54 protein-coding genes and 1 other RNA gene are annotated in these 56,125 nt (G+C 55.4%); 20 read left to right on the forward strand and 35 right to left on the reverse strand.

The features are described from left to right. Window positions 1-290: 290 nt before the first annotated feature. The gene (locus ONV78_RS18960; RefSeq protein ID WP_279505502.1) at window positions 291-1,484 is read left to right on the forward strand and encodes a glycosyltransferase family 4 protein; all 1,194 of its coding nucleotides are present in this window, start codon (window positions 291-293) and stop codon (window positions 1,482-1,484) included. Here ONV78_RS18960 and ONV78_RS18965 read toward each other — a convergent pair. Genes ONV78_RS18965 through lpxL form a run of 4 tightly spaced genes read right to left on the reverse strand, consistent with a single transcriptional unit; the run spans window position 1,481 to window position 5,630 of the window. Further along, window positions 1,481-2,455, reverse strand: a complete 975-nt coding sequence (locus tag ONV78_RS18965) for a hypothetical protein (RefSeq protein WP_279505504.1) — start codon at window positions 2,453-2,455, stop codon at window positions 1,481-1,483. The two genes, ONV78_RS18960 and ONV78_RS18965, sit on opposite strands and share 4 nt — an antisense overlap. 4 nt (window positions 2,456-2,459) lie before the next feature. Further along, a complete protein-coding gene (locus tag ONV78_RS18970) occupies window positions 2,460-3,608 on the reverse strand; it encodes a glycosyltransferase family 4 protein (RefSeq protein WP_279505505.1) in 1,149 nt (382 codons plus the stop codon). Further along, complete coding sequence (rfaQ, locus tag ONV78_RS18975) at window positions 3,605-4,711, reverse strand: putative lipopolysaccharide heptosyltransferase III (protein WP_279505506.1); 1,107 nt, start codon at window positions 4,709-4,711, stop codon at window positions 3,605-3,607. Before rfaQ ends, ONV78_RS18970 begins: the two co-directional genes overlap by 4 nt. Continuing rightward, window positions 4,698-5,630, reverse strand: coding sequence for an LpxL/LpxP family Kdo(2)-lipid IV(A) lauroyl/palmitoleoyl acyltransferase (gene lpxL, locus ONV78_RS18980; RefSeq protein WP_279505508.1), 933 nt, complete (start codon window positions 5,628-5,630; stop codon window positions 4,698-4,700). Before lpxL ends, rfaQ begins: the two co-directional genes overlap by 14 nt. Before the next feature lie 178 nt (window positions 5,631-5,808). On the opposite strand from lpxL, the gene hldE reads away from it, so the two are divergent. After that, window positions 5,809-7,242 carry a bifunctional D-glycero-beta-D-manno-heptose-7-phosphate kinase/D-glycero-beta-D-manno-heptose 1-phosphate adenylyltransferase HldE gene (gene hldE / locus ONV78_RS18985; protein ID WP_216737954.1) on the forward strand — a complete coding sequence of 478 codons (1,434 nt, stop codon included), beginning with the start codon at window positions 5,809-5,811 and terminating at the stop codon, window positions 7,240-7,242. A gap of 77 nt (window positions 7,243-7,319) precedes the next feature. On the opposite strand, the gene ppa is transcribed toward hldE, so the two are convergent. The 3 genes from ppa to rpiA all read right to left on the reverse strand — a co-directional run bounded on the left by ppa (window position 7,320) and on the right by rpiA (window position 9,961). Beyond that, a complete protein-coding gene (gene ppa, locus ONV78_RS18990) occupies window positions 7,320-7,847 on the reverse strand; it encodes an inorganic diphosphatase (protein WP_216737953.1) in 528 nt (175 codons plus the stop codon). 87 nt (window positions 7,848-7,934) lie between these two features. Further along, window positions 7,935-9,065 (reverse strand): acyl-CoA dehydrogenase family protein, encoded by a 1,131-nt coding sequence (locus ONV78_RS18995; RefSeq protein WP_279505512.1) that lies wholly within the window; start codon window positions 9,063-9,065, stop codon window positions 7,935-7,937. 218 nt (window positions 9,066-9,283) lie between these two features. Further along, a complete protein-coding gene (rpiA, locus tag ONV78_RS19000; protein ID WP_279505514.1) occupies window positions 9,284-9,961 on the reverse strand; it encodes a ribose-5-phosphate isomerase RpiA in 678 nt (225 codons plus the stop codon). A gap of 121 nt (window positions 9,962-10,082) precedes the next feature. Between rpiA and ilvA the strand changes: the two genes are divergently transcribed. Next, complete coding sequence (ilvA, locus tag ONV78_RS19005) at window positions 10,083-11,600, forward strand: threonine ammonia-lyase, biosynthetic (protein ID WP_279505517.1); 1,518 nt, start codon at window positions 10,083-10,085, stop codon at window positions 11,598-11,600. A 349-nt stretch (window positions 11,601-11,949) separates the two neighbouring features. Here the strand turns inward: ilvA and ONV78_RS19010 are convergent, their stop codons facing one another. From ONV78_RS19010 to ONV78_RS19025, 4 genes are all read right to left on the reverse strand, one after another. Continuing rightward, a complete protein-coding gene (locus tag ONV78_RS19010) occupies window positions 11,950-12,549 on the reverse strand; it encodes a 5-formyltetrahydrofolate cyclo-ligase (protein WP_279505519.1) in 600 nt (199 codons plus the stop codon). Window positions 12,550-12,561: 12 nt separating this feature from the next. Beyond that, window positions 12,562-12,744, reverse strand: a non-coding RNA gene (ssrS, locus tag ONV78_RS19015) — 6S RNA. Window positions 12,745-12,846: 102 nt separating this feature from the next. After that, window positions 12,847-13,134, reverse strand: coding sequence for a cell division protein ZapA (locus ONV78_RS19020; protein ID WP_127973401.1), 288 nt, complete (start codon window positions 13,132-13,134; stop codon window positions 12,847-12,849). Continuing rightward, the gene (locus ONV78_RS19025; protein ID WP_011395022.1) at window positions 13,134-13,340 is read right to left on the reverse strand and encodes a TIGR02449 family protein; all 207 of its coding nucleotides are present in this window, start codon (window positions 13,338-13,340) and stop codon (window positions 13,134-13,136) included. Before ONV78_RS19025 ends, ONV78_RS19020 begins: the two co-directional genes overlap by 1 nt. Window positions 13,341-13,787: 447 nt before the next feature. Here ONV78_RS19025 and ONV78_RS19030 point away from each other — a divergent pair, with 447 nt between their 5' ends. Genes ONV78_RS19030 through ONV78_RS19045 form a run of 4 tightly spaced genes read left to right on the forward strand, consistent with a single transcriptional unit; the run spans window position 13,788 to window position 18,221 of the window. Next, window positions 13,788-14,351 carry a UPF0149 family protein gene (locus ONV78_RS19030; RefSeq protein WP_127973400.1) on the forward strand — a complete coding sequence of 188 codons (564 nt, stop codon included), beginning with the start codon at window positions 13,788-13,790 and terminating at the stop codon, window positions 14,349-14,351. A 36-nt stretch (window positions 14,352-14,387) separates the two neighbouring features. After that, the gene (gene pepP, locus ONV78_RS19035) at window positions 14,388-15,752 is read left to right on the forward strand and encodes a Xaa-Pro aminopeptidase (RefSeq protein ID WP_216737947.1); all 1,365 of its coding nucleotides are present in this window, start codon (window positions 14,388-14,390) and stop codon (window positions 15,750-15,752) included. After that, the gene (gene ubiH, locus ONV78_RS19040) at window positions 15,749-16,984 is read left to right on the forward strand and encodes a 2-octaprenyl-6-methoxyphenyl hydroxylase (protein WP_279505524.1); all 1,236 of its coding nucleotides are present in this window, start codon (window positions 15,749-15,751) and stop codon (window positions 16,982-16,984) included. Before pepP ends, ubiH begins: the two co-directional genes overlap by 4 nt. Window positions 16,985-17,018: 34 nt before the next feature. Continuing rightward, window positions 17,019-18,221, forward strand: a complete 1,203-nt coding sequence (locus tag ONV78_RS19045) for an FAD-dependent monooxygenase (RefSeq protein ID WP_279505525.1) — start codon at window positions 17,019-17,021, stop codon at window positions 18,219-18,221. A 64-nt stretch (window positions 18,222-18,285) separates the two neighbouring features. Here ONV78_RS19045 and ONV78_RS19050 read toward each other — a convergent pair whose 3' ends face one another. The 9 genes from ONV78_RS19050 to ubiE form a co-directional block, all read right to left on the reverse strand. Further along, the gene (locus ONV78_RS19050; protein WP_279505527.1) at window positions 18,286-18,993 is read right to left on the reverse strand and encodes a 16S rRNA (uracil(1498)-N(3))-methyltransferase; all 708 of its coding nucleotides are present in this window, start codon (window positions 18,991-18,993) and stop codon (window positions 18,286-18,288) included. A 22-nt stretch (window positions 18,994-19,015) separates the two neighbouring features. Next, window positions 19,016-19,795 (reverse strand): twin-arginine translocase subunit TatC, encoded by a 780-nt coding sequence (gene tatC / locus ONV78_RS19055; RefSeq protein ID WP_253938449.1) that lies wholly within the window; start codon window positions 19,793-19,795, stop codon window positions 19,016-19,018. Next, the gene (gene tatB / locus ONV78_RS19060; protein ID WP_279505531.1) at window positions 19,782-20,192 is read right to left on the reverse strand and encodes a Sec-independent protein translocase protein TatB; all 411 of its coding nucleotides are present in this window, start codon (window positions 20,190-20,192) and stop codon (window positions 19,782-19,784) included. The genes tatC and tatB overlap by 14 nt, the downstream gene beginning before the upstream one ends. A gap of 24 nt (window positions 20,193-20,216) precedes the next feature. Beyond that, window positions 20,217-20,459, reverse strand: coding sequence for a Sec-independent protein translocase subunit TatA (tatA, locus tag ONV78_RS19065; protein ID WP_216737942.1), 243 nt, complete (start codon window positions 20,457-20,459; stop codon window positions 20,217-20,219). Between the two features lie 81 nt (window positions 20,460-20,540). After that, window positions 20,541-20,873, reverse strand: a complete 333-nt coding sequence (locus tag ONV78_RS19070) for a phosphoribosyl-ATP diphosphatase (RefSeq protein ID WP_127973395.1) — start codon at window positions 20,871-20,873, stop codon at window positions 20,541-20,543. A 109-nt stretch (window positions 20,874-20,982) separates the two neighbouring features. After that, the gene (gene hisI / locus ONV78_RS19075) at window positions 20,983-21,372 is read right to left on the reverse strand and encodes a phosphoribosyl-AMP cyclohydrolase (RefSeq protein WP_127973394.1); all 390 of its coding nucleotides are present in this window, start codon (window positions 21,370-21,372) and stop codon (window positions 20,983-20,985) included. A gap of 66 nt (window positions 21,373-21,438) precedes the next feature. Further along, window positions 21,439-23,079, reverse strand: coding sequence for a ubiquinone biosynthesis regulatory protein kinase UbiB (gene ubiB / locus ONV78_RS19080; RefSeq protein ID WP_127973393.1), 1,641 nt, complete (start codon window positions 23,077-23,079; stop codon window positions 21,439-21,441). Continuing rightward, entirely contained in the window at window positions 23,076-23,708 is a 633-nt protein-coding gene (locus ONV78_RS19085; protein WP_279505534.1) for an SCP2 sterol-binding domain-containing protein, read from the reverse strand. The genes ubiB and ONV78_RS19085 overlap by 4 nt, the downstream gene beginning before the upstream one ends. 1 nt (window position 23,709) lies before the next feature. After that, window positions 23,710-24,459, reverse strand: a complete 750-nt coding sequence (gene ubiE, locus ONV78_RS19090; protein ID WP_279505535.1) for a bifunctional demethylmenaquinone methyltransferase/2-methoxy-6-polyprenyl-1,4-benzoquinol methylase UbiE — start codon at window positions 24,457-24,459, stop codon at window positions 23,710-23,712. Between the two features lie 157 nt (window positions 24,460-24,616). Between ubiE and ONV78_RS19095 the strand changes: the two genes are divergently transcribed. Then, complete coding sequence (locus ONV78_RS19095; protein WP_127973390.1) at window positions 24,617-24,898, forward strand: polyhydroxyalkanoic acid system family protein; 282 nt, start codon at window positions 24,617-24,619, stop codon at window positions 24,896-24,898. Window positions 24,899-24,924: 26 nt separating this feature from the next. Here the strand turns inward: ONV78_RS19095 and ONV78_RS19100 are convergent, their stop codons facing one another. Both ONV78_RS19100 and ONV78_RS19105 read right to left on the reverse strand, forming a co-directional pair. Next, window positions 24,925-25,680, reverse strand: coding sequence for a hypothetical protein (locus ONV78_RS19100; RefSeq protein ID WP_279505537.1), 756 nt, complete (start codon window positions 25,678-25,680; stop codon window positions 24,925-24,927). A gap of 225 nt (window positions 25,681-25,905) precedes the next feature. Then, window positions 25,906-26,835, reverse strand: coding sequence for an alpha/beta hydrolase (locus tag ONV78_RS19105; protein WP_279505540.1), 930 nt, complete (start codon window positions 26,833-26,835; stop codon window positions 25,906-25,908). A 449-nt stretch (window positions 26,836-27,284) separates the two neighbouring features. Here ONV78_RS19105 and ONV78_RS19110 point away from each other — a divergent pair, with 449 nt between their 5' ends. The 3 genes from ONV78_RS19110 (at window position 27,285) to upp (ending at window position 30,983) form a co-directional block, all read left to right on the forward strand. Continuing rightward, window positions 27,285-28,739: a wax ester/triacylglycerol synthase family O-acyltransferase gene (locus ONV78_RS19110; protein WP_279505542.1), complete on the forward strand. Its 1,455-nt coding sequence runs from the start codon at window positions 27,285-27,287 to the stop codon at window positions 28,737-28,739. 107 nt (window positions 28,740-28,846) lie between these two features. Further along, window positions 28,847-30,154: a hypothetical protein gene (locus ONV78_RS19115; protein ID WP_279505544.1), complete on the forward strand. Its 1,308-nt coding sequence runs from the start codon at window positions 28,847-28,849 to the stop codon at window positions 30,152-30,154. A 193-nt stretch (window positions 30,155-30,347) separates the two neighbouring features. Beyond that, the gene (upp, locus tag ONV78_RS19120; RefSeq protein ID WP_279505545.1) at window positions 30,348-30,983 is read left to right on the forward strand and encodes a uracil phosphoribosyltransferase; all 636 of its coding nucleotides are present in this window, start codon (window positions 30,348-30,350) and stop codon (window positions 30,981-30,983) included. 33 nt (window positions 30,984-31,016) lie between these two features. On the opposite strand, the gene gpt is transcribed toward upp, so the two are convergent. The 11 genes from gpt to xdhA all read right to left on the reverse strand — a co-directional run bounded on the left by gpt (window position 31,017) and on the right by xdhA (window position 43,005). Continuing rightward, window positions 31,017-31,508, reverse strand: coding sequence for a xanthine phosphoribosyltransferase (gene gpt / locus ONV78_RS19125; protein WP_127973384.1), 492 nt, complete (start codon window positions 31,506-31,508; stop codon window positions 31,017-31,019). Between the two features lie 130 nt (window positions 31,509-31,638). Beyond that, window positions 31,639-32,853, reverse strand: coding sequence for a urate hydroxylase PuuD (locus ONV78_RS19130; protein WP_279505547.1), 1,215 nt, complete (start codon window positions 32,851-32,853; stop codon window positions 31,639-31,641). 213 nt (window positions 32,854-33,066) lie between these two features. Further along, entirely contained in the window at window positions 33,067-34,374 is a 1,308-nt protein-coding gene (guaD, locus tag ONV78_RS19135) for a guanine deaminase (protein ID WP_279505549.1), read from the reverse strand. 40 nt (window positions 34,375-34,414) lie between these two features. Continuing rightward, the gene (locus ONV78_RS19140) at window positions 34,415-34,915 is read right to left on the reverse strand and encodes an ureidoglycolate lyase (protein WP_279505550.1); all 501 of its coding nucleotides are present in this window, start codon (window positions 34,913-34,915) and stop codon (window positions 34,415-34,417) included. Window position 34,916: 1 nt separating this feature from the next. Continuing rightward, window positions 34,917-35,282, reverse strand: a complete 366-nt coding sequence (gene uraH / locus ONV78_RS19145) for a hydroxyisourate hydrolase (RefSeq protein ID WP_279505552.1) — start codon at window positions 35,280-35,282, stop codon at window positions 34,917-34,919. Beyond that, window positions 35,279-35,788: a 2-oxo-4-hydroxy-4-carboxy-5-ureidoimidazoline decarboxylase gene (uraD, locus tag ONV78_RS19150; protein ID WP_279505555.1), complete on the reverse strand. Its 510-nt coding sequence runs from the start codon at window positions 35,786-35,788 to the stop codon at window positions 35,279-35,281. The genes uraH and uraD overlap by 4 nt, the downstream gene beginning before the upstream one ends. Continuing rightward, window positions 35,785-36,789, reverse strand: a complete 1,005-nt coding sequence (gene alc / locus ONV78_RS19155; protein ID WP_279505557.1) for an allantoicase — start codon at window positions 36,787-36,789, stop codon at window positions 35,785-35,787. Before alc ends, uraD begins: the two co-directional genes overlap by 4 nt. 64 nt (window positions 36,790-36,853) lie before the next feature. Next, the gene (gene allB / locus ONV78_RS19160) at window positions 36,854-38,221 is read right to left on the reverse strand and encodes an allantoinase AllB (protein WP_279505558.1); all 1,368 of its coding nucleotides are present in this window, start codon (window positions 38,219-38,221) and stop codon (window positions 36,854-36,856) included. Continuing rightward, window positions 38,218-39,120 (reverse strand): xanthine dehydrogenase accessory protein XdhC, encoded by a 903-nt coding sequence (xdhC, locus tag ONV78_RS19165; protein WP_279505560.1) that lies wholly within the window; start codon window positions 39,118-39,120, stop codon window positions 38,218-38,220. The genes allB and xdhC overlap by 4 nt, the downstream gene beginning before the upstream one ends. A 2-nt stretch (window positions 39,121-39,122) precedes the next feature. Continuing rightward, entirely contained in the window at window positions 39,123-41,543 is a 2,421-nt protein-coding gene (xdhB, locus tag ONV78_RS19170) for a xanthine dehydrogenase molybdopterin binding subunit (protein ID WP_279505562.1), read from the reverse strand. Beyond that, on the reverse strand, window positions 41,536-43,005 hold the full coding sequence (gene xdhA, locus ONV78_RS19175; RefSeq protein ID WP_279505565.1) for a xanthine dehydrogenase small subunit: 1,470 nt from the start codon (window positions 43,003-43,005) through the stop codon (window positions 41,536-41,538). Before xdhA ends, xdhB begins: the two co-directional genes overlap by 8 nt. Before the next feature lie 493 nt (window positions 43,006-43,498). Between xdhA and ONV78_RS19180 the strand changes: the two genes are divergently transcribed. The 7 genes from ONV78_RS19180 (at window position 43,499) to ONV78_RS19210 (ending at window position 51,301) form a co-directional block, all read left to right on the forward strand. After that, the gene (locus ONV78_RS19180) at window positions 43,499-45,079 is read left to right on the forward strand and encodes an ABC transporter ATP-binding protein (RefSeq protein WP_279505569.1); all 1,581 of its coding nucleotides are present in this window, start codon (window positions 43,499-43,501) and stop codon (window positions 45,077-45,079) included. 50 nt (window positions 45,080-45,129) lie between these two features. Beyond that, the gene (locus ONV78_RS19185; RefSeq protein WP_279505570.1) at window positions 45,130-46,266 is read left to right on the forward strand and encodes an ABC transporter permease; all 1,137 of its coding nucleotides are present in this window, start codon (window positions 45,130-45,132) and stop codon (window positions 46,264-46,266) included. 12 nt (window positions 46,267-46,278) lie between these two features. After that, on the forward strand, window positions 46,279-47,205 hold the full coding sequence (locus ONV78_RS19190) for an ABC transporter permease (RefSeq protein WP_216737924.1): 927 nt from the start codon (window positions 46,279-46,281) through the stop codon (window positions 47,203-47,205). A 101-nt stretch (window positions 47,206-47,306) separates the two neighbouring features. Then, window positions 47,307-48,404 carry a BMP family ABC transporter substrate-binding protein gene (locus tag ONV78_RS19195; protein ID WP_279505573.1) on the forward strand — a complete coding sequence of 366 codons (1,098 nt, stop codon included), beginning with the start codon at window positions 47,307-47,309 and terminating at the stop codon, window positions 48,402-48,404. Between the two features lie 87 nt (window positions 48,405-48,491). After that, window positions 48,492-49,853 carry an 8-oxoguanine deaminase gene (locus ONV78_RS19200; protein ID WP_279505574.1) on the forward strand — a complete coding sequence of 454 codons (1,362 nt, stop codon included), beginning with the start codon at window positions 48,492-48,494 and terminating at the stop codon, window positions 49,851-49,853. 116 nt (window positions 49,854-49,969) lie between these two features. Beyond that, window positions 49,970-50,611 carry a TetR/AcrR family transcriptional regulator gene (locus ONV78_RS19205; RefSeq protein ID WP_216737921.1) on the forward strand — a complete coding sequence of 214 codons (642 nt, stop codon included), beginning with the start codon at window positions 49,970-49,972 and terminating at the stop codon, window positions 50,609-50,611. Between the two features lie 147 nt (window positions 50,612-50,758). After that, window positions 50,759-51,301, forward strand: a complete 543-nt coding sequence (locus ONV78_RS19210) for a hypothetical protein (protein WP_279505575.1) — start codon at window positions 50,759-50,761, stop codon at window positions 51,299-51,301. Between the two features lie 34 nt (window positions 51,302-51,335). Here the strand turns inward: ONV78_RS19210 and ONV78_RS19215 are convergent, their stop codons facing one another. Next, window positions 51,336-51,671 carry a YkgJ family cysteine cluster protein gene (locus ONV78_RS19215; RefSeq protein ID WP_279505577.1) on the reverse strand — a complete coding sequence of 112 codons (336 nt, stop codon included), beginning with the start codon at window positions 51,669-51,671 and terminating at the stop codon, window positions 51,336-51,338. 381 nt (window positions 51,672-52,052) lie between these two features. On the opposite strand from ONV78_RS19215, the gene ONV78_RS19220 reads away from it, so the two are divergent. Then, window positions 52,053-53,597 carry a hypothetical protein gene (locus ONV78_RS19220; protein WP_279505579.1) on the forward strand — a complete coding sequence of 515 codons (1,545 nt, stop codon included), beginning with the start codon at window positions 52,053-52,055 and terminating at the stop codon, window positions 53,595-53,597. Window positions 53,598-53,680: 83 nt separating this feature from the next. Continuing rightward, a complete protein-coding gene (locus ONV78_RS19225) occupies window positions 53,681-54,970 on the forward strand; it encodes a hypothetical protein (RefSeq protein ID WP_279505581.1) in 1,290 nt (429 codons plus the stop codon). Window positions 54,971-54,992: 22 nt separating this feature from the next. Here ONV78_RS19225 and ONV78_RS19230 read toward each other — a convergent pair whose 3' ends face one another. Then, the gene (locus ONV78_RS19230; protein WP_279505586.1) at window positions 54,993-56,063 is read right to left on the reverse strand and encodes a phospholipase A; all 1,071 of its coding nucleotides are present in this window, start codon (window positions 56,061-56,063) and stop codon (window positions 54,993-54,995) included. Window positions 56,064-56,125 lie beyond the last annotated feature (62 nt).

Consider the following 56,125-nt stretch of genomic DNA (forward strand, 5'->3'; position numbering starts at 1 on the left):
TGCCTGAAATTTAACGCCAGGCCGGAAAAATAAAGTGGCCTTATCCCTTCTGCAAACCAATCCCCAAACTCAGTGAAAGTCCCGCGAGGGCGACTCCAGACTCTCCAGATGTGGCATCAGACCTTTCTGTACCTTTTATGCTAACTCTCTACAATTAGTGACAACGTTAGTCTGGCCAAGTGGTTTTTGTTAATAAACAATGAATGCTTTGGTATGTATAATGCCGAGCCCTGTTATATCTAGTAGGGCGTTGTGTTTTTAATTGGCTATTTGGAAAGGCCCACTTCTTAATGAGAATACTACACCTAATAAACCTTGATAATGTTGGTGGCGTTGAAAGGTTATTCTGTGAGTTTATAAGCCACACGAACCCAACTGACGTAACAAACTTGGTTTTAGCGGATAGTAAAAACATTGCGCCTTTATTGAAGCCAGCTGTTAAGCGCTTTTCCAAGCAAATATCTTTTTATAAACATTGGGGGAAACTGAAAATCCCTAAGAAGCCAGTAAGTCTTAGATTGAGGCATCGTCGTCGGTGTATTCATGAGTCTAAGCCGGATCTGGTGCTTATCTGGAATCAACTTTCAGATATCCAACAAGGCGACATCCCACAGGGCGTGCCTGTGGTGTACTACGAGCACGGTATGGCTTGGTATTCCCATAACCCATTGAAAGAGAAAAACTTCTTTCCACAAGTGGACGGATATATAGCGGCCTCTTATGCTGCAAAGAGAATGCTGGAACTTAAGTATAGCGTTGGTGAGAGAATTGACGTTTGCTTGAATCCTATCCGTAATGCATGTTTGGAATACCCACAAAAAGCGAAACTGGATGATAAGGACAGGCCTTTTGTTATTGGCGTTGCATGTAGATTGGTTGCGTTAAAGGCGGTCAATATAGGCATATACGCGCTGAAGGAAATACTGGATAGAGGAGTTCCGTGCGAATTAAGGATTGCCGGAGCTGGGCCTATGCGAGAAAACTTAGAGGCGCTAGCAGTGAAGCTGGGCGTGAAGGCGTCTGTGTCGTTCCTGGGTTTGGTGGATGATATGGACAACTTCTACAGAGGCATAGATTGCCTGTTGTCGACCTCCATTCATGAAACATTTAGCTTGGTTAGCGCGGAAGCAATGGCTGCGGGCTGTCCAGCAATCGTTGGTAAAGTTGATGGGCTGCCTGAGGTTGTGAAGGACGGAGTAACAGGCTTCTGTTTGCCTCCCACCCTTTGTAAGGAAGAGTATTTGAAAATGGAGGCGTCAAGTCCTCATCTACCGCCGCAAATATATGATGTGGATGCGGATAAGATCGTTCCGCCTAAGCTATTAGCTCCGGCGGAAATCGCCGAAGCTGTTCAGAAGCTGGCTCAATCTAATGAGCTCTATCAACAAATGAGCGCTGAGGCTCAAAAATGGACTCGAAGCCAATTCCAATTTGAGCGATATATGTCCGAGATGATGTCGGCGCTACGTTCTTATTGTTCTTAGTTGTTTGCGCCGAACTGTTTGGCGTACTCCGTCAATGTGGCTCCGCGATAACGCCCATTGGCGGCTTTAAATAATTCTGTAAGATCGCGATATAAAGCTTCGATAGACTCTTTCGTTTTAAAAGTCGGGCTGCCCCCAGGCATGAACTCAGATGAGTGCAGTATAAACTCGACATATGGACGTTGGTTTTGCTGTGCTTCGTCTAGTACTCGCAACATATTTTTAAGGTTGTTTCCTGTTGGTCTCAACCAGATTGTCGCATCCTCTTTCTCGCGGCCTTTGAGTTTGTTAATCGCTTTGCGGCACTGACTGATGAACTTTGAGTATTTTGGGAGGATGCTTACAGGCAACTCCAGTAGGGCGGAATCTCCTTTTTTGCGGATATCGCTTAGATCGAGATAGTAAGGAGCATCTGGAAATCCGCGATAGTCTGTTCCCCCTTGTTGCTTGGGGTCTCCTAGATTCTTGCGCCAACTGACGCCTGGGGTGACAGAGCAATCCACTAAGTAGCCATGCTTGGCCAGCGTCTGCGCATAGAACTCGTTAAACGCCCACCTTCCTGCTCGATGGCTAGTCATTTTGCTGGAGAAAGTGTCTTCCAGGAGCTTGGTCAGATAGTCAACTTTCTGTTCTATGAGCGCTTCTGGATATTCAATTAGATAAGGCAGGTAGCGATAGTCGTCCTCCGTCAGACTTTCCTCTGGCGGGCTATTCCAGGCATGAAGATGCATGCCGATCTCAGCCGTATCTCGTTCAAGGCAGTCTTTTGCGAACTCAATATATTGGTCGGATATCGCCATTTCATAGTTGGTCAGGTAAGTCGGCTTGAGGGCAAAACGTTCGCACAACTCCTGAAATCTTAGGAGGAAACCTGCGTTTTTTGTTTCAATCTGGCGGGGGCTGGACCAGATATTATCGCCCTCTGTGTCAATAGTTATCAAAAAGGCGGGTTTAGTCTCGGCTGATTGCATTCTATTATTCCATGCTGCCGTTTACCGGGAGTAAACGTTTATATAAGTCGGTTAATTGTTGACCCATACGCTCCGGGCTATATGGTTCAATAGCGTTGCGTGCTGCAGCGCCAAGGCTAAGCCTGTGAGGCTGGTCGAGAAGTTTGAGGATTGCGCTCGCACAGCCGTCAGAGTCTAATGCGTCGACAACGTAGCCACTCTCACCTTGTTTAATCAATTCTGCGCCACCGCACTGCTTGGATGTGATCACGGGTAAGGCGCAAGCCATTGCTTCAAATATGACGTTAGGAAAGGGGTCGTATAGGGCAGGTAAAATAAGGGCGTCGGCGGCGGCGTAATAGGGAATGACCTCTTTTTTTACCCCTGCGAAATGTACACGCCCGTTCAGGCTCAGTTTATTTGCTTGTGATCGATATGCCCTCTCATGCTTATCTCCGCCGACTACGATCAAGTGTGCCTGAGGCGAAGTTTGAGCAAGAGCGGTAATAGCAGTAGCTAAGCCCTTCCTTTCAAACCCTGATCCAACGAATATTAAGGCCGTAGCCTCTGTTGGAATGCCCAACTGTTGGCGAATTTTGGCGCGGTGTGGCGCACAAGCTTGAGGCGAGAACTGTTCTGCGTTGACTCCGTTGTAGATAACATGGATGTTGGCTTCTGGAAAGTTGAAATAACGGATGATTTCCTCTTTCACCATATGAGAGTTACAAATGACCGCGCGTAACCGGGATGATGCGAACAGGCGCTTTTCACTTTCTAATACATAGCGATGGTAAGGGCTTAGCTCTAACCATCTTTGCTTAACCTTCGACAGTATCCGTTTGCGTTGTTCCAACCAGGATCGGTGTACGCCGTCGCCCGCGCGGTAGATGTCACAGCAGGGCATGCGCTCGTGGGACTGTACAAGGTCAAAGTCGTGCCCTGCAACTTGAGCGCAGACAGCATTAGCAAAGCGTCTTTCTCGGGATATGCGTCCCCACTTGGGAGGGTTGCAGGTGATGACTTTGACGTTGCTGGCTTGTCCTTCCCATTTTCGGGTAAGTACGGTCAGCTCCAGGTTTTGTGCGCCGAGAGCATCCAGCGCCCGGCTTATGAATCTTTCCGCTCCGCCGTCAGGCCGGTATTTCTGTCTGATTATCGCCAATTTGATCGTCATGACGTCAGGCGCTCCACGGCATTCAGAGCTTGCTCAACCTGTATCTGTGACAGACATTCACTTCGCCAGCCATCGCCGCATCCGGCAAGGTCGCATGGGCGGCAAGGGTGATTTGACGATAAAATTACGTGCTTGTTTAGCCAGGGAGACCACTCTCGCTCGTTGCTGGGACCAAATAGGGCTACACACGGAGTTTGAGTTGCTGAAGCAATGTGCATCGGAACGGAGTCTACGCCGATGAACAACTTTGCATGCTGTATCAGGGCGATCAACTCTTTGAGCGTCAGAGACCCGCTGAAGTTGATGACGGGATGAACCAGGCGCTCCAGAATATCCTCCATCATGCGCATTTCATCCCCGCTCGGGGCTGCACTAAGAACAATGGTATGTCCCTTCTCCTGTAAACGATTGATTAGGGCCGCCATTTTATCTACATCCCAACTTTTAAAAAGCCAGCGGGAAGTAGGGTGTATGTGGATGTACTCGCCTGCTGTCGCTCCCTGTTCCGCCAAGCGATCAAGGACTGCGTGTTCTGCTGAATCGCCTGCGACAGCGGTCAGGCGTCGTTCTTCATCACTTGGATACAGGCCTATTCTGCGTAGTGCGTCGAGGTGTTTCTCAACGGTATGGCGATGTTTTGCGTTTACTGGGTAGTGATGAGTGAATGTCTTTTTCCAAAGTTTTCCTGGACGTCGGGCGTAGATCTGACAGACGGAAAACCTGGGCTTGAGCAGTCGAGTCAACAACATGCCGCGCCAATGTTCAGTTAGGTGAATCACCAAGTCGTACTGACGTTGCTTGAGCTGACTAATCAGTCCCCACTCTGCTTCAAGTTGACGTCGAACGCCCAGCTTCTTCCACCCTCTGTCAATCAAGTGCAGTTGCGATATTGCTGGGTGAAGACTCAACATGTCCTGAGTATCTTTGTATACCAGACCGTCCACCTCAAGATGAGGATATTGTGCTTTTAACGCGGTAAAAACAGGAGAGCTCAGCAGGACGTCACCGTGGTGGCGAAGTTTGATGACAAGAACTCGCTTGATTTCGGAAAAGTCCACCGCATCCTTCAGTAGGAGGCTTGGAATGATATTACTTGCCGCCATAATGCGAATGATTCTCCCTGTTCTCCTCAGTCTTAAACCGCCGATGCATCCACAGGTATTGGGCTGGATAGCGGCGGATGGCGTTTTCTATCGCCAGATTAGTGGCGGTGGCGTCTGCAAGGTCGTCGCCGGATGGGTAGTCAGAAAGCGCTGGCTCGAAGTAGACGTCGTAGCCGCCGTTTTCGTTACGGAAGTGACTGAAGGGGACGACGGGCGCTCCGGTTTTTTGTGCGATGCGTGATGTTGTGGTGATCGTTGCCGCCGGAACATTAAAAAATGGCGCGAATACGCTGCCGCGACTGCCGTAATCCTGGTCTGTGGCATACCAGATTGTACCGCCGGATTTCAGGTGGCGGATGAGGCCGCGCAAGTCGTCTTTGCTCAATACGGGATGGCAAAATTTTCTACGGGCGCGGGTCATCACCATGTTGAACAGGGGATTATCGTGGTCCCGTTGCATGCTGGCTGCGCTGGAATAAATATCAAATAATGCGCCGCCAAGATCCAGCGTCGTGAAGTGGCCGCCTAATAGAATAACACCTTTGCCTTTCGCCTGCGCCGCTTGCAGGTTTTCCAGACCGTGCGCCTTGGTGATGGAGCGAAAGCGCTCTTTTCCAGTAAACCAGGCGGAAGCGGCTTCAAAATAGCCAATAGCGTTGTTGTCAAAGGCGGACTTTACCAGAGTCTGCTTCTGGGCTGAGGTAAGTTCTGGAAAACACAATTTAATATTAACCTCAGCGATTTTGCGTCGCTTGGGTAGTAAATAGTAGGCTGCGCGGCCCATCAGAGTTCCGAGGGCGCGCTGAAAGGCCAACGGCGTATGGGCGATCAGCCATAGTAAAGCGATCCCAAGCCAGGTTGGCCAATAACGGGGGTGAATAAAGTCTGAGTAGGTCAGATCGCGTTTCTCTTCGGACACTTAGCGGCGTTCCCAAAACAAAAGAAGCGCATTTTAGCCCGATCCCGCCCGGCTCTCCAGTTTGTCTAGCCAGTTGACGGAGCGGTAAGGTGCTGTGGGGGAGGGAGGCGTGCTAATATTGCGGCGCGATCCTTCCATCGCAAACAGATAAATGAAGGTTTCAGTTTTGAGGACGGGCATGCAGATACAGCTTCCAATGTTTCAGAATTCACGAGTCGTAGTGGTTGGCGACGTTATGCTGGACCGCTACTGGTACGGCGCGACATCAAGGATTTCTCCTGAAGCGCCGGTGCCCGTCGTCAAAGTGGAGCAGTTGGAAGACCGGCCTGGCGGCGCAGCTAACGTGGCCTTGAACATCGCTGCGCTGGGCAGTGCGGCGGTAATTTTGGGGGTAACGGGTAAAGATGAAGCTGCGCAGTCACTGGCGGCGCGAATGGAATCCGCTGGCATATTGGCGGATTTTCAGGAGCACGAGACTCTACCTACCATCACCAAGCTGCGGGTGGTCAGCCGTCATCAGCAGTTGATTCGCATGGATTTCGAAGAGAGCTTCGCTGGCGTTCCGCAGGAGCCGCTGGAAAAGAAAGTCGCAGGCCAGTTAGCCGGCGCAGGGGCTTTGATTTTGTCCGATTATGGCAAGGGCGCCTTACGCGATCCACAAGCTTTTATTCAATTGGCGCGAAGCAAACAAATCCCCGTGTTGGTCGACCCTAAGGGCAGTGACTTCGAGAAGTATCGCGGCGCAACCTTGATCACGCCTAACCTATCTGAATTTGAAGCAGTGGTAGGGCATTGTGCAAGCGAGGCGGAACTGGTTCAGCGAGGCTTAAAGCTGGTTGAAGAGCTGGAGCTTGAAGCGTTGCTGGTGACGCGCAGTGAACAGGGGATGACCCTGTTGAGAGCGGGACGACCCGAGCTGCATTTGCCTGCCCAGGCGAAAGAAGTCTTCGATGTTACTGGCGCAGGCGATACGGTTATCTCCGTGCTTGCGGCCGCCTTGGCGGCAGGCAGTGAAATGGGGCAAGCGGTGGCGCTGGCCAATATTGCCGCCGGCATTGTTGTGGGCAAACTAGGTACGGCGTCAGTTAGCGCGCCGGAATTGCGTCGAGCGGTGCAGCAGGAACAAGGCGCTGGGCGTGGCGCGATGACGGTTGAGCAATTAAAGGTGGCGTTGGACGACGCACGCGCCCATGGCGAGAAAATTGTCTTCACAAACGGGTGTTTCGATATTATTCACGCTGGCCATGTGGGATATCTGGATCAGGCGCGAAAGTTGGGGGACCGATTGGTCGTTGCCATTAACAGCGACGCCTCTGTGAGCCGTTTGAAAGGACCCGCGCGCCCGATTAACCCCCTCGAACGCAGAATGGCCGTGCTCGCTGGGCTGGAAGCAGTGGACTGGGTGACCTGGTATGAAGATGACACGCCAGAGCGTTTATTGGAGATTCTGAAGCCGGATATCCTGGTGAAAGGCGGCGACTACAGCAAAGAACAAGTTGTCGGTTGGGAGATCGTCGAAGGATATGGTGGAGAGGTTCGAGCGTTGGACTTTCTGGATAACTGTTCAACCACCGCCATCGTTGAAAAGATTCGCAAGGATCAGGACAAGTAGTCGCTCCGCATTGTGACGGCCTGCTTTAAGGAAGGGGAATGACTGGCGACGCAGAAGCGTCGCCGAGTCCGCATCAGTTAACCTTTGTAGGCCGCCGCTGCGTCTTGAATCGCCTTACGGGCTGCTTCGCGGTCCGCCCATCCAGCAATTTTCACCCACTTGCCTTCTTCAAGATCCTTGTAGTTCTCAAAGAAATGCTCGATCTGCTTGATCAGCAATTCAGGCAGGTCAGTCGGCTCGTTGACGTTTTTGTACAGCGGAGTCAGCTTGGAGTGAGGAACCGCCAGCAGCTTGGCGTCTTCGCCAGCTTCGTCAGTCATGTTCAACACACCGATTGGACGGCAGCGGATCACTGCGCCTGGCTGGATCGGGTAGGGCGCAACAACCAACACATCCAGCGGGTCGCCGTCGTCAGACAGCGTGTGAGGAATAAAGCCGTAGTTGCAGGGATAGAACATGGGCGTGGCCATGAAACGGTCGACAACGACCGCACCGGAGTCTTTGTCGATTTCGTATTTAATCGGGCTGCTTTGCGCAGGAATTTCGATTACGACGTTAATGTCGTCTGGCAGTTCTTTACCTGCGGAAATATTGTCAAAGTTCATAATCTGTACTTTCCATTCTATTAAAAAGCTGGGCAGCAAATTATAGGAGCTTTGCCCCGCTAAAACCAATAAGGCGTCTGTCCGAGCTTAGAGACCGAGTTGCTTGGCGATAATCTCGTTCATGATTTCGGTGGAGCCGCCGCCAATGCTGAGTATGCGGGCGTCTCTGTACAGCCGCTCCACTACGGACTCGCGCATGTAGCCCATGCCGCCATGAATCTGTACGGCGGCGTCTGTTACCTCTTGGGCGGCCTGAGAACAAAAGTTCTTCGCCATGGCGACTTCTTTGATCGGGTTGTCGCCGTTTTGTATGCGTTGAGCAATATTCAATGTGTAGTTGCGAGCGATCTCGACCTGTGTCGCCATTTCGACCAGGCGATGCTTGATAACCTGAAACTTGGCGATTTTTCTACCAAATGCGTCGCGCTGACGGGCGTAGCTCAATGCCTGCTCATAAGCGATTTGCGCGGTCATATAGCCCATAATGGAAAGCGCCAGACGCTCCATCAAGAAGTTACTCATGATGGCGATGAAGCCGCTGTTCTCCGGACCGATGAGATTTTCAGCCGGAACAAGGCAGTCATTAAAAAACAGCTCTGCTGTATCGCTCGCCCACCAGCCCATCTTTTTCAGGGGTTGGCCCGTGCTAAATCCCTCTCGCTCTCGCTCCACCAAAATCAGGCTGATGCCCGCGTGGCCTTCGCCGCCGGTGCGTACGGCCACCGTGTAGAAGTCCGCCCGATGGCCGCTGGTGATGAATGTTTTGGAGCCATTTATACGATAGGCGTCACCCTCTCGTACGGCGCGAGTTTGCAGATTGGCGACATCGGAACCTCCGCCAGGCTCTGTAATGGCGAGCGCGGCGATTTTTTCGCCCTGGAGCACAGGTGGAATCACTTTATCCTGCAGTATAGAGCTGCCCCAACGGGCAATGGGCGGCAAGGCGATATCCAATGACCCCAGGCTGGCGACAAATCCGCCAGAAGTGCTGCGCATGAGCTCTTCGCTGACAGCGACCTTCATCAATATATCGCTTTCGCCGGAGCCCCCCCACTTTTCATTGAAGCCAACGCCCAGTACGCCGGCCTCTCCCGCCAGACGATAGATCTCCCGAGGAAACGAGCCAGCTTCTTCCCACTCCTGAATATAAGGCGCGACATGTTGTTTGATGAATGCGGCGGTTGTGCGCCGCGCCATTTGATGAGTCTCGTTGAACATGCGCCAATCCCTTATCTAGTTGTTATCAGGGCTCAGATTATCGATCAATTAAAAGCCAAGCAAGCGCTTGTTTTTTGATTGAGGGAGAGAGGAGAGAATAGGGGGGATTCTGAAAAATGGGTAAACACCGAATCCTGAGAGGATTTTGAAAGATGCTTTGGTCGACTGGAGGCGGGAGAGATAAATGGCGCGATCCTGGGAGCGCGCCAGATTCTCAATCAGTCGTTGGCTTTGATGGTCTTTACGCCTTCCTGCGATCCCAGCAGGAGTACGTCAGCAGGGCGCATGGCGAACAGGCCGTTGGTGACCACGCCAGTGATTTGATTGATCTGCTGCTCCAGTTTTACTGGCTCCAGAATGCGCAGATTGAACACGTCGAGGATAATATTGCCATTGTCCGTCACACAGCCTTCTCGATAGACCGGGTCGCCGCCCAGCTTCACCAGCTCCCTGGCCACATAGCTGCGCGCCATGGGGATGACTTCTATCGGCAGTGGGAAGTCGCCGAGCACGTCGACCCATTTGGATTCGTCGGCGATACAGATAAAGGTTTTAGCGTTGGCGGCGACGATTTTCTCGCGAGTCAATGCCGCTCCGCCGCCCTTGATCAGCTCCAGGCGCGGGTTGGTTTCGTCAGCGCCGTCAATGTAGAACTCCAGGCCGGAAACGGCGTTAAGTTCATAGACGGGAATGTTGTACTTCTTCAAACGTTCGGCGGAAGCCTCTGAGCTGGCGACCGCGCCCTCGAACTGCGTTCTTACTTCCGCCAAGGCGTCGATAAAATAGTTGGCCGTGGAGCCTGTCCCGATACCAAGAATGGTATCTGTCTGCAGATGGGGTTTGATGTATTCCAGCGCCGCTTTTGCGACTGCCTGCTTTAATTCGTCCTGGTTCATAAGCCCGCCCTCAAAAATTTGGGAATTATAGACCTCGCATTCCATCAATAGTAGACGTTGGGTCCGTAATGCCGATATTATTTGGCGCTTAATTCCGCTAGCGATTTAGTAAGTTCCCATCATGCCCCACCGATATATAAAAAAGATCCTGGACGCCAAAGTCTATGATGTTGCGATAGAGTCTCCTTTGGAGTCGGCCCACCTGCTGAGCCACAGGTTCAATAATCATATTTTATTGAAGCGTGAGGACCTGCAGCCTGTTTTTTCTTTTAAGTTACGCGGCGCTTATAACAAGCTGGCGCAACTTTCCGCGATTGCTAAAGAAAAAGGCGTGATTGCGGCGTCTGCGGGCAACCACGCCCAAGGGCTGGCGCTGGCTGCGCAAAAGTTGGGCGTCAAAGCGACTATCGTGATGCCGCAAACCACGCCGGAAATCAAAGTGAATTCCGTGCGGGCCAAGGGCGCGAAAGTGGTGCTGAAAGGGGACGCCTTTGACGAAGCAGCGGCGCATGCGCAAACGCTGGTCAAAGAAAAAGGCTACATCTATATACCTCCTTACGACGACGAAGAGGTGATTGCGGGTCAGGGCACGGTGGGCATGGAGATTATGTGGCAACACACGTCTCCTATTCATGCAGTGTTCGTTCCTGTTGGCGGCGGTGGTTTGATCGCGGGCGTCGCCGCCTACATCAAGTACTTGCGTCCGGATGTCAAAGTCATAGGCGTAGAGCCGGAAGACTCCAACTGTCTCCATGCTGCATTGAAGGCGGGCAAACGGGTGACATTGCCGGAAGTCGGCATCTTCGCCGATGGCGTCGCCGTCAAACAGATCGGCAAGGCGCCATGGGAAGTGTGTCGTCAGTATGTGGATGAAGTCGTTCTGGTCTCCACAGACGAAATCTGCGCAGGCATTAAAGATGTCTTCGAGGATACCCGCTCTATCGCTGAGCCAGCTGGCGCATTGGCGATTGCCGGTCTGAAGAAGTACGTGGCGAGAGAAAAAATTCAGGACCAAAACCTGATAGCCATTGTAAGCGGCGCGAACATGAACTTCGACCGCCTGGGTTATATCACTGAGCGCACTGAAGTCGGTGAGGAGCGCGAGGCGATTCTTGCGGTGAGAATTCCAGAGCGCCCAGGTAGTTATAAGCGTTTCATCCAGGCGTTAAGTCGCCGTAATATCACCGAGTTTAACTACCGTTACTGTGATGCGACGGAAGCGCAGATCTTTGTTGGCGTTCAGATCAGCTCTGGTCTGGAAGAGCGCAAAGAGTTGGTTGGCGCACTGGAGGAAAAAGGTTACTCGGTGCTTGATCTCACTGATAACGAAGTCGCCAAAATGCACATCCGCCACATGGTGGGAGGGCATTCGCCAGCGTTAACCAACGAGAAGGTTTTCCGTTTTGAATTTCCGGAGCGTCCCGGGGCGTTGATGAAGTTCCTCATGGCTTTTGGCGCTCGCTGGAATATCACCATGTTTCATTATCGTAATCATGGCGCCGCTTATAGTCGTGTTTTAATGGGCGCGCAGGTGAACGATGACGAAATGGCGGAGTTCCGGAAAATGCTGGATACCGTTGGTTTCCGGTATTGGGAGGAGACCAATAATCCTGCCTATAAACTGTTTCTAGGCGCCTGATAATTAAGAGGTTTTAATATAAAGGCAGAAACGGTCACACTATTGCGTTTTAAAGCTTTGATTTAAATCAGGCAGGAGTTACAATACTTTTCTATAATTTCAAGTTAAGACAATTACCTATTTGTCTGATTTATAAAATTAAAAAAACGCCAATGAAAATTAGGGGGATGCATGAAGCGCAAGCCTGACGTCATGCTTACGCTTGTGATCGTATTTTGCCTTGGGTTGGTCGTCAGCGGCTTCACAACCTTTGGCCACAAGGAAGCACGTACGTCGCCCACATATGTTTCCGTCGCTGGCGAGGACGTTAATTAGTCCCTGTCTTCCTGACGATTCGAAAAAAGCCCTGTTAACGCAGGGCTTTTTTGTTTCTGAAGCGGTGCAACTGCTGATCCGTAGCGACGGCAGACAGTGGAATATCCCAGGGTTCGTGGGGCAACTCTGGAAGTTGCTGGAAGTGATGAGCGAACCCAATCAATTTCGGCCTTTTGATAATGACTCGGCGGTCAGCAAAGGTGCGATCGTAATAACCCCCGCCCATTCCCAATCGGTTCCCCTGCTTATCAAACGCGACTAATGGAAAGCACACCACATCCAATGACCAGGGTGGAACTCTTTTCGCTCCCCGCAGCACAGGTTCAGGAATGCCGTACTTATTGGGCTTGAGCCTGGCGCCGGGCTGATACCGAACGAACCATAACCGGTTGTGGTAGAGCGGGTGTAACACGGGAAGATAACAGGCTTTCTTTCTACGCCACAGGCGCTGAATCGTTGGAAGCGGATTAATTTCCCCGTCGTTGGCGAGATATAGACCCCAACGGGCGCTGCGACTGAGATGGATGGCTGAGTTGAGTGACTTTCGCAAGCCGGAGGCGGCGGTGCGTTGTTGGGCGGGTGTCAGCGCTCTGCGTTTTTTGCGCATGGCGCGACGAATAGACGCTTTATTCATAGCAGAAAAAGTAAACTCCCCGAGACAGCCGCTGTCTGACGTGGCCCTTGAACCCTTTGGTTCAAGGAGGTAACCGCTGGAATGAATTAGGCTTTCCCTTCAAGAGGGACTTGCACACATCACTCGCAGGAGGTAACCAATAATAAAATTCATCGGCTCGAGGACGTATCTGACTGGCGAGCAGTTCAGGGAGCTTGGGTCCTATTATAACGAAAAATGTAAAAAAAGCAGTGGGGTGAACCAGGAATATTCAATATTTTTTTCTTGTTTGATTGCGTAATTGTATGTTTTGTAAAGTTATTTATTTCTCAATGCGGCATCCAGCTTTTCATGAAGCGTGCTCAGGGTGGTAGAGACCTGCTCGGTCTTCTGTCCTTGCTGCATTAGATCATACGTCAGGTTCAGGGCGGCCATGACCGCAATTCTCTCGGTGCCGTAGACTTTTCCCGACGCACGGATTTCCTTCATTTTCTGATCCAGCGCCCGCGCAGCGTCTTCCAGTTGACGTTGCGCTTCCGGAGGACAGGCGACCAAGTACTCCTTGTCCAGAATAGTGACGGTGGCGGTATTGTTGGTGCGACTCATTAACGTTGCTCCAAAGCTTTCAAACGACTGATCATGGCCTCGATTTTGGAGCGGGCCAGATCGTTCTTCTGTAATAGTTGCATGCGTTCCTTTTGCCAGTCTTCCTGCAGCTGGCGTAGCGCCTGATTATCTGCTTCGAGCTGTTTGCACTTCTGTATCAGGCGGTCAATTTTATCGCTTAACTGCTGCAACTGAGAAACATCCATAAGTTTTTCCAGTGGTATTGCTAGGGTTCTTCAGGAAGAGTTTTCTAACATGCCTCGACTTATGACGGACGCAAATCAAAGCGGAAAAATGTTAGAAAACCAAACTGTAGGCGCATGGGCGTCCAATTAAATATAAGTCGCCGATGTAAGGGGGTCAACGTGCGCACCCGCGTGGCGATATAAGTGGGCGTCATGTTAGCATACACAGCATTATTCTGGCGTGAGTCGATCCTGATAAAGTTGACGTCAGAACCGTAAAAAACATGATGGCGAAAGCTTGAGCCGTCGCATATATATTCAATTGCGCCCGATGCGCTTTATTAAAGCAGAGCGGGCGTTTTTGCCAAATGAATTCTATTTAATAAGGTTACGCCATTCGCCGTTGCAAGCGACATTGGCGAAACCTTTGGAAGCGGGCGGTTTCCGCCCGATTGGAGAGTTAAACGAATGTCCCAACCCTACCATGCCCTGCAACAACTATTAAACCGCATCGACGCAGACGCCACTCCAGCAGGGGTTCACGGTCTCTGGTGCGGAAGAATGGCGGCGGGAGATCGGGCGCAGGATAACGACTGGTGGAGCTATACGCAGCGTTTCGCCGGCAGCGTCAATGCGATTGAAGAAAACCTGCAAGCGGCTTTCAAAGCCGTATACGGCTACGCGGAAGCGGCGCTGATGCAGGATAATATGAGCTTTCAGCCCTGGTTGCCTGAAGACGCCGTGGAATGTTCGTTGCGCGTTGCGGCGCTGGCGGACTGGTGCAGAGGGTTCGTCGAGGGGCTGACGTCTGTCTTGGGCAGCGGATTATCCTCCTGCTCGGCGGATGTTCAGGAAATTCTTCAGGATCTGGTGGATATCGGCGAAGTGGACCCGGAAGTAGATGGCGATGAGCAGGATGAAAGAGAACTGCTGGAGCTGACTGAGTTTGTGAAAGTAGCGGCATTGAATGTGCTGCAGGAACTTACCGCTGCTAAAAAGAACGCCGCCCCGGAAAAGAAAACGCTACATTAACGGTCCAAGGACAAGGCCCGCCGGCAGTTTGTACGGATGTGCGCCATATTACGGATAACTAAAAGTTTAAGAGAGATAGACGTGCAAGCATTATCGATTCGTGAATATCAGAAACGTCGGCGCCACCTGCTTGATGTGATGACGCCCAACAGCATCGCCATTCTGCCCGCTGCGCCAATTCGCATACGCAATCGTGACTCGGAATATCCCTACCGTCAGAGCAGCGATTTCCATTACCTCAGCGGGTTTGCGGAACCGGACGCAGTGATGGTGCTGATCCCGGAGCGCGAGCACGGCGAATCCATTTTGTTTTGCAAAGAAAAGAATCCGGACTACGAGCGCTGGAATGGCAAGTTGGCGGGACAGGAAGGGGCGATCGAACACTATCTCTTTGATGACGCCTTCCCCATCGACGATGTTGATGAAATTCTACCGGGCTTGCTGGAAGGTAAGCAGCGGGTTTACTACTCCATGGGACTGGATGAAAAGTTTGATCGCAGGGTCATGGAATGGATCAATGTCATTCGCAGCAAGATCAAGAATGGCGCGCACCCCCCCGGAGAGTTCGTGGCGCTGGAGCATACGTTGCACGACATGCGCCTGTTCAAGTCTTCCGCTGAAGTCAAAATCATGAAGCAGGCGGCGCGCATCAGCGCCGAGGCGCATAACGAAGCCATGCGCATCTGCAAGCCTGGAATGTATGAGTATCAGCTTGAAGCCGCCATTCAGCACGTATTTCTGCGTGAAGGCTCACGGGCGCAGGCGTACAACTGTATTGTCGGCGGCGGCGAGAATGCTTGTATTCTTCATTACGTCACCAATAACGACAAACTGAAGAGCGGAGATCTGGTATTGATCGACGCAGGCTGTGAGCTGGATTGCTATGCGTCCGATATCACGCGGACCTTCCCGGTCTCCGGACAATTCAGCGCCGAGCAACGCACTATTTATGAAATCGTGCTCGCGTCCCAGGAAGCGGCCATCAAAGAAGTTCGTCCCGGTCGCCATTGGAACCAGCCGCACGAAGCGGCTTTGAAAGTGATTACCGAGGGGCTGCGTGAGATCGGTCTGCTCAAAGGCGAGCTGAATGAACTGATTGAAACCGAGGCCTACAAGAAATTCTTTATGCACCGCACGGGTCATTGGCTGGGGCTGGATGTCCATGATGTCGGCGACTACAAAGTCGGCGGCGAATGGCGAGTGTTGGAGCCTGGTATGGCGTTGACGGTCGAGCCAGGTATTTATATCGCGCCGGAACTGGAAGATGTCGATCCACGCTGGAAAGGCATTGGCGTTCGTATCGAAGACGATGTAATCGTAACCAAGCAGGGCGGTGAGGTCATTACCTCGGGTACGCCGAAGAAAGTCGATGAAATTGAGGCCTTGATGCGGGGTAAATGATGACCCGTCACTACGATATCGTTATCGTCGGCGGAGGTCTGGTCGGCGCAACTCTGGCTTTGGCCTTGCAGCAGTCTTCCCGGCGTCGCTTTCAAGTGGCGCTGGTAGAGGCGCACTCCTTGCAGACCTCGTCTGAGGGGCCCTTTACACCCAGTTTCGATGTGCGCTCCACGGCGTTGTCTCACGGCTCTCGCCTCCTTTATGAGCGTATGGGGGTATGGCCCGCCATGGCTCCCTACGCCGGAGGCATCAGCACTATCCATGTGTCCGAACAGGGCAAATGGGGCGCGACTCGTCTGCAGGCTAAGGAACAGGGTCTCGATGCTTTTGGCTATGTGGTTCCCAATGCGGCCATCGGACGCAGTCTCGTTGCCTCGTTAGAGGGATGGGCGGACTTAACCGTACTGGCGCCCGCAGAGGCTGTGTCTGCGCAGAGCTGTCCTGAGGGAATGACGGTGCGTCTGCGGGAAGGGGAGCATGAGAGGGATATCGTCGGAAGATTGCTTGTGCTTGCTGACGGAGGACGCTCCAGTCTGGCGGAGGACTTTGGCGTCGCCAGCCATCGCGTGGACTATGGCCAACATGCGCTGGTGGTCAACGTGGGCCTTTCCCGTTCACATGACAATATCGCGTATGAGCGCTTCATTGATGGCGGCGCCGTCGCCTTTTTGCCGCTGGCGTCTGCGCGTAATGATCGCATGGCGGTGGTCTGGACTGTGCCGAGTAATCGCTTGCAGGGGCTGCTATCTCTGGAAAAGGCCAGTTTCGCCGAGGCGCTGCAGTCTCAGATCGGCTATCGCATAGGACGTATTGTCCAGGTCGGCGATATCAATCATTACCCGCTTACGCTGCAAACCGCTCAGGAGCAGGTTCGAGAAGGACTGGTGCTGCTGGGGAATTCGGCGCATACGCTGCACCCTGTGGCGGGGCAGGGATATAACCTGTCTTTGAGGGATGCGCTGCATTTGGCGGAAGTGCTGAATGAGGCGGTCACCAGTGAAGAATTGGGTGGGCTGCCGATACTCAACAAGTACCTGGCGCGCCAGCAGGCGGACCAGAAACGCACTGTGACGGCCAGTGATGGGCTGATCAAATTATTTGGCGAAAAGTCCGCCTGGCTGGAAAGCGTCAGGCAGTTTGGCTTGATTAGTCTGAATCTGGCGCCTGCGGCGAAGCGTCGGTTCGCTGAGTACGCCATGGGCGTCGCTGAGCGCGCGCCGCAATGGCGTTGATTATTCGGAGTCTGCAAAGTAGAGGCTGCCTATTGTGAAGACACAATTTCCTGTCGCCGTCGTTGGCGGCGGCATGGTTGGCGCGGCGATCGCATTGGGGTTGTCTGCGCTGGATATAGAAGTGGCCCTGATCGATCCAGGTGGGCTAAACACGGCGACGCCTCCTAAGTGCAATGACGCGCATAGCTTCGATCCACGTGTCAGCGCTCTGACGCTGGCAAGTGAGAAACTGTTGCGCGAGCAGAATGTCTGGGCGGAGATAGAGCCATATTGCCTGCGCTACACCGATATGGACGTTTGGGATAGCGGAGGAAGCGGTCGGATAGTGTTTTCCTCGGCTGAAGTGTACGAAAGCAGCTTGGGGTTGATCGTCGAAAACCGTGTGGTGACCTCGGCTTTGCATCGACGTATTGCTGAACGCTCTAACATCCACGTCATTAAAGATCAGGTGCGGGCGTTGAAGCCGGAGGCTTCGGGTTACTCCCTCGACACCGGGAGCGGCGAGACGGTTTCTTGCCGAATGCTGGTTGGCGCGGATGGCGCTCTGTCACGTATTCGTCAGTGGTTGAGCATCCCGACTCGGGAATGGGATTACGGCCAGCAGGCGATTGTTGCGACGATAACAACCGCCCGCCCTCATCAGTTCACAGCCCGGCAGCGTTTTCTGCCTACAGGCCCGTTGGCTTTGCTGCCTTTACTGGATCAGGATCAGAACTACCGTTGTTCGTCTATTGTCTGGTCGGCGGATTCTGTGGAAGCGGACAGATTAATGGAGCTGGACGACGCCAGCTTCAAAGCGGCTCTATTCGACGCCTCCGAGCAGGCGTTGGGGGAAGTGGCCGATATCAGTCGACGCTTTGCTTTCCCGCTCAGGCAGAGACACGCTAAGCGTTACTTTGATGGTGGCGCGGTGCTTATCGGCGATGCGGCGCATACTATTCACCCCTTGGCGGGGCAAGGCGTCAATCTAGGATTTGAAGATGTCGCCGCCTTGCTTGATGAGGCGCGGCGCGCCTTGGGGCGGGGCATTCCTCTGGGACACGAGGAAATGTTGCGACGCTACCAGCGGCGGCGGCAGGCTGGGAATCTCTCCATGATGACGTTGATGGAAGCCTTCAAGCGCGGCTTCGGACATCCCTCTCCCATGATTGCCGGAGTACGGAACGCTGGATTGACGCTGGTGAATAAAACGCCACTCATCAAAAAAGAACTGATTCGTCAGGCGATGGGGGTCTAACGTTAGAGATGGCGGCGAGTCCGTGGCGGCGACGGTTTTCTGATAGCGCTCGCCGCCGTGCGATTTAAAGGTATAGCTTGCCGATCAGCGCGGGAATAACCGTTTCTACGCGAAGTATGCGCTTACCCAGGGTGAAGCCCTTAAAGCCGATTTCCTCCAGCTTTTTCACTTCATAAGGCGTAAAACCGCCTTCTGGACCTACCGCCAAAGTCAGTGGCCCGTTGACGTGTGGCGACTGCGCCTCGGAGGTGGGGTGCGCCACCCAGGCGTCGCTTCCAGCGATGATTTGCGGCAGCTCGTCTTCCACAAAGGGTTTGAACAGTTTGCGCATATGGATTTCTGGAAGCACAGTGTCCACTCCCTGCTCCAGACCCAAGAGGCTGTTTTCTCTCAGTGAGGCGGCCTCCAGCCAAGGGGTTTGCCAGTAGCTTTTTTCCACCTTGTAGGAGTTGATCAAGTAGATGCGTTTCACTCCCAGTGATACTGTGCTCTGAATCACTCTGCGCATCATCTTGGGGCGGGGTAACGCCAGGATCAGGGTCAGGTCCAATGGCGGCGGCGCTTCGGCGTTTAGAGTCACTTCCAGGCGCGCGCGCTCCTCGTTGATATCAAGTAAGCGAGCGGTTCCCATCTCTCCATTGATCTGGCCGACGCGGATATCGTCACCGGCCTGGGCTTTCAATACTTTGCGCAAATGCTCTGCGCGTCTGTCGGTGAGCGAGAGCTGACCGGACGCGGAAAGCTCTTCTGCGGAGAACAACAGGATATTCATAAAGTCAGAACTAAGTCGGGAATCAGGTATTGATGGATTCTGAGTTGGAATCCGCAGTTGGCTCCACCCAGCGGCTACATAAGACGCCGACTTCAAACAGCAGCCACATTGGCACCGCCAGTAAGGTCTGCGAAATAACGTCAGGGGGCGTCAACAACATGCCGATAATAAAGCAGATAACCACAATGTAAGGGCGTTTCTCCCGCAGGCTGGCCACGTTGGTAATGCCGACCTTGACCATCAACACGGTGGCGATAGGGATTTCGAAGGCGAAACCAAACGCGAAAAACAGCTTGAGAATGAAGTCCAAATATTTGTTGATGTCCGTCATCACCGTTACGCCTTCAGGGCTGGCGCTGGCGAAAAAGTTGAACGCCAGCGGAAACACCACGTAGTAGGCGAAGGCGACGCCCAGATAAAACAAGAGCACGCTGCTTACCAGAAGCGGGATCGCCAGCTTTTTCTCGTGCTTATACAGCGCGGGAGCGATGAAGGACCAGATCTGATAGAGAATGAACGGAATCATGAGAAAGATCGCCAACACCATGGTCAGCTTGAAGGGCGCCAGAAACGGCGACGCCACTTCGGTTGCGATCATGGTGGCCCCTTCCGGCATCGCCGCGCGCAGCGGTTTGGCCATATAGGCGTAGATTTCATTGCGAAACGCGTATAAGGGTAAGAACGCCACCAGCACAGCCAAAACGGAATGCAGCAAGCGGTTGCGCAGTTCAACCAGGTGATCAAATAACGGCAGTTCTTTATCTACGTTGTCGTCGCGCGGAGTCATTTCAGGAGCGGTCATGCTGCTTGGGGGCGTCGTCGGAATGGGAGTGGGATTCTACCGGTTGTGAGTCATGCCCGGAAGATGGCGTTTGGGGCGGGCTGGCTTTGGAGGACATCGGCGTAGCCGGGTTCTTCTCAACCATGTCCTCGTATTTCTTCGCTTCAGCCAGCGCATCGTTGACGGTTTGCTGGATTTTCTCCAAGCCAAGCGTATCGCCTTCTTTGCGCAGCCGTTCCCGCATTTCCTCGGCCTTTAACTGCCGGTCTATCTCAGAAGACATCTGACTGACCATACGGCGGATGCGACCTACCCACAAGCCGGTTTTGCGCGCGGCGTAAGGGAGGCGCTCCGGGCCCAGCACCAGAAGGCCAATGACCGCAACCAGCACGAGCTCTGGGAATCCGATATCGAACATAAGCTATGGGTCGTCCGATGTGGATCAGCTGTGTTTGGATTCAGTCTTCGCGTCGTTGCGCTCTACGGAACCTTCGATGGTGCGGCTCTCATTTTGCGACAGCTTCTTGGGCTCTTTGTCTTCCTCGGACTCGCCATCGCTCATGGCTTTTTTAAAGCCTTTCACCGCTCCGCCTAGATCGCCGCCAATGTTCTTCAGCTTTTTCGTACCGAATAGCAGCACGATGATTACCAGAACGATGAGTAGTTGCCACATGGATATGCCCATGATTGTGCTCCTTTGAAGTATTACTGCCTGATTACCAAATCCTACAAGTCCAGCGATAGCGCCGGTGCGGGCTGTCCGCGGTTATTTCTTGCCCCGTGAAGCTTTTTCCTCAAGACCCGAAATGTCAAAGCGCCGGGCCAGCTCCTGCATGATTTCCTGTGGACCGATGTTCAGGTGACTCAACATCACCAGGCTGTGAAACCACAGGTCCGCCGTTTCATAAATTACATTATGCGTTGAACCGTCCAGTTCCGCATCTTTGGCGGCGAGGATGGTTTCGGTGCATTCTTCGCCGACTTTCTCCAGAATTTTATTCAATCCCTTCGCATGTAGACTGGCGACGTAGGATGAATCCGGATCGGCCAGCTTGCGCTCTTCTAGCACTTTGCCGAGCTGGGTCAATATGTCGTTCATGTTGCGCTTTTCCAAGCCTCTGAAAACAAATTGTCTAAATCTTTATATCGCCTGCCGAGCCGTCACTTCACCAATCAATGAGAGAGTGAGGGACGCTGAGGGCGGGCGTTTATCCGTAGATATCTTTCGGATCTTTCTTAACCGGCGCGTTGACCTTCCACTCTTGTGCGTCAAGAGAACGGAAAAAACAGTTCTCACGCCCGGTATGACAAGCAATTCCACCAATTTGTTCAACTTTCAGTAGCAATGTGTCGCCGTCACAGTCCAGTAGAATATCTTTTACCTTCTGTACGTGCCCGGAGGTCTCGCCCTTATGCCAGAGTTTTTCCCGGGAGCGGGACCAATACACCGCTTCCTGTTTGGCTATCGTTGCAGACAACGCGTCTTCGTTCATCCACGCCATCATCAGCACGGTTCCAGTATCGTTGTCCTGGGCGATGACGGGGATAAGTCCGTCGTTATTCCACTTTATCGCGAGGCGCCAATTTTGCTCTGTCATTGTTACCGTTTTATTTCTTAAGTCGGAGGTTGTCACAAATTTGTAAACTGCACCCTTACTATCGCGCTATTTGGGGCGCATAAGCAAGTAAAGACCGGCGACGGCGAGTGTCACGGAGGGCCATGGCAGCTCCGTCAGGCGTAAGGGCTGATCGCCAATCGCCATGGCCGCAGCGGACGCCAGCACCAAACCCGCGAGCCAGAAGTCGCGCCGTTGCTGCTTATCCTTTTCAAACGCGCGACTCAAACTCGCCAGGCTATCCTGGTTAGCTTGGTTGTAGCGGTCCAGATGACGCAGCTGATCAAAGGCTTCGTACAGAATCTGCGGCAACTCAGGCGTCTGCTCAATCCAGTCCGGCGCATGTTGCTTAATGGCCTTTAGGAGCCCTGGCGGCGCGATGCGCTGTTTCATCCAGTTTTCTAGGAAAGGTTGCGCGGTGGACCACAGGTCCAGATCTGGATAAAGCTGGCGTCCCAGCCCTTCAATATTTAATAAGGTCTTCTGCAACAACACCAATTGCGGCTGCACTTCCATATCGAAACGGCGCGCTGTTTGAAATAACCGCACCAGGAACTGCCCGAAAGAAATGTCTTTTAGCGGACGCTCGAAGATCGGCTCGCAGACCGTGCGAATAGCGGCTTCGAATTCATTGACGCGAGTATGTCCCGGAACCCAGCCGGAGGAAATATGCAGCACCGCCACCTGACGATAATCGCGGCGGAAAAAGGCCAGCAGGTTTCTGGCTAAATAAGACTGGTCTTCCGGCGTCAATGTGCCGACGATACCGCAGTCGATTGCGATATAGCGGGGATTGGCGGGATTACTGACATCCACGAAAATGTTGCCGGGATGCATGTCGGCGTGGAAGAAACTGTCTCGGAACACCTGGGTGAAGAAAATTTCCACCCCACGCTCCGCTAACAACTTCATATTAACGTTGGCTTTGCGCAACTGCTCCACGTCCGCGATGGGAACGCCATAGATACGCTCCATGACCAGGACGCGGGAGTGAGTCATCTCCCAGTAGACTTCGGGGATATAGATCAGCTCGGAGCCGGCGAAATTGCGCTTGAGCTGGGACGTATTGGCGGCCTCCCGCTGCAGGTCCAGCTCGTCCAGAATCGTGTGCTCGTAATCGCGCACGACCTCGATTGGGTGTAGGCGCTTACCGTCTTCCCAGTAGTTTTCGACCAGTCGCGCCACCAACAGCATCAACGCTATATCGAGGCGAATGGTCTTTTCTATGTTGGGGCGGATAACTTTCACCACCACTTCCTTGCCGTTTTTCAAAGTGGCGGCGTGCACTTGTGCGATGGAGGCGGACGCCATCGGGTAAGTCTGGAAGTCGGCGAAGAGCTCTGAAATCGGGGACTTCAGCGACTCCTCGATGATCCGTACGGCTGAGTCGCTGGCGAAGGGGGGGACTTTGTCCTGCAAACGCTTGAGCTCGTCCGCCAGATCTTCCGGCAGCAAGTCTTTACGGGTGGAGAGTATCTGGCCGAATTTGACGAATATGGGGCCCAATTCTTCCAGCGCGCGTCTCAGGCGCTCGCCGCGGGGTATTTGCGGCTTGGGAAACAGACGCCAGGGCGCCAGCAAAAACAACAGGCGCAATGGCAGCGGCAATAAGGTCAACGGGGCGAACTCATCAAGCCGATAGCGGCAGATCACCCAGACGATTTGAATAAGGCGGTTAATTCTTCTCACTTATCAGTGTCTTTTACTGCGGGATTAAGTGCTTGTTGCAGGCGTTGCAGACGGGCTTCCAGACGATCGTAATCCATTCGGACGCGGTCGACCTCATCCGCCCAGTAGTTCATTTCATCTTTGCTTGGCGCGGTGCGGGCTTCATGGTGTACATACTCTTCCGCGTCACGGCGGAAGCTGTCGCCCACATGTTTCACCCAGCGACCGAAGCCTCGCAATCGTGTACCCAAAAAGTGGGCGGGCATATCGCCAAGATGCTCGGCCAGTTTGGCTTCCCAGTCCACTTCCAGATTGTTGGCGATGGCGGCGATGCGCTGCGCCAGGCCCATATCGCCCTGGATGTGGATGTTTTGCGCGCCTCCTTTGTTCTGTAAATAACTCAGGAAGTCGCCAGGGGAGCCCTGAATGATGAGATCGACGTCGCCGCCGGCTTCATCTGCAAAACGAGGGCGTTCGCCCAACCTGACGTATAGGGACAAGTTGAAAGGCGTTAACGATAACTGGGCCCACTTGCCGTCCAGCTCCGCCAGACGTGCTGCGGAACCGGCGTCGTAGCGAAGTATCTCCGCCGCGATGCGTTCCGCCGTCGCATTGAGGGCGGTGAGGAGAAGCGGGTCGAAGGCGCTCATATCAGGCTTTGACGCCGGTATGCAGCGCGACTACGCCGCTGGTGAGGTTGTAGTACTTGCACAAGCAGAGTCCGGCCTGCTCCATCATCGACTTGAGAGTTTCCTGGTCCGGGTGCATGCGGATGGACTCGGCGAGGTAGCGATAGCTTTCGCTGTCCTGCGCGACAAGACTGCCCATCAGTGGCAACGCGGAGAAGGAGTAAGCGTCGTAAGCTTTGGAGACAATGGGGTTGGTGGGCTTGGAGAACTCCAGCACCAGCAGGCGCCCGCCAGGACGCAGTACACGCTGCATTTCCCGCAGCGCTTGATCTTTGTCCGTCACATTGCGCAGACCGAAGGCGATGCTGACGCAATCAAAACTATTGTCGGGGAAGGGCAGCGCCTCGGCGTTGGCCTGCACAAATTCGATGTTGTCGCCGTAGCCGTGATCCAGCAGCTGGTTGCGGCCGACCTGCAGCATGGAGGCGTTAATGTCTGCAAGAACCACTTTGCCGGAAGGGCCGACCAGACGTGAGAACTTTTTGGTCAGGTCTCCGGTGCCGCCGGCGATGTCCAGTACCGATGCGCCGGTGCGGACTCCGCTTTTATCGATAGTGAAGCGTTTCCAGAGGCGGTGAATGCCCATCGACATGAGGTCGTTCATCAAGTCGTACTTGGCGGCGACCGAGTCGAACACTTTGGCCACATGGCTTTCTTTATCTGTGACCGGCACCTGTTTGTAACCGAAGTGGGTGGTGTCCCGCTCTGTCATTAGGTTGCTCCCGTAAAAATAATTGTGCGGTATTCTACCTGTGTCCCGGGGAAAGTCCTACCCGCGATTCACAGCCCAAGGCGGGATTTTTTTGCTTGATTTACATGACGAAAACCCATAAACAATAGCCTCCGCAATTAACCAAAGAGTTTTATAGATGTCAGTGATCGAACTCACCCGTGAACATAATCTTGATATGGATCATGCCGTGCAGGCGGCGGACGAACTGGCGCAGAGCCTGTCCGAGCGGTTCAGCGTCGACTATGAGTGGGAGGATAAAGTTCTGCGCTTTCATCGCAGCGGAGTTAAGGGGCAGCTGGAAGTGGCGGAAAGCCAGATTCATCTGCACATGGAATTGGGCTTCTTATTCCGTCCTTTCAAAGACCGCATTGAGCAGGAAATTCACAGCCACTTGGACGGGCTGCTGAAGAAAGCCTGATCATTCCGGCTTACGTCTCGTTATAGTCAGGCGTAAGCGCGCAGATTATCCGGCAGGGTGAAGGGAGAGTCCGCGTTAACCTGGATTTGTTCCAGGATGTGGCTTTCCCTCTGCATGATCACGCGCAATAACTGACTGACCCCGCCCATTTCCTTAAACGCCTTGAAGCCTCTGGACAGGAAGTTGTGCAACTGTCCCAGGCCCGCCATTTCCGCTGGACCTTCGGTAATTTTGAGGCTGAAGCTCACGAAGCGGCTTTTCACATACTTTTCCAGCTCATGGCCGGTTTTGTCGATGAGCGTGATCTGGCGACGCCGGGAGGCGAAATTATCGCAACGCCGGAAGGCCTCCGCATAGTTGTCCTCGGTGATACGTTCGACGCGCATTTCCCGCAATACGGTGGCGATATGCTCATCCAATTGTTGCGTGAGCAGGTTCAACTCAACCAGGTCGGCGATTGTATGCAGCGCGGAATCGGGAAGCAGTTTCACTATCACCGGAAACACCCTTTCCAGATCGGCGTCGCGGCGAGTGAATTCCTTGGGGGAGTATAGATCTTTCAGCAGGAAGTCTAACGCTTCGTGGTAGCGCTGATTGCTGTACAGGTCATTATGGGTTCTTTTGAGGCGATCCGCCTGCCAGTCGCATAGCCGATCAATGTCCTGCGCCAGGGGATGCTCGTCTCTCTGCAGGCGATAGTTGTGGTAGTCCAGCAGTAACTGTTGCAGGCGTCGGGCGTTGGCGGTTCTTGCGTTGACGCTTAACAGTTTCTCTTTGGACATGAGTGATCCCCGCCATTTGGCTTCAGAAAACAGTCTTTCGGCGTAAATGCGATGGCTCATCGCAACTTATGAATGATTGGCGGCAAGTTTACTAAAGATAGATTAGAAAAGCCTACCTAACTTTTTGTCGCGTTTCCGTGGTTTGTGATTGGTTACTCAGTTGTGAGGGCTTGGAGGAGGTCAAACCGGCGCGTCCCTGGCCGGAAGTGAGCGGTCAGCAGAGTGTCAGGCGCCGGCGACGGCCGCATTGGGGAGCAGCGATAGCGGCGGCACCCATTCCTGGCTGTCCAGAGTGATAAAGTGGCTGGTGGCGCCGGTTTCAATGATGCGTATGGCGTTGGGAGAGTTTTCGGCGCTTTGCAGCATGGCGTCCCGGTCCAGAATGCGATCGATCTTGGGAATCAGGATGGTGCCATGACGCATGTGCTCGTAAGCCGTCATGTCGCCTTTTTCCATCCAGGCCAGAATATTCTCGATATTGCGCACAATGGTGAGATGGTCTCGCGTGGATGAAAACAGACGATCCAACAATACCCGTTTGCGGGGATTCATTCTGCCGAAGAAAGTTTGCCCGTAAGTGGTGGAAGGGGCGCTGTTGACCAGGCGGATCACCCAGGGCCACATACCGTGACTGACCGGGTCGAGCAATGCGCGGGCCAGTACGTGCAGCTTGCCTTGTGGCAATACTGGCGCTTCCAGCACGACATCCACATTGGCGTAGAGTTCGGGCCACTGCTTGATGGCTTCCAGAATGACGGCGCCGCCCCGAGAGTGACCATGCACCCGCACCCGATTGGTGCTGGGCATATTCTGCAGCACCTGATTAAGAACGGCGGCGTCGTACTCAATGGTCGCTTCAAGATATTTGATGGGCGTTTGCCAGGGCGCGGACTCCAAGGTCGGTCCGCTGACGGGAATATGGTAATTGCTGCAGGTGAGCAGGATCAGCTCAGTGTCGGGAGCCTGATAGGTCTGGGTGAAGTAACAGTGATTTTCCAGAAATCCGTGGACGCCGATGACGGTATTTTCCGCCGGAGCGCTATGATTGCGGAGGGATACCGCACCTTTTCCCACGGAGTAGACCTTACCGGAAAACATCTCGGTATAGGCCGGATCAATTGGTCGTAACAACTTACGGGCATGGACTGCTTTCATGGTAGTAACTCCCACCGTCGCGCCGCCCCGTTTTCCGCACGCTTGGAGATGCTCGCCTCCTGTGGCTGAAACTACAACGGGTTTATTATATTTGTATGAGCTCGCAACTGGACGACACTTTGGTTGATTGCGCCTATAGGTTAATTATGGCGCCTATTTCGTAAGCGTGGAGGCTAATCTTAAGTCTTATATATAAAGTGTCGCCTGATGCTCTATGGTTTCCCCATGGACACATCAGTTAAACTGCCTGGGCGCATTCCGCAAACTCGCCGGTTTCTGCTCGAAAAATCCGGCAAAATCCAACCAGGCAGTCAGGTTGTCGCACTTTGATTATAGGATTGCCGCTTTTGAGCCAGTGTTAAAATTTGTAATCGCTCTGTAAAGAAGTTTGCGATTTTCAGCCATTATGGCTAATGACCGAATTGTAGGGGGAGGTGCGGCGAAAGCTCATGTCAGATAATCACTTTGAGCCGGTAAGCGGCGTTGATTCAGCCTGGTTACGGTTGGATCGTCCGACAAACCTGATGGTGATCACCGCGATGGCGGTGGTGGAGCCGATTCCCTTCAACAAGCTGAAAGAACTCATCAACTCCCGGTTTCTGGCCTTTCCCCGCTTTCGGCAAAAGCCGGTTAATCACTCCGGATTCTATTTCTGGGAAGAAGATCCCTACTTTTCTCTGGATTACCATGTTCGCAAAGTCGCTCTGCCGCAGCCGGCGGATAAAGGCGCTCTGGAAAAATTCATTGGCGACCTGATGAGCACGCCTTTAGACCCGGGTAAGCCGTTGTGGCAGGTCTATCTCATTGAAAATTATGGCGATCATCATGTCTGTGTGATGCGGGTGCATCATTGCTATGCGGACGGCCTGGCGCTGGTGGCGGTGTTTGGTTCGCTGTCCGACCAGTCTCCCAACATCAATCCATTTCCTCTGGACCCTGGCAAGCAGCGAGACGCCGGCGTGCGTGCGCGGCAGTCTTTCGTCATGGGCATGGAGACGCTGTCCCGGGCGGTGGAAAAGTGCACCAAGCTGCGCTATCGCATTGCGGAAGAGGGGAAAAGTATCCTGCGCGAACCCGGTTATGCCGTGGAAGGCGTCAGGCAGGGGCTGAACGGGGCTGCGGAGATTGCGCGTCTGGCGGCGCTGGAGGCGGACGATCCCACGCCTTTGCGGGGCGAGTTGGGCGTCATGAAATGCTGCACCTGGTCCGAATTGATTCCCCTGCATAAGTTCAAAGAGGTCGCTCAGGCGTTTGGCTGCAGCATCAACGACGTGTTGCTAAGTTGCGTGAGCGGCGGCTTAAGACGCTTGTTGCAGGATCGAATGGATCAGGTGGACGGGGTGCGTTTGCACGCCACTTTGCCCGTCAACCTGCGGCCATTGGAGACGCGGTTGGGCAGAGAGCAGTTGCAGGAGTTGGGCAATCAGTTCGGAACGGTCTTCGTTCCGCTGGCGGCGGGCATCGGCAACCCCATTGAGCGCCTGTACAAGATCAAGCACGATATGGCGGCGCTGAAAGAGTCAATGCAACCCAGCCTTTCTCATGCATTGCTTACCGCAATGGGGCTGTTTCCCCAAGGCGTGCAACAGCCGCTGCTGGAGCTTTTCAGTAATAAGACGTCGATGGTGCTCTCTAATGTGCCTGGCGCGCGTCGCGCTCGTTATCTGGCGGGCAGCAAAGTAAAAGAGTTAATGTTCTGGGTGCCGCAGACGGGCGATATCGGGCTCGGCGTCAGCCTGTTGAGTTACAACCAGTCCGTGCAGATCGGCATCAACGCGGATCGGGCGCTGTTGCCGGAGCCTGCTGAACTGACTCGCGCGATGATCGACTCTCTGGAAGAATACTGCTCACTCACCGGCATGATCTGGCAGGCGGCGGAAGCCCGCTCCCATCGCAAAGCTTGAGCACAGGCGGCGCGCAATGCGCCGCTTTTGCCAATTGCATCAATGAATTTATCTTTGTGTAACCTAAGATTGCAGTTGGTAACTCCCCACTGAGCTCTTTGATTGCAATGAATAACAATAAATACAACCAGGGGCCTGTGCATTGGTCCCGAAGTGCGCTTATCGTCGTAGCGGTTGCAGTGACTCTGCAGGGCTGCGAAAAGCTGGAAACTAAACCTAAAGATCCTACCGTACCAAGCCCGGACTTTGTTCTCAGCGGCTTGCAATATGCGTCGGAAATTTCGTTGCAGCGGGATCAGGGGCGCGTAATGCGTTCAATCATCAGCGGCAACTCCCGCGCAGGGCTGGGCGACCTGTTGGATAAAGGCGGCAATGGCGGTTACGCCAAGATCAATACGCCTAAATACAAATTTGACGACGCGGGCTTCATGAATGCCTCCGGCTCGCGATACGGCGGCATCAGCGCCGCTGGCGATCTTTTCTTCCTGACGGATGTCGCCGCCATCAGCACCACTTTCTACGCCGGCGTGAAGGTCGATAAAACTGCTACCGCCGAAAACCCGGATGGCGATATCGTCTATCAGAAACCAGACCTCACCCAGGGCGATTATCTCTGCATTGAGGAAACCTATTTCCCCAGCGGCGCGGACAACAAGCTCACCGTGCAGATTCACAAAGCTACTCTAGACGCAGACGGAAACGGCGTCTTACAGCGTATTGGCAGCACCGGCGTGGGCGCAGGCTCTGAAAGCCGGTCGATTGCTTACTCTTTTGACGACGAGGCGGTTCTAAGCTGGTCCGATCCGGCTTTGGACGAGGCGTTTGATGAGGTTGTCCAGAACGCTGGCTACACGTTGGATTGTCCAGTGGATAACGACGGCAACCCGGTCTATGACCCCTGTCGCTGGAGCGTACGCACTTTGGGAGGAGCGTCCCCTGATGGTCGGGTGTTCCATTTTTCCCGGGTGGCCTGGAAAGAGCAGGTTCCCGTCACTCCACCTGAAGACGATAGTCCCGGCAACGCGGAAGTCGGCGGCTGGCGACCGGTGGCAAGCTCGGCGATATGTCTGCGCACCGCCACGGATATGGCGAATAACGTTCTGCAGGGAGAATACTGGCTGGGCGTCGTGATCGAAGATCAGGACATCCCTCAGGCGACGTTCAGTCGTTTGACGCTGGATGGCGCGGGGGCAGGCGTTGACAGTCAGATACGCGCTTCGGCGGGGATTGCGACGCGTAATCTAAGCGTCACCTATAACGTGGAGCCGAACGGCGAGCTGACTTACAGCGGCCGGATGGGAATCGCATCCGCCGATGGCGAGTTGCTGGTGTTTGACGCCAGTGATCCTGCAAACGGTAAGATCGGCTTCGGCGTCGCCATGAAAAATCAGAAACCGGCGGGGCAAGAAGAGTAACTGGAACGGTAAGATCGGGACGTATAAAAACAATAAAGGCCATCTTGCCGATATATCTGCAATTTTCACGCAAGATTTCCGTCTGCAGGGATGTGTGGACGCGCAAAATACGCTAGCATTTTGCGCGTTTATATTCAGATTACCTGATGCCCGGAAAGCGCTCCTGCTTTTCGGGTCTTGCCGGAGATATCCTATGCCTACCCATGAAATCCGCCATCCCTTGGTCCGTCATAAAATCGGCCTGATGCGGCGGGCTGAAATCAGCACCAAAAGCTTTCGCGAACTTGCTCAGGAAGTGGGAGCGTTGCTGACTTATGAAGCGAGTAAAGATTTCAATCTGGGCACGGAGGTTGTGCAAGGCTGGGCCGGGCCGGTGGAAGTGGAAAAGCTGAAAGGCAAGAAAGTGACCGTCGTGCCGATTCTGCGCGCAGGACTGGGTATGCTGGACGGCGTTTTATCTCTGATTCCTGCGGCCAAAGTCAGCGTAGTGGGGCAGGTTCGCAACGAAGAAACCCTGGAAGCGAAAACCTATCTGGAAAAGCTGGTGGGTGAACTGGATCAGCGTCTGGCGTTGATCATCGATCCCATGCTGGCGACCGGCGGCTCTATGATTTCCACAATCGATCTGCTTAAGAAAGCAGGCTGCTCCGAAATCCGCGCATTAGTGCTGGTGGCGGCGCCGGAGGGCATCGCCGCAGTAGAAAAAGCCCATCCTGACGTGCACATCTACACCGCCGCCGTTGATGAAAGGCTCAATGAGAAAGGTTATATCCTGCCTGGTCTGGGCGACGCCGGCGACCGCATTTTCGGCACCAAGCAGAAGAGCTAACCTTCGCGCTTTCTGCCTGGGAGAGGCCGGCTCTTAGAGCCGGTCCACCAGTGGAGTTGAGTAGTTCAGCTCCATATCCCAGGGAAAGCGCATCCAGGTTTCCTGAGACACTTCTTTGATGCACAGGTCCACAAAAGGCCGCCCCAGTGGTTTTGCGTAAAGCGTGGCGAAAAATGCATTGGGAATCAGGTTACGCACCACTTTGGCGGTTTTACCCGTATCCACCAGATCATCCACCAGCAGATAGCCTTCACCGTCGCCAATGACGGAAGCGTCAAAGCTTTTGATGACGTTGACGTCATCGGACTGCTTTTGTTCTTCATAGCTGACGGCGCAAACGGTGTCGATGTAGCGAATGCCCAATTCGCGAGCGATGATGCCGGCGGGGATCAAGCCTCCGCGGGTGATGGCGATAATGCCTTTCCAGCGGCCCATATCGATCAGCTTGCGGCATAACATCCGCGTGTCCCGATGAAGTTCTTCCCACGAAATAAAGATGGTTTGATGGTATCTACTGTCGCTCATAGTCTGCTTAGGTCACTTTCAGGCTGGCCTGCGACCCCGCCCGGGATCGCTGAGGCATATAAAAGGTTGCATATGCTAACCGCGTTTTTTACCCAGGAACATTCTCCTTTGGATAAAAACGCGGCTCGACTTATTCGGTTCCGCCGCCCTGTTTGATCCAGGCTCCCAGTTGTTGGCGCTCTTCATCCGTCATTCCGGTCAGGTTGCCCAGAGGCATGTAGTTGGAATCTACCGCAACCTGTTGAATCTGCTGGAGATGACGCATAACGCCACTGGTGGTGTCCAGAAGTACGCCGGCAGGGGCCTCCGCAAATCCGGCCTGGGTTGGGTTGGCCGCATGACAGCTGGCGCAGCGGTTGTGAATGATCGCCGCTGCCTGCATGAAACCGACCTTATTCGCCGATTCTGCGGTTTGCTGGGTATCTGCGTTGTCCGCTTCCCCCGTGTTTTTGACGATCACCGCCAAGCCGATGAACATCACCATCGCTATCACCAGAATAGCAGGTTGTTTTACGCCTCTGTGCTTGAGGTTGAAATAATGGCGCGCAAAGGCGGTGATGATGACCAGCGCCGATAGAATGGCCCAGTTCCACTCATGGCCGTAGGTCATGGGATAGTGGTTGCTGATCATGATGAAGATCAGCGGCAGCGTCATGTAGTTGTTATGGGTGGAGCGCAGCTTGGCGTTTTCACCCAGTTTGGGATCGGGGGCGGCGCCGGCCTTGACGGCGTTCACCAGCGCTTTTTGGGAAGGAATGATGATCATCAATACGTTCCCCGCCATCAGCGTTCCCATCAGGGCGCCCACATGAATATAGGCGCCGCGGGCGCTGAATACCTGAGTCAGGCCCCAGCTGGCCAGAATGGCGAGACCCAATAACAGACCGCCGAAGACGTAGCCATTGCGAGACAGGGGCGAGCGGCATAAGCCGTCGTACAGCGCCCAGCCCGCTACCAGCAGGCCGACGCCGATGCCGATAGCCTGCCATTGGCTAAGCTCCATCACGGACTTATCGATCAGGTAGGTCTCCGCCCCGAAGTAGTACATCAGGGACAACAGCATGAAACCGGTCAACCAGGTGGTGTACGCCTCCCATTTGAACCAGTGCAGCGTGGCCGGCATTTTCTCCGGCGCCAGCCGGTACTTGGCGACTTCATAAAAGCCGCCGCCATGAATGGCCCATAAATCGCCTTTGATTCCCTTTTCTTTTTTCCAGTCCGGCGGGTCCTGCAGGGAGTTGTCCAGCCAGACAAAGTAAAAGGAAGCGCCAATCCACGCCACGCCTGCGATAACGTGAAACCAGCGAATGAAAAGATTAATCCAGTCGATGTAATACGGGTCCATTCTGACCTCAAAGCCGAGTCTAATTGTTATTGGTCAACGAAGCCGCATCCGCGGCTTCCTGCGTTTTTGTTCTTTATTCGACAGACAAATAGCGTCCAGCTATGCGTCTGTAAGCGACAGAACCTGCACAGGTCAGGTTCTGTCTAGCGCGTCTTGTCGCCGCGCAGGCGCATTCACGCGCCGGGTTATTAACCTGTCAGCATCATCGCCACGTTAATCCTTTTTATGCACGCAGCGTCCAGCCGCGTAGGTTGCGCGTATGGCGCGGTCGTCTCCCAGGATGCTGAAGGCGAAAAGCTGCTCCGCCAGACTGCGGCAGTTTTCCATGCGCAGTTGCAGCAACGGCGTGGCGCGTTTATCCAGCACCACGAAGTCCGCTTCCTTACCGGCAGAGAAGCCGCCCAGGAGGTGATCCAGCTCCAGCGCTTTGGCGCCGCCCAGCGTGGCCAGATAGAAACTCTTGAACGGTGTTAGCGCATGTCCGCGCAGCTGCATGACTTTGTAAGCCTCGTTCAAGGTTTGCAGCAGGGAGAAGCTGGTGCCGCCGCCTACATCTGTGCCCAAGCCCACTTTGACTTTATGCCTTTCGGCTTCTTCCAATGCGAACAGGCCGCTGCCGAGGAACAGGTTGGAGGTCGGACAGAACGCCACTGCGGAATCTGAGCTGTGCAGCCGTTTCCACTCGTCTTCGCATAAGTGAACGCCATGGGCCAGGACGGCGCGTTTGCCGAGCAGACCGTAATGGTCATAAACATCCAGATAGTTGGCGCACTGCGGGAACAGTTCTTTCACCCAGCCGCACTCAGCGGGGTTTTCCGACAAGTGCGTGTGCATGTAGGCGTCAGGATATTCCTCACGCAAACGGCCCGCCGCCGCCAACTGCTCCGGCGTGCTGGTAGGGGCGAAGCGCGGCGTCACGGCGTAGAGCAGGCGACCTTTGCCGTGCCACTTTTCCAATAAAGCTTTACTGTCCTGATAGCTGCTTTCCGCAGTATCGCAAAGATAATCCGGCGCATTGCGGTCCATCATGACCTTGCCGCAGATCATGCGCAGGTTACGCTCCAGCGCTTCTTCGAAAAACATATCCACCGATTCCGGGTGCACGGTGCCGAACACCAGTGCGGTGGTGGTGCCGTTCTTCAGAAGCTCGTCCAGAAACACCCGCGCCACTCTGCGCGCATGTTTTGGATCCTGAAAGTCGCGCTCGGTGGGGAAGGTGTAAGTGTTCAGCCACTCCAGCAACTGTTTGCCAAAGGCGCCGATCATCTCGGTTTGCGGATAGTGAATATGGGTGTCGATGAATCCCGGAACGATCAGGCTGTCGGGATGGTTCTCGATGACTGCGCCTTCGGGAAGCGTCGGGAGCAGGTCGCTGTAGGCTCCGGCGGCGGTTATTTTGCCGTCTGCGACGACAAGCAGGCCGTCTTCCCAGTACTGATAACTGGCTTCTTCACCCACTTCCGCTGGATCGGCGATCATATGGAAAAGCGGGCCGCGATGGGCGCTGATGGAGCTGGTCATGGCGTGTCAGGGTTCCTCATTTTATATCAAAATCAACGGATTATAAGTCAATTGTCCAAGGCGCGTCGGGCAATTCGATTTCATCGCAGTTATTGCCCGGTCCTTTACGATCCACGACCAGAAAGTCGCTGACGTCTTCCAGCGCCAGACAATAGTGATGCCAGACGCCTTTGTGGTAATTCACGCCTTGCCCCGGTTGCGCCAGGAAGGCTTCTACTTTGTCCGCGTCGAAGTCTCCGGGCGGCGCCACCACCACCAGATAAGGGCGGGTGCTCAATGGGTAGAACGCCTGACTGCCCAGCGGGTGGCGCTCCATGATGCGGATGGCGACCGGCAGCGCTAAGGGCGTTGAGCGAAACAGGCTGATAATGGGCGCGCCATCGGATTCAGCCACATCTACTGTCGCCAATTGGTGGTAGCGCTCCGTCTGCCCGTAGTTAATGGTGAAATGCTCGCTGCCAGCGTCGGCGACGATAACGTCGCCGTAGGGCGCGAAGGCTTCACGGGTGAGCGTTTGGGGACGCAAGCGACGCGCGGGCATCTCAGCTGCCCCGGTAGGTGGAGTAGCCATAGGGTGAGAGCAACAGAGGAATGTGGTAGTGCTCGCCGTCGCCGCTGATTTCAAACACGACGTCCACATAGGGGTAGAAGCAGGTCTCTGCTCCGCGATACCCGGGCGTGTGCATGAGTTTCTTGAAATACGCGGCGGTGTCGAAGGCCATCAGATAACGGCCCGCGGGCAGCACCACGCTTTCTTCCAATAGAGTGGGCAGACGGCCGTCGGCGTTGGTTTCGCCGCCGCCGATCTGCTCCCAATCGTCGTCGACAAAAGCGAAGAAGCGAATCGGAACGCCAGCGGCGGGCTTGCCCTGGGCGGTGTCCAGAACATGAGTGGTGATTTGGCTCATAGCAGTTTCTCCAAGCGGATGCGGGTGATTTTGCGTTGCTCTTCCGCAGCGTTTATTACTTCCTCGCTACGCGCGTTGGGGAGTCTCGCCTCCAGCAGCGACAGCATTTCCGCCGCACTTTTACCGGTGGCGCAGACAATGAAAATAAAGCCGAATTTTTCTTCGTAAGCCTGATTTCCTGTGGCCAGACGTTGCAGGGTATCCTCGTCGGCGCTGTTGACGCCGGACTGCTCTCCGGCGGCCAGGGCTTTGGTGTGAGCGTACTTGGCGCGCAGAGAATTCACGTCGCCGATCTTGGGATGGCCGGCGAAGGCTTCCAGGTAATCCTGCTCCGTCAATCCCGCCCAGATGCGGTCGGCGGTGTCGTATACAGCCGTCGGGTCGGCGAATGGACGCGCCGCCGTCATGCCCCGCGCCCAGGCTTCGCTGCTGCAACAGGTCTGGAAAGTCGCTTGCGCAGCCTGTTCCGGCATAGCGTTGAGTTGTTCTAGGGTGAGCTGGCTCATTTGGGATACCCCAGCACGCGCAGACGGCTGACGCCGCCGTCAGGGTAAATATTCAAGCGCAGATGGGTGAACGCGGTGGCTTTGTCCTGAATTTCGTCCATGAACAGATGTTCGCGATGCGCATGCAGCTTGGTTTCTGGAATGATGGCTTGCCAGTCCAGGGCTTTCAGGCTGTCTGCGTCTGTCGTGTTCGGGTCCGCCGCCACGGCGCCTTCCAGAGAAAAGCGATCAGGATAGTTGCCTTTGAAGTGGCAGGTGTCGACGATCACTTTCTGCAAGGCGCCGGGTGCGGCCAGACGCATGATCAGCCAGTCGTAGCCTGGGCCGCGACGCCGTTTGGTTTCCCAGCCGTCGCCCATATTGACGCCGCGTCCGGGCATCAGCAGGTTTTGCATGTCGCTGAAGAACATATCGCTGCACAACAGCGCGCGACCGCCGTTGGCGATAGCAGCCAGATCCACCAGCTCGCCGGGCAGGGTGCGTGACCAGTCCACCTGGGGAGAGCCGTAAACTCGCAGCCGCGCGACGCCGCCGTCGGGATAAATGTTCAAGCGCACGTGGGTCCAGTTGTCGGCGTTGTCCACCTTGATCAGGTTTTGGCTGTGAGCGTTAACGCTGGTTTTTGGCAGGATCTCCGTCCACTGTGTGCTGGCGTCTGGTTCGCCCAGGCAGTAACAGGCGTCCAGAGACACTGACGCCGGCGCATTGCCGCGAAAATGATTGGTGTCGGCGTCGATAAAATCAATGCGACCGGGCGCGCCGAGGCGCAGGGTGCACCAGTCGTAACCGCCGTCGCGGCGACGCCGTGATTCCCAGCCATCCATCCATTTGCCGTTATCCGTGTACTTATCGGCGATGAAAATGCCGCGTCCGGACTTGATCAGGTTGTCCTTGGAGGCGAAGAAGTCGTCGCTGCAAGACAACACCTGGGTTCCCAGGCGCTCGGCCGCCAAGTTAAGGGCGCCTGGATAGGGCAGTTCAAAATCGATGGCGTGACTCATACAGAGAATTCCAAAATAAGTGTGGAGGTTAATCGTTGTTGTGTGTCGTTCATGATGTCCGCGCTCAGCCTGCTTTGCTCTCTCTCAGCAGCGGCTGGCCTTTGGCGGCGCCGATAAACTGGTCGTCCTTGTAAATACATTGTCCGCGCAACCAGGTCTGGCGAATGGCGCCGGTGGCCTGCATGCCTTCATAAGGCGTAATCTTGTGGCGGTGCTTGATCATGTCCTTGCTGATGGTGACCGCTTGATGGTCGTCAAACACCAGCACGTCGGCGTCATATCCCGGCGCCAGACGGCCTTTGCGATGGGACAGCCCGGCGAAGCGGGCGGTTTCCCAACTCATCAGGCGGGAAATAAAGGGCAGCGACAGGCCCCGTTGGTGAGCTTCATGCCATACCAGCGGCAGACTGAACTGGAGGGCGGAAATACCGCCCCAGGCTTTTTCGATATCGCCGCTGTCGATCTCTTTCAGTTGCGGCGTGCAGGGAGAGTGGTCGGACACGACGAAGTCGATCAGTCGCTGTTCCAGGGCTCGCCATAAATGCTCGCGGTTGTCGTTTTCACGAATGGGCGGGCAGCACTTGAACAGTGTTTTGCCATCCGGGATGGCTTCGGCGAACAGGGTCAGGTAGTGGGGACAGGTTTCCACGGTGAAAGACAGTCCCGACTCCTTGGCGGCGCCGATGGCGGCCAGCGCCTCGGCGGAAGACAGGTGCACGATATGCACTTTGCAGTCCACACCTTGCGCCTTGAAATCGCGGGCGGCGTTGATCATCAGGTCGATAGCGTCGTTTTCCCAGGCTTTGGGGCGCGAAGCGAGGAAACTCTGATAACTGTTGCCGATTGCCGGCGGCGGGCTGTGCTCCTTATCCAGCTCTGCGTGAATCAGATAGGGAACGCCGTAGCGCGCCAATATTGGCATGGCCCGTTTGACGTCGCTGTCCGTCACTGGCGGAAATTCATCGATTCCAGAGTCGATCAGAAATGATTTTACGCCTAGCACGCCTGCGTCCAGCAGCGCAGGCAGCTCATCGATATTTTCCGGCACGACCCCGCCCCAGAAGCCGCAGTCGACCCAGAGCTTGTCGGACACTGCATCGAGCTTGATGCGAAAGGCGTCGGCGGTGGTGGTGACCGGGATACAGTTCAGCGGCATATCCACCAGTGTGGTGATGCCTCCAGCGGCGGCGGCCTGGGTGGCGGTATTGAAGCCTTCCCATTCCGTGCGGCCGGGTTCGTTAATATGCACGTGAGTGTCCACCAGACCGGGCATCACCACGTCATTGCCGACATCCACCATCTCGTAGTCGGCGTCTATCGACATATCGTAAGGCTGCACTTCCACGATTTTGCCGCCGGCGATCAGCACCGTTGCGGGCTGCATGCCCTGATCGGTGATCACTCTGCGGCTGCGAATGGCGACGCCACTCATAAAGTCTCTCCTGAGGATGTTTGCGTTGACGTTGAAGAGTCCGTGTCGCTGGCGTCCCGAGGCTCTGCCTGATCGGCGGCCCAGCTTTTGATGTCCTTCCAGGCCACGCCCTGTTGTGTGGGCTGCGTGGAGGTGTGATACAAACCGATCAGCTCGGCGGCGATAGACACCGCCACTTCCATCGGCTGCTTGCCGGGGACGGCGGACAGGCCCACCGGACAGCTCACGCGTTCGACCTGACTGGAGTCCACGCCGCGATAGTCAAAGCGCTGGCGGAAACGCGCCCACTTGGTGGCTGAGCCGATCAGCCCCAGATACGCGAAGCGGTCCTGGCGCAGGATCTTTTCAGCCAGTTCGTAATCCAGCTGATGATTATGGGTCAGAATCAGGTAATAGAGGTTATCCGGCAGATCGTCGATCACATCGCAGGGATAGGCGTCCACCCGTTTATGGGTGTTGGCGGGAAGCGTTTCAGGAAACAGCTCTTCCCGGGAGTCGATCCAGGTGACTTGCACCGGCAGTTCCGCCAGGACTGTCACCAGTGCTTTGGCGACATGGCCGGCGCCGAACAAAGCGATCTGTGTGGGGCAGGGTGCAAAGGCTTCGAAAAGAACAGTGGCGCTGCCGCCGCAACACTGGCCCAGGCTGGCGCCCAAAGGGAAGTGTTCCATGCGTTGACTGTAATCCTGTCTGGCCAACATCTCCCGCGCCATAGCGGTGGCCTTGAACTCCAGATGGCCGCCGCCAATGGTGTCAAAGGTGGCGTCGGCGGACACCACCATTTTGGTTCCGCTGTCCCGGGGCGTAGAGCCGCGCGCGCCGATCAGCGTGATCAACACGAAAGGCCGCCCAGCGCGGCTGAGCCGCTGGGTGACTTCGAACCATTGCTCCCTATACATGCTTATTCTCCCTTGGCGGCGCTCAAGGTCGCTTCCACTGCCGCCAACACCTTCTCAGGTGTGGATGGCGTGTGCAACGGCGGATCAATACGGTAATCCGTCAAGCTGGAAATGGCGTCTTTCAAGGCGCACCAAACGGAGATCGCCAGCATGAACGGCGGCTCGCCCACAGCTTTGGAATGATAGATGGTTTCCTCGCGGTTGGGTTCGTTCGGCAATAACTCCACATTCAGCACTTCCGGCAGATCGCCCAGCGTGGGAATTTTGTAATTCGCCGGACTGTTGCTGAGCAGGCGGCCATTGGCGTCCCAGCAGACTTCTTCGGTGGTGAGCCAGCCCATGCCCTGGATAAAACCGCCCTCGATCTGGCCAATGTCGATGGCGGGATTCAGCGATTTGCCCACGTCATGCAGAATATCCGCCCGCAACACTTTGTACTCACCGGTCAAGGTGTCGACGACCACTTCCGAAGCGGCGACGCCATTGGCGAAGTAAAAGAAGGGGCGGCCGGATGCGGTGTCGCGGTCATAATGGATTTTCGGCGTTTTATAGAAACCGGTGGCGGACAGGGACACACGGCCCATGTAAGCCTGCTGGATGAACTCGGCGAACGGAAACGCCTTTTCACCTACATGGACATTATTGTCCGCGAAGTAAACCTGCTCCGGCGTCACCTGATATTGCTCACAGGCGAACTCGATCAATCGGCCCTTGATTGTCTGTGCGGCGTTTTGCGCCGCCTTGCCGTTCAGGTCGGTGCCCGAAGACGCCGCCGTTGGCGAAGTATTGGGCACTTTATCCGTGCGCGCCGCGGAGACGACGATGTTGTCTACATCAACCTGAAACTCCTGGGCGACGATCTGCGCCACTTTGGTGTACAGGCCCTGACCCATTTCCGTACCGCCGTGGTTCAAGTGAATGCTGCCGTCGGTGTAGATATGAATCAGCGCGCCAGCCTGGTTAAGGTGCTGTACGGTGAAGGAGATGCCGAATTTCACCGGCGTCAGCGCCAGGCCTTTTTTCAAGACCGGGCTGGACGCGTTGAACGCGCGAATAGCCGCTTTACGAGCGTGGTAGTCCGCATCCGCCATCAGCTTACGAGTCATCAGCGGAATGAGGTTCTGCTCTACTTTCTGATGGTAGGGCGTGACGTCATAGCCGCTTTGCTTGAAGTCATAGCGCTCATGATCTTCCCGATAATAGTTCAACAGACGTATTTCCACCGGATCTTTGCCGACGCGTCGGGCGATCGCCTCTATCATGGCTTCCGCCGCCATCATGCCTTGTGGACCGCCGAAGCCGCGAAACGCGGTATTGGAAACTGTATGAGTCTTGCAGCGATTGCCGGTGATGTTGGCGTTAGCGAGGAAGTAGGCGTTGTCGGAGTGGAACATGGCGCGATCGACGATGGCGTCGGACAGGTCCGGTGAATAGCCGCACAGGCCGTTGACGGTAATGTCGGCGCCCAATATACGGCCTTCGTCGTCAAAACCTACGTCAAAGTGGTTATGGAAGTGATGACGCTTGCCAGTCATTTCCATATCGTCGCTGCGACTGAGGCGGAATTTAACCGGTCGGCCGCTTTTGCGCGCCAGTACCGCAGCAAGACAGGCCCAGGGCGCAGCCTGAGTCTCTTTGCCGCCGAAACCGCCGCCCATACGACGCACGTCGACAGTAATGCGGTTGAAGGGAACATCGAGTACTTCCGCCACCAGCTTCTGCACTTCCGAAGGGTGCTGGCTGGAGGCGAAGATGTGCATGCCGCCGTCTTCCTCTGGAATCGCCAGGGATATCTGTCCCTCCAGATAGAAATGCTCCTGACCGCCGACTTCTATATCGCCGCGCAGGCGATTGGGGGCGTTGGCGAGGGCTGTTTCCGGCTCGCCCAGGCGCATCTGATGAGGAGGACGCACAAACAGTTGTTGTTGCAGCGCATCTTCGATAGTGAGGGTCGCCGGCAATACTTCATATTCAACTTCCGCCAGTTTCACGGCGCGGCGCGCAGCGGCGTGACTCTCCGCCGCGACGGCGAATAGAGGTTGGCCGACGAATTCCACTTTATCCTTAACCAGCAACATATCGCCGGGGAATACCGGACCGATATCCAGATGTCCGGGGATGTCGTCGGCGGTAATCACGCACAGCACGCCCGGCGCAGCGCGGACTTTGTCCAGATTCATGGAGATGACGCGGGCGTGAGCGTGTGGGCTTTTGCCTACGCAGCCATACAATTGTCCCGCGTGAGGAAAACGGTCGTCGATATATTGAGCGGCGCCGGCCACATGCTTGTGGGCGCTGTCATGTTTGGCGTCGCGACCGGCTTTGGGGGAGCCTTGGGTGGTCGGAGCCTGGGATTGCGCTAAGACGGCGCTATCCAGCTTGACCTCAAGTGGTTTGCCGAGTTTGTTCAACAGATCACGCATAGTGAAATACCCTCGTCGCCACCGCCCCATCGGCGCTTTCAATATACAATCGCTGCAATAGATTAGCAGCCACTTTGCGCCGGTAATCGGCGCTGGCGCGGACATCGCTCAAAGGTGAAAACTCCTGCATGATCGCCGTCTGGGCTGCTTGGATAGTGTCTGGCGTCCAGAGTTGTTGCAACATCGCCTGTTCGGTAAGCGTGGCGCGTTTGGGTATCGCCGCCATACCGCCGACGCCAAGTCGGATCTCCGCCACTGAGCCGTTCTCGATCTTGAGATAACAGGCCAGACACACGGCGGAAATGTCATCCTCCAAACGCTTGCTGACTTTATAGAGATGCAGGCTGGCGTCCGGGCGGGCGCGGGGAATGCTGATGGAAGCGATGAGCTCGCCGGGCTGCAAGGCGGTTTTCTTGTAATCCAGGAAAAACTGATCCAGCGGGAGGCGGCGGCTTTGTTCGCCCTTACGCAAGGTCAATACGGCGTTCAACGCCAACAGAACCGGCGGCATGTCGCCGATAGGAGAAGCGTTGCCGATATTGCCGCCGAGGGTGCCCTGATTGCGCACCTGCATCGAGCCCAGACGTTCGAGGAAGGGCTCCATGTCAGGGTATTCCTGGGACAGCGCAGACATAGCGCGCTCGTAGGTGACGGCCGCGCCGATTTCCAGCGTGTCCTCAGTCACCGTCAACGCGTCCATTTCATCGACTGCGCCGACATAAATAATGTTGTCGAGCTGCTTCAATTGCTGGGTGACCTCCAACGCCAGGTCGGTGCCGCCGGCCAGCAGGCGGGCGCTTGGGGCCGCGTCGTAAAACTGGGCGAGCTGATCCAGATTCGTTGGCAGGTGAAAGTGCTTAGTGACGCCTTGGTCTTCACGAGTCACGGAACCGGGGCCCTGTGCTTTGATAGCGGCCAGTCTGGCGCAGATGGCGGCTTCATCCTCTTTGATTTGCGCCAGTTGCTCAGATGAGGTGGCCTGACGGGCGGCATCCAGAATAGGGCGATAGCCGGTGCAGCGGCATAGATTGCCGGCCAGATAGGCCTCTCCTTCCTGACGTGAGCAGGCGCGTGTATCCGCTTTCTGCTGTTTATGCTGATATAAGGCGTACAGGGACATAACGAAGCCCGGCGTGCAGAAACCGCACTGAGAACCGTGCTGGTCCACCATGGCCTGTTGCACCGGGTGCAAGGCGCCGCGCCGGTTAAGATATTCAACGGTAATGAGCTGTTTGCCGTGCAACCCGCCCAGGAAGGTAATGCAGGTATTAATGGAGCGGTAGGCTAATGCGCCGTTTTCCTCTGTGGCGATCACCGCGGTGCAGGCGCCGCAGTCGCCGGAGGCGCAGCCCTCTTTGGTTCCGGTCAGCCCCTTATTGGTGCGCAAGAACTCTAAAATGGTCAAATCCGGGTCAAAATTATCGAGCTCTAAGGCGTCGTCGTTCAGTAAAAATCGAATCACCGTGGCGTACCTTGGTCTTTTTATTACAGCTTACTAAAAATTTTTTGTTATAACGTCCGCATGTCGCCGCTTAGTTTCATGCGCAGACAGCCGCTCGTTTTCCACGCCTGTCCTTATAGCTTACGCCCTTTAAAAAACTTGTCTACATGGTCAGGTTATTATTTACATACAAATCCGGTCAACCTATAGTTCAAGTCAGATCTGATCGAACATTAGGCGGAATTTAACGTCGATGTAAGGTTAGCAAATGTTTTGCCAAAGTTGATCAACTGGTCAATAAATAAAAAACTGACCAGTTGGCCAAAAATTTGCATTCGGAATGAACGCAAACCGGCATAAGGCGGTCTGAACCCACTGAAATAGCGGGTTCGGGCGGTTGAAATTGCCGGGGTTTATGTTGATGATGCGGCCCCTGTTTGACCTGGCCGGCGTCAAACCCCGGAGCCGGACAGAATAAAAACAGCAAAAATGTTCCAAAGAGGCTTGGCAGCGCATGACTATCGATATTGATCTTCCTCCGCCGAGTAAGGACTACCGGCTGCAGTTACAGGGAATCACCAAGCAGTATCCTGGCTGCCTGGCTAATGATCGCGCACATCTCAATATCCGTCCTGGCGAAGTGCACGCCCTTCTCGGCGAGAACGGGGCCGGCAAAAGCACTTTGATGAAAATTATCTACGGGGTTACCTGGCCTGACGCCGGCGTCATTTACTGGGAAGGAGAGCCAGTGGAGATCGCTGATCCGGCCGCGGCGCGCAGACTGGGCATCGGTATGGTGTTCCAGCACTTCTCTTTATTCGAAACGCTTACGGTCGCTGAGAACATTTCTCTCAGTCTGCCCAAAGAGCAGGTGCGCGACCGCGCGGCTTTGTCCCGTCGCATCAGTGAGGTCTCCGACAAATACGGTATGGCGCTGAACCCGGATCGTCTGGTGCATACCTTATCTATCGGCGAACGTCAGCGGGTCGAGATCGTGCGCTGTCTGCTACAGGATATCAAGCTGCTGATCCTGGATGAACCGACCTCAGTATTAACGCCTCAAGAAGTCGACCAGTTATTCGCCACTCTGCGGCAACTGTCCCAGGAAGGCTGCAGCATTCTATTTATAAGCCACAAACTGAATGAAGTGCGCGCCCTGTGCGACAGCGCCACTATTTTACGGGCGGGCAGAGTCAGCGGTCATTGCGTTCCGGCGGAAGAGACCAATCACAGCATTGCCCGCCTGATGGTGGGCGACGATACGCCGGTGCATGCGGAGCATGAGAAGACGACCGGCGGCGAAGACTATCTAATTGTAGAGAATCTGTCGGTGAAGACGGACGATCCTTTCGGCGTCAACCTGGAGTCCCTCAGCTTCACCGTGAAAGCCGGTGAAATTCTTGGTGTGGCGGGTGTGGCCGGCAACGGACAGGAAGAGCTGTTGGCGGCGCTGAGCGGGGAAACGGTGGTTCTGGATTCCCCCGCAGCGATTCGCCTGCTGACGCAACCGGTGGCGGCGATGACGTCTGGACAGCGCCGTAAACTGGGAGTGGGCTTTGTGCCGGAAGAGCGGCTTGGCCGCGGCGCCGTGCCGGATATGAGCCTGAAAGAGAACGGACTGTTGACCGGCTATTTTCAGGGACTGACCAAGGCCGGCCTGATCAGCATGCCGGCGGTGCGCAAATTCGCTGAAACCGTGCGCACCCGTTTCAATGTCAAAGCGCCCAACACAGAAACCCATGCTAAGTGCCTCTCCGGGGGCAACCTGCAAAAATTCATCATTGGCCGCGAAATCCTGCAGAATCCTAAGCTTCTGATCGCCGCGCACCCGACCTGGGGCGTGGATGTGGGCGCCGCACTGGCGATTCACAAAGCGTTGATCGAACTGCGCGACCGTGGCGCTGCTATTCTGGTGGTGTCGGAAGACCTGGACGAGTTGTTCGCCATCAGCGACCGCATATGCGCTCTGTACGTGGGCAAGATCTCGCCGATTAAAGAGACCAGGGAGACAACCATCGCTGAAGTCGGGGGTTGGATGGGCGGCGACTTTCTGGAGTCGTCGCAGCCCGCGCCGCAACAAGCAGTGGGAGCCTGAAGGATGAGAGAGCATAACGAAGCAGACGTGTTAGCGAAGGGGGCCGGGCAATGATTTTTAAACTGGAGCGTCGCGTAGACGACTCCCGCTGGATGGCGTATCTCTCTCCCATACTGGCGGGAACATTGACGCTGATTGCCGGCTCCATCTTGTTTTGGGCGTTGGGTAAAGACCCGCTGCAAACTTTATATACCTTCTTTATAGCGCCGGTATCGGACTTGTACGGCTGGACCGAGCTGGGGGTGAAAGCTGCGCCGATTATGCTGTGCGCACTGGGTTTGGCGGTATGTTACCGGGGTAAAGTCTGGAATATCGGGGCGGAAGGACAACTCTTGTTCGGCGCGCTGGTCGGCGGCGGCGTAGCGCTGCAGTTTCTGGAAAGTGACTCTGCATTCGCTCTGCCGCTGGTGTTGGTGGCGGGCGCGCTGGCGGGCATGGCGTGGGCGGCGATTCCCGCCCTGTTGAAAACCCATTTCAACACCAATGAAATACTCACCACCATCATGCTGAACTATATCGCCCTGAATTTGCTTCTGTTTAGCGTGCATGGACCTCTCAAAGATCCTGGCGGTTTCAATTTTCCTGAGTCCGCCCTCTTCACTGAAGCCGTGACTTTGCCGTTGTTGCTGGAAGACAGCCGCATGCATATCGGCATCCTGTTCGCGTTGTTCGCTCTGGTGGCGGTGTGGGTGTTGCTGAGCAAGACCTTCGTTGGATTTCAGATCAAAGTGCTGGGGCTGGATACCCGCGCGGCTCACTTTGCCGGGTTTAAAGAGCGTCGTCTGGTGTGGCTGGCGCTGTTATTGAGCGGCGCTTTGGCCGGGCTGGCAGGCGTATGCGAAGTGACGGGGCCCATTGGGCAACTGGTGCCGCAGGTGTCGCCGGGCTACGGCTACGCGGCGATTATCGTCGCCTTTCTGGGACGTTTGCATCCAGTAGGCATTCTGCTGTCGAGCATGTTGATGGCGTTGATCTACATCGGCGGCGAGCTGGTGCAGATTGAGCTGAACCTGCCATTGGCGCTGACAGGCCTGTTCCAGGGCATGTTGCTGTTTTTCCTGCTGGCCTGTGACGTGCTGATCGCCTATCGCATCCGCCTGAGTCCGCGTTTTAGCGTCCTGCGCAAGCCATCGTCCGCGGCCCTGGTGAATGGCGCAGACGCAAACCTTTCCACGCATTCACAATAACGGGGCGTCGTCATGGATTATGATCTGATAGTCAACATTCTGTACGCCACCGTGCGCACGGGCACGCCGCTGATACTTGTCGCGCTGGGCGAGCTGGTGTGTGAGAAGTCCGGCGTGCTCAACCTGGGGCAGGAAGGCATGATGCTGATGGGAGCGGTGATTGGCTTCATCGCTGCATTGGAGACCGGCAATTTGTGGCTGGGCGTCACCTTCGCCATGGCGGCGGGGCTGATGATGTCTCTGTTATTCGGCTTTATTGCGCTTAACTTAAGCGCCAATCAGGTCGCCACGGGTCTGGCATTGACCATTTTCGGAACCGGGCTCAGCGCATTTGTCGGCAGCGACTATGTCGGCACGCCGCTGGTTGGCATCGAGCCCTGGCATATTCCTTTACTTTCCGACATTCCTTTCGTTGGTCGCATTCTGTTCAGCCATGATCCGCTGGTCTATCTTTCATTCGGGCTGTTTGTCGGCGTTTACCTGTTTTTGAACCGGTCCCATGCCGGACTGGCGCTGAAAGCAGTAGGTGAATCGCCACAATCCGCCAAGGCGACGGGTCTGCCGGTGTTCAAGATTCGCTATCTGGCGGTGATGTTCGGCGGGGCTATGGCGGGACTGGCGGGCGCCTATTTATCGCTGGCCTACACCCCGTTGTGGGCGGAGAACATGACCGCCGGACGCGGCTGGATTGCGCTGGCGCTGGTGGTGTTCGCCAGTTGGAAAGCCGAGCGGGTATTGCTGGGGGCCTATTTGTTTGGCGCTTTCAGCATCATGCATCTGGTCGCGCAGGGGCTGGGCTTTTCGGTGTCGCCGAATTTGTTGGCGATCATGCCGTACCTGGCGACTATTGTGGTGCTGGTAATGCTGTCCTCGGATAAAGCCAGGGTGAAACTCTACGCTCCGGTATCGCTGGGCAAACCGTTTCATCCGGCGGACTAACGATCGATTGATTACGCGCCAGGCCCGGACGGCCTGGGTCAGGCGGTGCGCAAGGAGCTGCGGATAACTCAAAAACTATCCTGCTGAAGGGGTTACATTGTATGAAGCAAGAAAAGAAATCGTTGGCGCAGCGCTTCGCCAAAGCCGCAGGCGTCGCACTGGCGCTGTTTATGTCGGCGCAGTCGGTGACCGCGGCGGAGCCGGTCAAGGTCGGTTTTGTCTATGTCGGTCCCACCGGCGACGCGGGCTGGACGTATTCTCACGACAAAGCGCGCAAGTACGTTGAAGAGCAGCTCGGCGATAAAGTGAAAACCACCTATGTTGAGAGCGTGGCGGAAGGCGCGGACGCAGAGCGCGTAATTCGTCAGTTGGCCAAGTCCGGCAACGATCTGATTTTCACCACTTCTTTCGGCTACATGAACCCGACCCTGAAAGTGGCCAAACAGTTTCCCAAAGTGAAATTCGAACACGCCAGCGGTTACAAGCGTGCGAAGAATGTAGGGACTTACTTCGACCGTATTTATGAAGGCCGTTACCTGACCGGCGTTATCGCCGGCAAAATGACCAAGTCCAATATCATCGGCTATGTCGGTTCCTTCCCGATTCCTGAAGTGGTGCGCGGCATCGACGCTTTCACCCAAGGCCTGCGCAGCGTCAACCCGAAAGCGGTGGTGAAAGTGGTTTGGGTCAGCTCCTGGTACGATCCGGCGAAAGAACGGGAAGCGGCGGAAACTCTGATTCTGCAAGGCGCGGACATCATTAACCAGCACACGGATTCCCCTGGGCCTATCCAGGCGGCGCAAGCTAAAGGCGTGTACGCGTTTGGTTATCACTCCGACATGTCTCTGTACGGCAAAGACGCGCATCTGACTGCGGCGACCCACAATTGGGGGCCGGTCTATCTGGAGAAAGTGAAATCTGTGATGGACGGCTCCTGGACCTCCACAGACTTCTGGGGCGGTCTGGCGAGCGGCGCGACGGCGCTGGCGCCTTTGAATCCGGCGATTCCAGAAGACGTCGTCAAACTGGTGGAAGAGCGTAAGCAGGCGATCATCGACGGCAAACTGCACCCCTTCCAGGGACCGGTCAAAGATCAAAGCGGCGCAGTCAAAGTGCCTGCCGGCGATGTGATGAGCGATGAGGATCTGCTCTCCCTGAACTGGTATGTGGAAGGCGTGGAAGGAGAGCTTCCCAAGTAGGCGCCCGTCCTGCTTTAACTTATGATGGCCCCGGCGCCGGTATTTCCGGCGTCTGGTAATTAGGGCGATCAAAATACGGGTGATCTGATGACGACTCTCTGGATAAAGAATCCGCTGGCGATATACGGTCAGGAAGCGAACTGCGACGCTGGCGGAGGCGTGGTGACGCGCGGCTCGCAAATCGTTGAGCTGGTGGCCGCTGGCGGCGCGCCTTCTACTCCTTATGACGAAACCTTCGACGCGTCGCAGCATTTATTGCTGCCGGGCTTGATCAACACCCATCATCATTTCTATCAGACCTTGACGAGGGCGTTGCCTGACGCCTTGAACAAGCCCTTGTTCCCCTGGCTGCAGAGCCTGTACAAAGTGTGGGCGCACCTGGATGCGGACATGGTGCGTCTGGCCACGGAGATGGCGTCAGCGGAACTCCTGTTGTCAGGCTGCTCCACGGCGGCGGATCATCACTATCTGTTTCCCATGCAGATCGACAACGCCATTGATATTCAGGCGGAAGCGGTGCGCAAGATGGGCATCCGTGCGGTATTGACGCGGGGCTCCATGAGTCTTGGCGAAAAAGACGGCGGCCTGCCGCCCCAGTCAGTGGTGCAGGACGAGCAGTCGATCCTGGATGACAGCCTGCGCCTTATCCGCGCCTATCATGACGCCAATGACGGCTCCATGCTGCAGATCGCCCTGGCGCCTTGCTCGCCATTCTCCGTAACTCGTGAACTCATGCAGGAAACCAATCATCTGGCCTCCCGGGAAGGCGTTTTGCTGCACACCCATCTGGCGGAAACCGAGGATGAAAATGACTTCTGCATACGGGTATATGGGGTGCGGCCGGTAGAGTATCTGGCGGAAGTGGGCTGGATGCACGAAGGCGTCTGGCTGGCCCACGGCATTCACTTCACCGACGAAGAAATGGACGAACTCGGGCGGCGCGGCGTGGGCGTGGCGCATTGTCCCAGCTCCAATATGCTGCTTGGCTCCGGCGTATGTCAGACGCTGGACCTGCAACAACGAGGAGCGCCCGTGGGGTTGGCGGTGGACGGCTCCGCCTCCAATGATTGCTCCAACATGATTCAGGAAGTGCGTCAGGCGCTGTTAATACAGCGCTTACGTTATGCGCCGGGCCAGATTACCCATCAATGGGCGCTGGACCTGGCCACCAAGGGCTCGGCGAAGCTGCTCAAGCGTCCTGAACTGGGCGTGCTGGGCGTTGGGAAGCAGGCGGACCTGGCGCTATTCAAGCTGGACGAGAACCGCTTTTCCGGCTCCGGCGACCCCTTGGCGGCGTTGGTGCTGTGTGGCGCCCATCAAGCGGATGCAGTGATGGTGGCCGGGCGTTGGCGCGTCAAAAACAGTGAACTTATGGATGTGGATATGGCTCGATTGCGTGCGGAACATACCGCTGCGGCGCTGCGTTTGCGCCAAGCCGCTTGCAGTTGACGCCATAACATGAACAATACGTTAATTCAGTGAGTTAACCGTGGGCGTCGTCGCCGTTGTCGCGGCGGCCCGCGAACTGTTCACCCATTAAGCAGCAGGGGATGGTTAGGGCGACTATGGTATTGAAAACAAACCGTGTGGAGAATCCGGGCCGTATCAGGCAAAAGAATGAAATGCTTATCCTGCGGGCGGCGGAAATTGAATTCGCCCGCCACGGTTTCAAGGGCGCGACAGTTCAGCAGATTGCCGACACAGCGGGGCTGCCCAAAGCCAATGTTCATTATTACTTCAAGAGCAAGCACGACCTTTATCTGGCGGTGTTGAGCGACATTGTCGAACTCTGGAACTCCGCCTTTGACGCCATCCGCCCGGAAGACAGTCCGGCGGACGCCCTGGGACGTTATATCCGCTCCAAGGTGATGCTGGCGAAAACCCACCCACTGGCCTCCAAGATCTTCGCAACGGAGATAATCAGCGGGGCGCCCACGCTGGGCAAATACCTGAAATCCAATAACCGCCAATGGGTCAGGGAAAAATCGGCGGTGATTCAGTCCTGGATTGATCAGGGCAAAATTGATCCCATTTCCCCCGAGCACCTGATTTTCCTGATTTGGAGCGCCACCCAGCATTACGCGGACTTCAGCACCCAGATTGAAGCGGTGTTGGGACGTAAAAAGCTGACCTCCAAGGATTTCGATTTCGCGGCGGACAATCTCATTCGCATCATCTTGAAAGGCTGCGGCGTCCAAACTCCCTGACAGGACGTCAACGCGATAAATTATCCGCTTTCCAGGAACTTTCTTCTTTCACCGGAGTCTAACCACGGCAGACGTGGTTAAGGCTCTGGGCCTTGCGTCCGGGCCGGTTTCCTCAGTTGATCATCGTAATCCCCGGGGAGAACCTGTATGAAGATACTGCTGTCCTTAATGCTGGCGCTGTTTCCTGCGCTGGCTTCTGCGCAATTGGGCCCTCAGTCGGACTGGGGTGATATCTATCGGAACCGTTTCTATTCGCCGGATATGCCGGTAGTGACCTTTCACGCCAAATCTTCGAATGGCGTGGGCTCAAAGTTAATATTCGCCAAAGTGAACGAAGTCAGCCGTTTTGTCGGGGCGGACGGCGTCGAGTATCTGTATGGCGGGACCGCCGAAATCTGCAATAGCTATGCAGTGACCGGCAGCCTGAGCGACAGCGACCGGGTTTGTCTGTCGACGGAGACAGTAGAGCTGGTGCGGCCGCGCGCCTACCAGTTTGAGTTTTGCATTTTTCGCACCGATGGCGATTGCGCCAGCTATGCGACATCCGACAAGCAATACCCACTGACCTATGATGTAGCCGTCTACCGGAGGCTGAGTGAAAGCGACGCCTTTCACAGCGGCGCGCCGCCGGCATTCACCAAGCGCGTGCAGGTGCTGGAGTGCGCGGATTGCGCCGGTCGACTACGCTAAGGCTCGATTCCAGAGCGATGTGCGGCCGCCTCGTTCAGGCGGCCCGCCAGTCGGGAAAGTCCAAAGGCAAGCCGTGCTTCGCCCTGGCTTTCAGGCAGCCCTCTGAGCCGGCTTCGAACTCTCGGCAGGGAGAAGGCCTTTGATCATAGATAGAGCAAGTCGTATAGCCGCCGATATCACCGCATAACGCGCGACAACGGGGCTGCGGCTGATTGGTGCCAGCCATCACACTACGCCAGGGATTCAGCTTCTCGGTAAATTCCAGCGGTACTACGCCGCCGGACTCAGCATCTGCCTCAGCCCAATAAAAAGACACGCGAAAACTGGCGCAACAGGCGCCACAGGACAAACAGGGGTTGTCCACACTCATTGCCACACACTCCGTGCACAACAACCAGCGCTAACTCTGGATGGTTTGATAGATGAATCTGCTTGGGCGACGACCGGGAAATCGGCATGGAAACCGTTTGGTCGCCGTAAATCGGAGGCCATTATCTGTTCAATTCCGCATTTTGGCAATATAGTCAGTAGATAGCGGTATAAACTGAAGGAGGAGGCACGCGACTCCAGCTCGGGCATTCGGCCTAAGTGCAAGGCGGGATTACTATTTTTTTAGGATTATGCACAATCACACACCGGCTGAAGCCCGCCGTTAAGAGATCGCTGTTCGCTTGACGGTTAGGGGAAGACCGAGCAAATGGAAGTAAAGTGTAAATCGGGTCATCAACAGGAATGGCAATGAGAGTTTTTCATGGTTGGCGCTTTGAATAATCATTGGTGGTCGGCGCTTATCCTTTTCATGTTCACTTCGCCCCTGGCGGCGGCGCCTTCTGTTTCTCCCTATGGCCACAAAGGCGAGATCTCTGGGGAACATCAAGACAAAGACGGCTTGCGTCCCATGGCGTATTCTCTGCGCTGGGAGCTGTATCCATTGTTGAGCGGCCCCGCCGTGAGCGGCTCCATCAAGTGGAAGGCGCAACCCGGGCTCGTTGACACAGAGTTGGGCGCCGGTATTCAGGGCGACAGCATTCCGCCAGAGGTCGCCGCCACTATCCTGCCTTACGACATGACCGTCTACCTGTGCGGACCCAGCAATGCTTTCAAACAGCCGGTGTGTATTGATGTGGACCCTGGCATGGCGAAACCGGGCGGCGGCGACTGGTCGCTTTCGTTGCCTCGCCAGCTTGACTGGAGCAATCTGTTTTGGACGCCCGACGAAGACGGCCGCCTCTGGCTGACGGAGGAGCAGGCCAAAGGCGTGGTGCGCAAAGGCTTCAAGCCGACCCGTGTGCGTATCGCCAAGATGAGTTGGGATTTGTCCGGTTTGCGCCGCTGGGCGGCGGAATTTTATCCATTTGAAGAAATTCGCACTCTGGAGACGCGCGTATTCAGCCAGCTCGACGTCATCGCGAGAGCACATCACTTATCTCTGTCTCCTATCCGCGCAAAGCTGGATGTCTATAAAAGCGCGCATACGCCGATTGTTTACCGGGATAAGCTGAAGGCGATTCTCGCCAGCTTTGACGCTGGTCTGTTGGACCCCATGCTGGAGCCGTCACACCGTGACGCGCTGACCCAACAGGCGCTGCGAGTGCGCTCTGACATGGCGCGAGAAGATGTCGCCCGCAGCAGAAGGGTGGCGGAGCTGGACAAACAGGCGCGCGCCCAGAAACTGGCGTGGGAGCAGGCGCTGTATCGGCGCGTATGGCGGGATGAAACTAATGAAGCGCTGCGACTACAGGCGCAGTATGACTATCTGCTGCAGCAAACGGAGCGCTTCGGCGTGAAGTCGCCGGATGCTTTCGGCTGTGAAGAATACCTGTTGGCGTTCGCGGAATCAGGTGAAGAAGAGCTGCGCGAGCGACTGGAATGTGTACAAGAATATGATGCCTACCTGCTCAACAAGCTGGCGCAAACGGAAGCATTGCTGGACCTGCACGACGCTACGGCGGCGAAAGGAAAATTGCGGGGTAAAATTGAAGAGGCGCACGGGCAAGTCGAGAAAGAAATCGCCGATAACTTACTGGCGATGGAGCAATATTATGACCGCCTGAGCCGGGATAAAGGCCAAAAAGACGCTTTCTCCGCACAGCGTAAAGCGGAGCAGGAGCGTTTGTTCCGTCATTGGCTGGAGAAATACGCGAAAGGAGCCCTGGCGCAGGCGGAGCAGTCATTGAATAACCTGCGCCGGGTGCTGATGGCGGGGGGGATGACCCCAGACGCCGCCCCGGACGATGCCGCCAAACGCGCCGATAAGAAACCCCCGCCCCCGACACTGTCCGGCGGAACCCTGTAATTCATGCGTCCTGCTTGGGACGCAACTACGATCAACGAGACCTTGTGCCGAACAAACAATAGGTGACGGCGGATTACGACGGAATGGAAAAAGCGCAGATCGAAGAATTTATAAAGTCCCGTGGGACGGTGGATGACATCCTGTCGCCGTCGGCCTGGCGGGCGTTTTGGACGCGCTTGCAGAATGAGCTGATCGGCAGGGCGATGAGCAACAACCGGGCGGCGGACTCGGAAGAGTTGCAGACGGCGATGGCGCAGGTGGAGACGGTCTGGCGCAAATTGGGCGAACAGCTGCAGGAGCGCCTGGGTGTCGTACTGCTTGATGCGCCAGGCGGACCGGACAAAGACAGCGGGATTCACGACGCCATTAACCAGGGAATAGTCGATAGCCTGTGCAGACAGGGGCTGGAGCTTAAGTTCTGGAACCTGCAGCTGAAAAAGTCTTCCCCCAAACCAAAGCCGCAACCGCAGCCATCGCCTTTTAAAACCGGCAATGGCGTCGTCGCTGAACCCAAAGCGATGAACCGGGCGGTGCGGGTCGTGCGCCCGGACGTTAAAAAAACGCTTACCTCTCACCTGCGCTCCCGGCGCTTTGTCTTCGCCGGCGTCGCTATCCTGGCGGCGATTGGCGTATTGGCGTTGCCATTCGGCTGGGTGACGCCGACGGCAATTTTATGGTGGCTGGCGTTCGCTGTATTTTGCGTGGCCGGCGTCATCCTTCCCAACCTGTACGGTCGTCGCACCACGCAGTTTTTCATCGTATTCGCGGTGATCCTGGGCCTGATCGGATTGCTCGGCAAGGCGGCGGAAACGCCCCGCTGGCGGGGCCTCAAAACTGCTATCGTCACCGTCACCTATCCTGCTTATAACCTGTTGGGACTGCACAAAGTCATCGATATCAGCTCCGTGCGTCAGTTGATGGTGGACGGGCGCACGCATATCAGCGTCGATAAGCGTCTTTATGATGAAGTCGTCGGCCAGGGCGAGCTGGTGGTGGAAGTGGATAATCAAAGTCCCTGGCGGCTGTCTCCGAGGGGGCTGCGCGTCTTTGCGCCGGAGCAAGGCTGGCTGCGCCTGAGGGCGTTCGGCCTGGACGCGCCAGGATTGTGGCGGGGAGAACCGGTAGCGCCATACAGTCGTGGTGAATGGCGCCTGCTTATCCCTTCGTCGGGAGAAAGCGCCGCTGCGCTGACGCAGGCCGGTTTGCAGGATAACGCCTCTCTTACAGAGGCGCAGAATGCCTTGGAGTCACTACGCGGTCTGGCTCGTTATGGCGAGGACTTGTCGCTTGCTCTGGAGCCTCAATATCAGATTTCCTATTATGATCGGCAGGCGGAACTGGAAAAAATGTTTGACCGCCTGCTCGCCAATTGACGGAACGCTGCGCAGCGCTTGATCAGAGCAGGTCCGTCAACAACACGCCGATGCCGATGCGCTCCACCGATGCGTTATAGTCCATCAGGTTTTCGCCATAGCCGTTGAAGTACTGCACGTAACCGCGCAGCCGCTTCCATAATGGGAAGGTGAACCCCAATTCCACTGCGCCTTTGTTATCTTCGCGCAGGTTGTTGCGCAGCATGAGACTGGCTTCATAGTTATCCCAACGGTAGGCGGTGGTGAACTCGAAGTGTCCCATGTAGTCGTCGATATCGGGATTGTCGTCGCCTTTGGGATCGAGCTTGTCCTTTTTCTGGTCTTCCGGAATTCTCCACCAGGGCTTCAGACTGAAAACGAAGCGGCTATGCTCCCAGATGAAGTTGGCGTAGATGCGGTTCCAGCTCCGCGACAGGGGCTGCGAGCGACCGTTGGACTGGTGGCTGAAGCCCACCGCCAGCAGACTGAAATCCGCGGTGGAAAAGGTCCAGTCCACTGGCGCGATCCAGAACACTTCCGGCTCATAGTTGGTCTCCCTAAATGGCGCGGAATAATCGTGGTTATACACCTGCCAGAAGGACTTGAGGGTTACGCCGAAAAATATGGCGTCTGAGTCGATGAAGGTTTCCTGCGCCAGCGGCACTTTCAGGCTGATCTGAAACTTGGCCTCCAGGTTGTCCAGTTCCGCCTCCTCCCCAAGGTCGTAAGCCTCGCGTAACGGTTCGCTGTTGGGGTTTTTCAGGTAAGACACCGGCATCAGGTAGTTGCGCAGGTGCGGCGTGATCACGCTGCGGCTGTTGCTGGAAAGCTGCTCCCGCATAATGCGCTCGGCGATAACGCTTTCTCCATTTTTCACCGCGGGGCTTGCGTTTTCAGGAATTTTGGGGATTTCTATGCCGCAATGGCTCTTCAGCTCGTCGATAGTCATATCGCCTGGGCCCTGGGTCAGCGCTTTGAACACGCAGGTTTCGGTCTCATCCTGATCTTTTTCTTGCAACTGAGCCTGCGCGGGCAGGGCGTTGACGCCCAGCGCCAAGGCGCAGCAAAAGGTAATAGTGTTCAGTCCATTAGGCGCTGATTTAGAAAATTTCATACTCTGGTAATATCCGCGTTGGGCAGGTTATGGAAGCATACGTGACAGAGAGCCGCGATTGT

Source organism: Hahella sp. CR1 (assembly GCF_029813005.1).
Lineage (GTDB): Bacteria > Pseudomonadota > Gammaproteobacteria > Pseudomonadales > Oleiphilaceae > Hahella.

Excerpts from the sequence above, each read along its gene's own strand:
- ONV78_RS18960 (WP_279505502.1), top strand. The coding sequence starts at position 291 with ATGAGAATACTACACCTAATAAACCTTGATAATGTTGGTGGCGTTGAA.
- ONV78_RS18965 (WP_279505504.1), bottom strand. The coding sequence starts at position 2,455 with ATGCAATCAGCCGAGACTAAACCCGCCTTTTTGATAACTATTGACACA.
- ONV78_RS18970 (WP_279505505.1), bottom strand. The coding sequence starts at position 3,608 with ATGACGATCAAATTGGCGATAATCAGACAGAAATACCGGCCTGACGGC.
- rfaQ (WP_279505506.1), bottom strand. The coding sequence starts at position 4,711 with ATGGCGGCAAGTAATATCATTCCAAGCCTCCTACTGAAGGATGCGGTG.
- hldE (WP_216737954.1), top strand. The coding sequence starts at position 5,809 with ATGCAGATACAGCTTCCAATGTTTCAGAATTCACGAGTCGTAGTGGTT.
- ppa (WP_216737953.1), bottom strand. The coding sequence starts at position 7,847 with ATGAACTTTGACAATATTTCCGCAGGTAAAGAACTGCCAGACGACATT.
- ONV78_RS18995 (WP_279505512.1), bottom strand. The coding sequence starts at position 9,065 with ATGTTCAACGAGACTCATCAAATGGCGCGGCGCACAACCGCCGCATTC.
- rpiA (WP_279505514.1), bottom strand. The coding sequence starts at position 9,961 with ATGAACCAGGACGAATTAAAGCAGGCAGTCGCAAAAGCGGCGCTGGAA.
- ilvA (WP_279505517.1), top strand. The coding sequence starts at position 10,083 with ATGCCCCACCGATATATAAAAAAGATCCTGGACGCCAAAGTCTATGAT.
- ONV78_RS19010 (WP_279505519.1), bottom strand. The coding sequence starts at position 12,549 with ATGAATAAAGCGTCTATTCGTCGCGCCATGCGCAAAAAACGCAGAGCG.
- ONV78_RS19020 (WP_127973401.1), bottom strand. The coding sequence starts at position 13,134 with ATGAGTCGCACCAACAATACCGCCACCGTCACTATTCTGGACAAGGAG.
- ONV78_RS19025 (WP_011395022.1), bottom strand. The coding sequence starts at position 13,340 with ATGGATGTTTCTCAGTTGCAGCAGTTAAGCGATAAAATTGACCGCCTG.
- ONV78_RS19030 (WP_127973400.1), top strand. The coding sequence starts at position 13,788 with ATGTCCCAACCCTACCATGCCCTGCAACAACTATTAAACCGCATCGAC.
- pepP (WP_216737947.1), top strand. The coding sequence starts at position 14,388 with ATGTGCGCCATATTACGGATAACTAAAAGTTTAAGAGAGATAGACGTG.
- ubiH (WP_279505524.1), top strand. The coding sequence starts at position 15,749 with ATGATGACCCGTCACTACGATATCGTTATCGTCGGCGGAGGTCTGGTC.
- ONV78_RS19050 (WP_279505527.1), bottom strand. The coding sequence starts at position 18,993 with ATGAATATCCTGTTGTTCTCCGCAGAAGAGCTTTCCGCGTCCGGTCAG.
- tatC (WP_253938449.1), bottom strand. The coding sequence starts at position 19,795 with ATGACCGCTCCTGAAATGACTCCGCGCGACGACAACGTAGATAAAGAA.
- tatB (WP_279505531.1), bottom strand. The coding sequence starts at position 20,192 with ATGTTCGATATCGGATTCCCAGAGCTCGTGCTGGTTGCGGTCATTGGC.
- tatA (WP_216737942.1), bottom strand. The coding sequence starts at position 20,459 with ATGGGCATATCCATGTGGCAACTACTCATCGTTCTGGTAATCATCGTG.
- ONV78_RS19070 (WP_127973395.1), bottom strand. The coding sequence starts at position 20,873 with ATGAACGACATATTGACCCAGCTCGGCAAAGTGCTAGAAGAGCGCAAG.
- hisI (WP_127973394.1), bottom strand. The coding sequence starts at position 21,372 with ATGACAGAGCAAAATTGGCGCCTCGCGATAAAGTGGAATAACGACGGA.
- ONV78_RS19085 (WP_279505534.1), bottom strand. The coding sequence starts at position 23,708 with ATGAGCGCCTTCGACCCGCTTCTCCTCACCGCCCTCAATGCGACGGCG.
- ubiE (WP_279505535.1), bottom strand. The coding sequence starts at position 24,459 with ATGACAGAGCGGGACACCACCCACTTCGGTTACAAACAGGTGCCGGTC.
- ONV78_RS19095 (WP_127973390.1), top strand. The coding sequence starts at position 24,617 with ATGTCAGTGATCGAACTCACCCGTGAACATAATCTTGATATGGATCAT.
- ONV78_RS19100 (WP_279505537.1), bottom strand. The coding sequence starts at position 25,680 with ATGTCCAAAGAGAAACTGTTAAGCGTCAACGCAAGAACCGCCAACGCC.
- ONV78_RS19105 (WP_279505540.1), bottom strand. The coding sequence starts at position 26,835 with ATGAAAGCAGTCCATGCCCGTAAGTTGTTACGACCAATTGATCCGGCC.
- ONV78_RS19110 (WP_279505542.1), top strand. The coding sequence starts at position 27,285 with ATGTCAGATAATCACTTTGAGCCGGTAAGCGGCGTTGATTCAGCCTGG.
- ONV78_RS19115 (WP_279505544.1), top strand. The coding sequence starts at position 28,847 with ATGAATAACAATAAATACAACCAGGGGCCTGTGCATTGGTCCCGAAGT.
- upp (WP_279505545.1), top strand. The coding sequence starts at position 30,348 with ATGCCTACCCATGAAATCCGCCATCCCTTGGTCCGTCATAAAATCGGC.
- gpt (WP_127973384.1), bottom strand. The coding sequence starts at position 31,508 with ATGAGCGACAGTAGATACCATCAAACCATCTTTATTTCGTGGGAAGAA.
- ONV78_RS19130 (WP_279505547.1), bottom strand. The coding sequence starts at position 32,853 with ATGGACCCGTATTACATCGACTGGATTAATCTTTTCATTCGCTGGTTT.
- guaD (WP_279505549.1), bottom strand. The coding sequence starts at position 34,374 with ATGACCAGCTCCATCAGCGCCCATCGCGGCCCGCTTTTCCATATGATC.
- ONV78_RS19140 (WP_279505550.1), bottom strand. The coding sequence starts at position 34,915 with ATGCCCGCGCGTCGCTTGCGTCCCCAAACGCTCACCCGTGAAGCCTTC.
- uraH (WP_279505552.1), bottom strand. The coding sequence starts at position 35,282 with ATGAGCCAAATCACCACTCATGTTCTGGACACCGCCCAGGGCAAGCCC.
- uraD (WP_279505555.1), bottom strand. The coding sequence starts at position 35,788 with ATGAGCCAGCTCACCCTAGAACAACTCAACGCTATGCCGGAACAGGCT.
- alc (WP_279505557.1), bottom strand. The coding sequence starts at position 36,789 with ATGAGTCACGCCATCGATTTTGAACTGCCCTATCCAGGCGCCCTTAAC.
- allB (WP_279505558.1), bottom strand. The coding sequence starts at position 38,221 with ATGAGTGGCGTCGCCATTCGCAGCCGCAGAGTGATCACCGATCAGGGC.
- xdhC (WP_279505560.1), bottom strand. The coding sequence starts at position 39,120 with ATGTATAGGGAGCAATGGTTCGAAGTCACCCAGCGGCTCAGCCGCGCT.
- xdhB (WP_279505562.1), bottom strand. The coding sequence starts at position 41,543 with ATGCGTGATCTGTTGAACAAACTCGGCAAACCACTTGAGGTCAAGCTG.
- ONV78_RS19180 (WP_279505569.1), top strand. The coding sequence starts at position 43,499 with ATGACTATCGATATTGATCTTCCTCCGCCGAGTAAGGACTACCGGCTG.
- ONV78_RS19185 (WP_279505570.1), top strand. The coding sequence starts at position 45,130 with ATGATTTTTAAACTGGAGCGTCGCGTAGACGACTCCCGCTGGATGGCG.
- ONV78_RS19190 (WP_216737924.1), top strand. The coding sequence starts at position 46,279 with ATGGATTATGATCTGATAGTCAACATTCTGTACGCCACCGTGCGCACG.
- ONV78_RS19195 (WP_279505573.1), top strand. The coding sequence starts at position 47,307 with ATGAAGCAAGAAAAGAAATCGTTGGCGCAGCGCTTCGCCAAAGCCGCA.
- ONV78_RS19200 (WP_279505574.1), top strand. The coding sequence starts at position 48,492 with ATGACGACTCTCTGGATAAAGAATCCGCTGGCGATATACGGTCAGGAA.
- ONV78_RS19205 (WP_216737921.1), top strand. The coding sequence starts at position 49,970 with ATGGTATTGAAAACAAACCGTGTGGAGAATCCGGGCCGTATCAGGCAA.
- ONV78_RS19210 (WP_279505575.1), top strand. The coding sequence starts at position 50,759 with ATGAAGATACTGCTGTCCTTAATGCTGGCGCTGTTTCCTGCGCTGGCT.
- ONV78_RS19215 (WP_279505577.1), bottom strand. The coding sequence starts at position 51,671 with ATGAGTGTGGACAACCCCTGTTTGTCCTGTGGCGCCTGTTGCGCCAGT.
- ONV78_RS19220 (WP_279505579.1), top strand. The coding sequence starts at position 52,053 with ATGGTTGGCGCTTTGAATAATCATTGGTGGTCGGCGCTTATCCTTTTC.
- ONV78_RS19225 (WP_279505581.1), top strand. The coding sequence starts at position 53,681 with ATGGAAAAAGCGCAGATCGAAGAATTTATAAAGTCCCGTGGGACGGTG.
- ONV78_RS19230 (WP_279505586.1), bottom strand. The coding sequence starts at position 56,063 with ATGAAATTTTCTAAATCAGCGCCTAATGGACTGAACACTATTACCTTT.